Origin of the sequence: Pontivivens insulae, assembly GCF_900302495.1 — a bacterium.
GTDB lineage: Bacteria > Pseudomonadota > Alphaproteobacteria > Rhodobacterales > Rhodobacteraceae > Pontivivens > Pontivivens insulae.
In genome coordinates this window covers 1-54971 of sequence record NZ_OMKW01000001.1, presented here as the reverse complement: position 1 = coordinate 54971, position 54971 = coordinate 1, and the positions used below count along the sequence as shown (strand labels likewise).

The 54971-nt window shown below is 59.3% G+C and carries 67 protein-coding genes (1 of these 67 running past the window's edge); 59 read left to right on the top strand and 8 right to left on the bottom strand.

Going from position 1 to position 54971, the window contains the following annotated elements; genetic code table 11:
• From rpsG to POI8812_RS00075, 53 genes are all read left to right on the top strand, one after another.
• A protein-coding gene (rpsG, locus tag POI8812_RS00335) for a 30S ribosomal protein S7 (protein WP_108780553.1) crosses the window boundary here: on the top strand, positions 1 to 324 show its 3' portion. The gene continues 147 nt to the left of window position 1, outside the view; only the last 324 of its 471 coding nucleotides appear in the window; the start codon falls outside the window, past its left edge; it ends in the stop codon at positions 322 to 324.
• A 24-nt stretch (positions 325 to 348) separates the two neighbouring features.
• Positions 349 to 2466 (top strand): elongation factor G, encoded by a 2118-nt coding sequence (gene fusA, locus POI8812_RS00330; protein WP_108780552.1) that lies wholly within the window; start codon positions 349 to 351, stop codon positions 2464 to 2466.
• A gap of 35 nt (positions 2467 to 2501) precedes the next feature.
• Positions 2502 to 3014: a hypothetical protein gene (locus POI8812_RS00325; RefSeq protein ID WP_146186088.1), complete on the top strand. Its 513-nt coding sequence runs from the start codon at positions 2502 to 2504 to the stop codon at positions 3012 to 3014.
• Between the two features lie 32 nt (positions 3015 to 3046).
• A complete protein-coding gene (gene tuf / locus POI8812_RS00320; RefSeq protein WP_108780550.1) occupies positions 3047 to 4222 on the top strand; it encodes an elongation factor Tu in 1176 nt (391 codons plus the stop codon).
• Between the two features lie 70 nt (positions 4223 to 4292).
• Entirely contained in the window at positions 4293 to 4601 is a 309-nt protein-coding gene (gene rpsJ / locus POI8812_RS00315; RefSeq protein WP_108780549.1) for a 30S ribosomal protein S10, read from the top strand.
• 11 nt (positions 4602 to 4612) lie between these two features.
• On the top strand, positions 4613 to 5458 hold the full coding sequence (gene rplC, locus POI8812_RS00310) for a 50S ribosomal protein L3 (RefSeq protein ID WP_108780548.1): 846 nt from the start codon (positions 4613 to 4615) through the stop codon (positions 5456 to 5458).
• Positions 5455 to 6075, top strand: a complete 621-nt coding sequence (rplD, locus tag POI8812_RS00305; RefSeq protein ID WP_108780547.1) for a 50S ribosomal protein L4 — start codon at positions 5455 to 5457, stop codon at positions 6073 to 6075. The genes rplC and rplD overlap by 4 nt, the downstream gene beginning before the upstream one ends.
• Positions 6072 to 6368 carry a 50S ribosomal protein L23 gene (locus POI8812_RS00300; RefSeq protein ID WP_108780546.1) on the top strand — a complete coding sequence of 99 codons (297 nt, stop codon included), beginning with the start codon at positions 6072 to 6074 and terminating at the stop codon, positions 6366 to 6368. Before rplD ends, POI8812_RS00300 begins: the two co-directional genes overlap by 4 nt.
• Positions 6369 to 6790: 422 nt before the next feature.
• Positions 6791 to 7558 (top strand): DUF8608 domain-containing protein, encoded by a 768-nt coding sequence (locus POI8812_RS00295; RefSeq protein ID WP_146186087.1) that lies wholly within the window; start codon positions 6791 to 6793, stop codon positions 7556 to 7558.
• 441 nt (positions 7559 to 7999) lie between these two features.
• On the top strand, positions 8000 to 8836 hold the full coding sequence (gene rplB / locus POI8812_RS00290; protein ID WP_108780544.1) for a 50S ribosomal protein L2: 837 nt from the start codon (positions 8000 to 8002) through the stop codon (positions 8834 to 8836).
• Positions 8837 to 8849: 13 nt separating this feature from the next.
• A complete protein-coding gene (rpsS, locus tag POI8812_RS00285) occupies positions 8850 to 9128 on the top strand; it encodes a 30S ribosomal protein S19 (RefSeq protein ID WP_108780543.1) in 279 nt (92 codons plus the stop codon).
• A 2-nt stretch (positions 9129 to 9130) separates the two neighbouring features.
• Positions 9131 to 9520 (top strand): 50S ribosomal protein L22, encoded by a 390-nt coding sequence (gene rplV, locus POI8812_RS00280; protein WP_108780542.1) that lies wholly within the window; start codon positions 9131 to 9133, stop codon positions 9518 to 9520.
• Complete coding sequence (gene rpsC / locus POI8812_RS00275; protein WP_108780541.1) at positions 9520 to 10218, top strand: 30S ribosomal protein S3; 699 nt, start codon at positions 9520 to 9522, stop codon at positions 10216 to 10218. Before rplV ends, rpsC begins: the two co-directional genes overlap by 1 nt.
• A gap of 22 nt (positions 10219 to 10240) precedes the next feature.
• The gene (gene rplP, locus POI8812_RS00270; protein ID WP_108780540.1) at positions 10241 to 10654 is read left to right on the top strand and encodes a 50S ribosomal protein L16; all 414 of its coding nucleotides are present in this window, start codon (positions 10241 to 10243) and stop codon (positions 10652 to 10654) included.
• A 49-nt stretch (positions 10655 to 10703) separates the two neighbouring features.
• The gene (locus POI8812_RS00265) at positions 10704 to 11516 is read left to right on the top strand and encodes a hypothetical protein (RefSeq protein ID WP_116203115.1); all 813 of its coding nucleotides are present in this window, start codon (positions 10704 to 10706) and stop codon (positions 11514 to 11516) included.
• A gap of 185 nt (positions 11517 to 11701) precedes the next feature.
• Positions 11702 to 11908, top strand: a complete 207-nt coding sequence (rpmC, locus tag POI8812_RS00260; protein WP_108780538.1) for a 50S ribosomal protein L29 — start codon at positions 11702 to 11704, stop codon at positions 11906 to 11908.
• Between the two features lie 4 nt (positions 11909 to 11912).
• Positions 11913 to 12152 carry a 30S ribosomal protein S17 gene (rpsQ, locus tag POI8812_RS00255; RefSeq protein WP_108780537.1) on the top strand — a complete coding sequence of 80 codons (240 nt, stop codon included), beginning with the start codon at positions 11913 to 11915 and terminating at the stop codon, positions 12150 to 12152.
• A 61-nt stretch (positions 12153 to 12213) separates the two neighbouring features.
• Positions 12214 to 12582, top strand: coding sequence for a 50S ribosomal protein L14 (gene rplN, locus POI8812_RS00250; protein ID WP_108780536.1), 369 nt, complete (start codon positions 12214 to 12216; stop codon positions 12580 to 12582).
• 1 nt (position 12583) lies between these two features.
• Positions 12584 to 12898 (top strand): 50S ribosomal protein L24, encoded by a 315-nt coding sequence (gene rplX, locus POI8812_RS00245; protein ID WP_108780535.1) that lies wholly within the window; start codon positions 12584 to 12586, stop codon positions 12896 to 12898.
• Positions 12891 to 13451: a 50S ribosomal protein L5 gene (gene rplE / locus POI8812_RS00240; protein ID WP_108780534.1), complete on the top strand. Its 561-nt coding sequence runs from the start codon at positions 12891 to 12893 to the stop codon at positions 13449 to 13451. Before rplX ends, rplE begins: the two co-directional genes overlap by 8 nt.
• Before the next feature lie 19 nt (positions 13452 to 13470).
• A complete protein-coding gene (rpsN, locus tag POI8812_RS00235; RefSeq protein WP_108780533.1) occupies positions 13471 to 13776 on the top strand; it encodes a 30S ribosomal protein S14 in 306 nt (101 codons plus the stop codon).
• 14 nt (positions 13777 to 13790) lie between these two features.
• Complete coding sequence (rpsH, locus tag POI8812_RS00230) at positions 13791 to 14189, top strand: 30S ribosomal protein S8 (protein ID WP_181377177.1); 399 nt, start codon at positions 13791 to 13793, stop codon at positions 14187 to 14189.
• Positions 14190 to 14202: 13 nt separating this feature from the next.
• Positions 14203 to 14736, top strand: a complete 534-nt coding sequence (rplF, locus tag POI8812_RS00225) for a 50S ribosomal protein L6 (protein ID WP_108780532.1) — start codon at positions 14203 to 14205, stop codon at positions 14734 to 14736.
• A gap of 12 nt (positions 14737 to 14748) precedes the next feature.
• Positions 14749 to 15108, top strand: coding sequence for a 50S ribosomal protein L18 (gene rplR, locus POI8812_RS00220; RefSeq protein WP_108780531.1), 360 nt, complete (start codon positions 14749 to 14751; stop codon positions 15106 to 15108).
• A gap of 10 nt (positions 15109 to 15118) precedes the next feature.
• Positions 15119 to 15694 (top strand): 30S ribosomal protein S5, encoded by a 576-nt coding sequence (rpsE, locus tag POI8812_RS00215; protein WP_108780530.1) that lies wholly within the window; start codon positions 15119 to 15121, stop codon positions 15692 to 15694.
• Positions 15695 to 15697: 3 nt separating this feature from the next.
• Entirely contained in the window at positions 15698 to 15883 is a 186-nt protein-coding gene (rpmD, locus tag POI8812_RS00210; RefSeq protein ID WP_108780529.1) for a 50S ribosomal protein L30, read from the top strand.
• Positions 15884 to 16252: 369 nt separating this feature from the next.
• Positions 16253 to 16729 (top strand): 50S ribosomal protein L15, encoded by a 477-nt coding sequence (gene rplO, locus POI8812_RS00205; RefSeq protein ID WP_108780528.1) that lies wholly within the window; start codon positions 16253 to 16255, stop codon positions 16727 to 16729.
• A 103-nt stretch (positions 16730 to 16832) separates the two neighbouring features.
• Positions 16833 to 18194, top strand: a complete 1362-nt coding sequence (gene secY, locus POI8812_RS00200) for a preprotein translocase subunit SecY (RefSeq protein ID WP_108780527.1) — start codon at positions 16833 to 16835, stop codon at positions 18192 to 18194.
• Complete coding sequence (locus POI8812_RS00195) at positions 18194 to 18772, top strand: adenylate kinase (protein WP_108780526.1); 579 nt, start codon at positions 18194 to 18196, stop codon at positions 18770 to 18772. The genes secY and POI8812_RS00195 overlap by 1 nt, the downstream gene beginning before the upstream one ends.
• A gap of 188 nt (positions 18773 to 18960) precedes the next feature.
• Entirely contained in the window at positions 18961 to 19329 is a 369-nt protein-coding gene (gene rpsM, locus POI8812_RS00190; RefSeq protein WP_108780525.1) for a 30S ribosomal protein S13, read from the top strand.
• Positions 19330 to 19342: 13 nt separating this feature from the next.
• Entirely contained in the window at positions 19343 to 19732 is a 390-nt protein-coding gene (rpsK, locus tag POI8812_RS00185; protein WP_108780524.1) for a 30S ribosomal protein S11, read from the top strand.
• Between the two features lie 132 nt (positions 19733 to 19864).
• Positions 19865 to 20881, top strand: coding sequence for a DNA-directed RNA polymerase subunit alpha (locus tag POI8812_RS00180; protein WP_108780523.1), 1017 nt, complete (start codon positions 19865 to 19867; stop codon positions 20879 to 20881).
• Between the two features lie 169 nt (positions 20882 to 21050).
• Entirely contained in the window at positions 21051 to 21476 is a 426-nt protein-coding gene (gene rplQ, locus POI8812_RS00175; protein WP_108780522.1) for a 50S ribosomal protein L17, read from the top strand.
• 140 nt (positions 21477 to 21616) lie between these two features.
• A complete protein-coding gene (locus POI8812_RS00170; RefSeq protein ID WP_108780521.1) occupies positions 21617 to 22939 on the top strand; it encodes a replication-associated recombination protein A in 1323 nt (440 codons plus the stop codon).
• 54 nt (positions 22940 to 22993) lie between these two features.
• Positions 22994 to 23476, top strand: coding sequence for a BLUF domain-containing protein (locus POI8812_RS00165; RefSeq protein WP_306438832.1), 483 nt, complete (start codon positions 22994 to 22996; stop codon positions 23474 to 23476).
• A 61-nt stretch (positions 23477 to 23537) separates the two neighbouring features.
• Positions 23538 to 23900 (top strand): fluoride efflux transporter CrcB, encoded by a 363-nt coding sequence (gene crcB, locus POI8812_RS00160; RefSeq protein WP_108780519.1) that lies wholly within the window; start codon positions 23538 to 23540, stop codon positions 23898 to 23900.
• Positions 23897 to 24946 (top strand): RluA family pseudouridine synthase, encoded by a 1050-nt coding sequence (locus POI8812_RS00155; RefSeq protein ID WP_108780518.1) that lies wholly within the window; start codon positions 23897 to 23899, stop codon positions 24944 to 24946. The genes crcB and POI8812_RS00155 overlap by 4 nt, the downstream gene beginning before the upstream one ends.
• Positions 24943 to 25608 (top strand): HAD-IA family hydrolase, encoded by a 666-nt coding sequence (locus POI8812_RS00150; protein WP_108780517.1) that lies wholly within the window; start codon positions 24943 to 24945, stop codon positions 25606 to 25608. Before POI8812_RS00155 ends, POI8812_RS00150 begins: the two co-directional genes overlap by 4 nt.
• The gene (locus tag POI8812_RS00145; RefSeq protein WP_108781446.1) at positions 25605 to 26318 is read left to right on the top strand and encodes an ATP12 family chaperone protein; all 714 of its coding nucleotides are present in this window, start codon (positions 25605 to 25607) and stop codon (positions 26316 to 26318) included. Before POI8812_RS00150 ends, POI8812_RS00145 begins: the two co-directional genes overlap by 4 nt.
• 5 nt (positions 26319 to 26323) lie before the next feature.
• On the top strand, positions 26324 to 26806 hold the full coding sequence (locus POI8812_RS00140; RefSeq protein WP_108780516.1) for a PaaI family thioesterase: 483 nt from the start codon (positions 26324 to 26326) through the stop codon (positions 26804 to 26806).
• 575 nt (positions 26807 to 27381) lie between these two features.
• Positions 27382 to 28398, top strand: coding sequence for an amino acid ABC transporter substrate-binding protein (locus POI8812_RS00135; RefSeq protein ID WP_108780515.1), 1017 nt, complete (start codon positions 27382 to 27384; stop codon positions 28396 to 28398).
• A gap of 161 nt (positions 28399 to 28559) precedes the next feature.
• Positions 28560 to 29783, top strand: a complete 1224-nt coding sequence (locus tag POI8812_RS00130; RefSeq protein ID WP_108780514.1) for an amino acid ABC transporter permease — start codon at positions 28560 to 28562, stop codon at positions 29781 to 29783.
• A gap of 1 nt (position 29784) precedes the next feature.
• The gene (locus POI8812_RS00125; RefSeq protein ID WP_108780513.1) at positions 29785 to 31104 is read left to right on the top strand and encodes an amino acid ABC transporter permease; all 1320 of its coding nucleotides are present in this window, start codon (positions 29785 to 29787) and stop codon (positions 31102 to 31104) included.
• 12 nt (positions 31105 to 31116) lie between these two features.
• On the top strand, positions 31117 to 31896 hold the full coding sequence (locus POI8812_RS00120) for an amino acid ABC transporter ATP-binding protein (RefSeq protein WP_181377176.1): 780 nt from the start codon (positions 31117 to 31119) through the stop codon (positions 31894 to 31896).
• A gap of 1 nt (position 31897) precedes the next feature.
• Positions 31898 to 32266 carry a hypothetical protein gene (locus POI8812_RS00115; RefSeq protein ID WP_108780512.1) on the top strand — a complete coding sequence of 123 codons (369 nt, stop codon included), beginning with the start codon at positions 31898 to 31900 and terminating at the stop codon, positions 32264 to 32266.
• A gap of 122 nt (positions 32267 to 32388) precedes the next feature.
• Entirely contained in the window at positions 32389 to 34614 is a 2226-nt protein-coding gene (gene mbhE / locus POI8812_RS00110; protein WP_245895175.1) for a hydrogen gas-evolving membrane-bound hydrogenase subunit E, read from the top strand.
• Entirely contained in the window at positions 34611 to 35075 is a 465-nt protein-coding gene (locus POI8812_RS00105; protein WP_108780511.1) for an MnhB domain-containing protein, read from the top strand. The genes mbhE and POI8812_RS00105 overlap by 4 nt, the downstream gene beginning before the upstream one ends.
• Positions 35075 to 35434, top strand: a complete 360-nt coding sequence (locus POI8812_RS00100) for a Na+/H+ antiporter subunit C (protein ID WP_108780510.1) — start codon at positions 35075 to 35077, stop codon at positions 35432 to 35434. Before POI8812_RS00105 ends, POI8812_RS00100 begins: the two co-directional genes overlap by 1 nt.
• A 40-nt stretch (positions 35435 to 35474) precedes the next feature.
• Positions 35475 to 36956 (top strand): Na+/H+ antiporter subunit D, encoded by a 1482-nt coding sequence (locus tag POI8812_RS00095; RefSeq protein WP_108780509.1) that lies wholly within the window; start codon positions 35475 to 35477, stop codon positions 36954 to 36956.
• On the top strand, positions 36956 to 37294 hold the full coding sequence (locus POI8812_RS00090; RefSeq protein WP_108780508.1) for a Na+/H+ antiporter subunit E: 339 nt from the start codon (positions 36956 to 36958) through the stop codon (positions 37292 to 37294). The genes POI8812_RS00095 and POI8812_RS00090 overlap by 1 nt, the downstream gene beginning before the upstream one ends.
• The gene (locus tag POI8812_RS00085) at positions 37291 to 37602 is read left to right on the top strand and encodes an MrpF/PhaF family protein (protein WP_181377175.1); all 312 of its coding nucleotides are present in this window, start codon (positions 37291 to 37293) and stop codon (positions 37600 to 37602) included. Before POI8812_RS00090 ends, POI8812_RS00085 begins: the two co-directional genes overlap by 4 nt.
• Positions 37595 to 37951: a monovalent cation/H(+) antiporter subunit G gene (mnhG, locus tag POI8812_RS00080; protein WP_108780507.1), complete on the top strand. Its 357-nt coding sequence runs from the start codon at positions 37595 to 37597 to the stop codon at positions 37949 to 37951. Before POI8812_RS00085 ends, mnhG begins: the two co-directional genes overlap by 8 nt.
• Positions 37952 to 38148: 197 nt before the next feature.
• The gene (locus tag POI8812_RS00075) at positions 38149 to 38451 is read left to right on the top strand and encodes a DUF6280 family protein (RefSeq protein WP_108780506.1); all 303 of its coding nucleotides are present in this window, start codon (positions 38149 to 38151) and stop codon (positions 38449 to 38451) included.
• A gap of 56 nt (positions 38452 to 38507) precedes the next feature.
• Here the strand turns inward: POI8812_RS00075 and POI8812_RS00070 are convergent, their stop codons facing one another.
• The 4 genes from POI8812_RS00070 to POI8812_RS00055 form a co-directional block, all read right to left on the bottom strand.
• Entirely contained in the window at positions 38508 to 38852 is a 345-nt protein-coding gene (locus POI8812_RS00070; protein WP_146186086.1) for a hypothetical protein, read from the bottom strand.
• 81 nt (positions 38853 to 38933) lie between these two features.
• Positions 38934 to 39938 (bottom strand): TRAP transporter substrate-binding protein DctP, encoded by a 1005-nt coding sequence (gene dctP / locus POI8812_RS00065; protein ID WP_108780504.1) that lies wholly within the window; start codon positions 39936 to 39938, stop codon positions 38934 to 38936.
• Between the two features lie 130 nt (positions 39939 to 40068).
• A complete protein-coding gene (gene lepA / locus POI8812_RS00060) occupies positions 40069 to 41868 on the bottom strand; it encodes a translation elongation factor 4 (RefSeq protein WP_108780503.1) in 1800 nt (599 codons plus the stop codon).
• 65 nt (positions 41869 to 41933) lie between these two features.
• A complete protein-coding gene (locus POI8812_RS00055; protein ID WP_245895171.1) occupies positions 41934 to 42392 on the bottom strand; it encodes a low molecular weight protein-tyrosine-phosphatase in 459 nt (152 codons plus the stop codon).
• A gap of 72 nt (positions 42393 to 42464) precedes the next feature.
• Here POI8812_RS00055 and POI8812_RS00050 point away from each other — a divergent pair, with 72 nt between their 5' ends.
• Positions 42465 to 43142 carry an NAD-dependent deacylase gene (locus POI8812_RS00050; RefSeq protein ID WP_108780502.1) on the top strand — a complete coding sequence of 226 codons (678 nt, stop codon included), beginning with the start codon at positions 42465 to 42467 and terminating at the stop codon, positions 43140 to 43142.
• Here the strand turns inward: POI8812_RS00050 and POI8812_RS00045 are convergent.
• Positions 43139 to 43858 carry a DUF3108 domain-containing protein gene (locus tag POI8812_RS00045; protein ID WP_108780501.1) on the bottom strand — a complete coding sequence of 240 codons (720 nt, stop codon included), beginning with the start codon at positions 43856 to 43858 and terminating at the stop codon, positions 43139 to 43141. The two genes, POI8812_RS00050 and POI8812_RS00045, sit on opposite strands and share 4 nt — an antisense overlap.
• 108 nt (positions 43859 to 43966) lie before the next feature.
• Between POI8812_RS00045 and meaB the strand changes: the two genes are divergently transcribed.
• The 4 genes from meaB to POI8812_RS00025 all read left to right on the top strand — a co-directional run bounded on the left by meaB (position 43967) and on the right by POI8812_RS00025 (position 47498).
• Positions 43967 to 44947 carry a methylmalonyl Co-A mutase-associated GTPase MeaB gene (gene meaB, locus POI8812_RS00040; protein WP_108780500.1) on the top strand — a complete coding sequence of 327 codons (981 nt, stop codon included), beginning with the start codon at positions 43967 to 43969 and terminating at the stop codon, positions 44945 to 44947.
• 113 nt (positions 44948 to 45060) lie between these two features.
• Positions 45061 to 45348 (top strand): 50S ribosomal protein L28, encoded by a 288-nt coding sequence (gene rpmB / locus POI8812_RS00035; RefSeq protein WP_108780499.1) that lies wholly within the window; start codon positions 45061 to 45063, stop codon positions 45346 to 45348.
• A 121-nt stretch (positions 45349 to 45469) separates the two neighbouring features.
• Positions 45470 to 46162, top strand: a complete 693-nt coding sequence (gene pyrF, locus POI8812_RS00030) for an orotidine-5'-phosphate decarboxylase (RefSeq protein ID WP_108780498.1) — start codon at positions 45470 to 45472, stop codon at positions 46160 to 46162.
• An 82-nt stretch (positions 46163 to 46244) separates the two neighbouring features.
• A complete protein-coding gene (locus POI8812_RS00025) occupies positions 46245 to 47498 on the top strand; it encodes a DNA polymerase IV (protein ID WP_108781441.1) in 1254 nt (417 codons plus the stop codon).
• A gap of 267 nt (positions 47499 to 47765) precedes the next feature.
• Here POI8812_RS00025 and POI8812_RS00020 read toward each other — a convergent pair whose 3' ends face one another.
• The gene (locus POI8812_RS00020; protein WP_108780497.1) at positions 47766 to 48620 is read right to left on the bottom strand and encodes an N-formylglutamate amidohydrolase; all 855 of its coding nucleotides are present in this window, start codon (positions 48618 to 48620) and stop codon (positions 47766 to 47768) included.
• An 86-nt stretch (positions 48621 to 48706) separates the two neighbouring features.
• Positions 48707 to 51106 (bottom strand): ATP-dependent helicase HrpB, encoded by a 2400-nt coding sequence (gene hrpB / locus POI8812_RS00015; protein ID WP_108780496.1) that lies wholly within the window; start codon positions 51104 to 51106, stop codon positions 48707 to 48709.
• Between the two features lie 250 nt (positions 51107 to 51356).
• Between hrpB and clpB the strand changes: the two genes are divergently transcribed.
• Positions 51357 to 53936 carry an ATP-dependent chaperone ClpB gene (gene clpB, locus POI8812_RS00010; RefSeq protein ID WP_108780495.1) on the top strand — a complete coding sequence of 860 codons (2580 nt, stop codon included), beginning with the start codon at positions 51357 to 51359 and terminating at the stop codon, positions 53934 to 53936.
• Between the two features lie 72 nt (positions 53937 to 54008).
• Here the strand turns inward: clpB and POI8812_RS00005 are convergent, their stop codons facing one another.
• The gene (locus tag POI8812_RS00005) at positions 54009 to 54527 is read right to left on the bottom strand and encodes a fasciclin domain-containing protein (protein ID WP_108780494.1); all 519 of its coding nucleotides are present in this window, start codon (positions 54525 to 54527) and stop codon (positions 54009 to 54011) included.
• Positions 54528 to 54971: the final 444 nt, after the last annotated feature.

The following is a 54971-nucleotide window of genomic DNA, read 5'->3' as shown; positions in this document are numbered from 1 at the left end:
GTTGAAGACCGCATGAAGCGTGAGCCGATCGAAGTGTTCCACGAAGCACTCGACAACATTAAGCCCGCGCTCGAAGTTCGCTCCCGCCGTGTTGGTGGTGCGACCTATCAGGTTCCCGTCGAAGTGCGCCCCGAGCGTCGCGAAGCTCTCGCGATCCGTTGGCTGATCACGGCGTCCCGTGCCCGCAACGAGAACACGATGGAAGAGCGCCTCGCAGGCGAGCTGCTCGACGCCGTCAACTCTCGCGGCACCGCTGTGAAGAAGCGCGAAGACACGCACAAGATGGCTGAGGCGAACAAAGCGTTCTCTCACTATCGCTGGTAATTACGAGCCTAGAGGACACTCAACATGGCACGCGAATATCCCCTCGAGCTGTACCGTAACTTCGGGATCATGGCTCACATCGATGCAGGTAAGACCACCTGTTCGGAGCGGATTCTGTTCTACACGGGCAAATCCCACAACATCGGCGAAGTGCACGATGGCGCGGCTACCATGGACTGGATGGAGCAGGAGCAGGAGCGTGGCATCACGATTACCTCCGCTGCGACCACCACTTTCTGGGAGCGTACGGAAGACGGCCAGACGCCTGATACTCCGAAGCACCGCCTGAACATCATCGACACCCCTGGCCACGTTGACTTCACCATTGAAGTTGAGCGTTCGCTTGCCGTTCTCGACGGCGCGGTTTGCGTTCTCGACGCAAACGCAGGTGTTGAGCCGCAGACCGAAACCGTTTGGCGTCAGGCCGACCGGTACAAGGTTCCGCGGATGGTCTTTGTCAACAAGATGGACAAGATCGGCGCTGACTTCTTCAACTGCGTCAACATGATCGAAGATCGCACCGGCGCGCGTGCCGTTCCTGTCGGTATTCCGATTGGCGCGGAGACCGAGCTGGAAGGCCTCATCGACCTCGTGACCATGGAAGAGTGGTTGTGGCAGGGCGAAGATCTGGGTGCATCCTGGGTCAAGGCTCCGATCCGCGACAGCCTCAAGGACATGGCTGACGAGTGGCGCGGCAAGATGGTCGAAGCTGCCGTTGAAATGGACGACGATGCGATGATGGAGTATCTGGAAGGCAACGAGCCTGACATTGCTACTCTGCGCTCGCTGCTCCGCAAAGGTACGCTTTCGCTGTCCTTTGTTCCTGTTCTCGGTGGTTCCGCGTTCAAGAACAAAGGTGTTCAGCCGCTGCTCAACGCTGTGATCGACTATCTGCCGAGCCCGCTCGACGTTGTTGACTACATGGGCTTCAAGCCGGGTGATGAGACGGAAACCCGTAACATCGCACGCCGCGCTGATGATGACATGGCTTTCTCCGGCCTCGCGTTCAAAATCATGAACGACCCGTTCATGGGCTCCTTGACGTTCACCCGGATTTACTCCGGTACGATCAACAAGGGCGACAGCCTGCTGAACTCGACCAAAGGCAAGAAAGAGCGCGTTGGCCGTATGGTCATGATGCACTCCAACAAGCAGGACGAGATTCAGGAAGCGTTTGCGGGCGACATCATCGCGCTGGCCGGTCTGAAAGACACGACCACGGGCGACACGCTCTGCGCCCAGAACGATCCGGTTGTCCTCGAAACGATGACGTTCCCCGATCCTGTGATCGAGATCGCGGTCGAGCCGAAGACGAAGGCCGACCAGGAGAAGATGTCCCAGGGCCTCGCGCGTCTGGCGGCAGAAGATCCGTCCTTCCGTGTTGAGACTGACCTTGAGTCTGGTCAAACCATCATGAAGGGCATGGGCGAACTTCACCTCGACATCCTCGTTGACCGCCTGAAGCGGGAATTCAAGGTTGAGGCGAATATCGGTGCGCCGCAGGTTGCTTACCGTGAGACGATCTCCACCGAGGCGGAAATCGACTACACGCACAAAAAGCAGTCCGGTGGTACGGGTCAGTTTGGTCGCGTTAAGCTGATCATCACGCCGACGGAGCCGGGCGAAGGTTATTCCTTCGAGTCCCGTATCGTGGGTGGTGCTGTTCCGAAGGAATACATCCCAGGAGTCGAGAAGGGCATCCAGTCGGTCATGGACTCCGGTCCGCTGGCAGGCTTCCCTGTGATCGACTTCAAGGTTGCACTGATCGATGGTGCATTCCACGACGTTGACTCCTCGGTTCTCGCATTCGAGATCGCATCCCGTATGGCGATGCGTGAAGGTCTGCGGAAAGCGGGTGCGAAACTGCTTGAGCCGATGATGAAGGTCGAGGTGCTGACGCCGGAAGAGTATACCGGTTCGATCATTGGTGATCTCACCTCCCGTCGCGGCATGGTGCAGGGTCAGGACACGCGCGGCAACGCGATTGTCATTGATGCGTTCGTGCCGCTGGCCAACATGTTCGGCTACATCAACAACCTGCGCTCCATGTCTTCGGGCCGCGCGCAGTTCACGATGCAGTTCGATCATTATGACGCCGTTCCGTCCAACATCTCGGAAGAGATCCAGGCGAAATACGCCTGAGGAAAGGTAGAGAGATGATGTTGCGCAGCACAGTTATGGCGACAGTCCTTTTCGGGCTGGTCGCTTGTGGCCAGCCCGGAGTAGTGCCCTATCAGGCGCCTGCAACGGATGCCCGGGTGCTGCGCGATATCCGCATCGTGAGCACGAATGTCGACGTCAGCGCGATCGGGGATGTCACCCGCGGTCGTGAGGTCGCGGCCTTCGATGTGAAGCAGGCCCTTGAAGCGGCAGCGATTGTTGACATGCGTTACATTGTCGGGGATCGCCCGGCGGTTGTGCAGCTCAACATTCTCGATGTCGATCTCGGCAGTGGAACGACGTTCCTGGGCACTGGCCCCAGCACGATGACGGGCACTGCAACTCTCTTGGATGCGGCTACGGGCGCATCCCTCGCGGCACCGATTCAGGTGTCTGCACTGTTTAATCCCGGCGTGAACACCCAGGAGGGTGTGATCGAAGGGGCCGACTTCCGCGGCGACGACGCCGTGGTTATTGATCTCGCCCGTCAATTTGTTGAGCGGGCACGTCAGCAACTCGTTGGGTCCTGACGGAACGAAACACACTCTGAGGAGGCTTTAGCATGGCTAAGGAAAAGTTTGAGCGGACGAAACCGCATGTGAACATCGGCACGATTGGTCACGTTGACCATGGTAAGACGACGCTGACGGCTGCGATCACGAAGCAGTTCGGCGACTTCAAGGCCTATGACGAGATTGACGGTGCGCCTGAAGAGAAAGCGCGCGGGATCACGATTTCGACCGCGCACGTTGAGTACGAGACCGAGGGCCGTCACTACGCCCACGTCGACTGCCCGGGCCACGCGGACTACGTCAAGAACATGATCACCGGTGCGGCGCAGATGGACGGCGCGATCCTGGTGGTGAACGCGGCCGACGGCCCGATGCCCCAGACGCGTGAGCACATCCTGCTCGGCCGTCAGGTCGGCATTCCTTACATGGTCGTGTTCCTGAACAAAGTCGATCAGGTCGACGACGAGGAACTGCTCGAGCTGGTCGAGATGGAAGTGCGCGAGCTGCTCTCCGACTACGACTATCCGGGCGACGATATTCCGATCATCGCGGGCTCCGCGCTGGCGGCTCTCGAAGGCCGTGACGCCAACATCGGTGAAGAGAAGATCGCCGAGCTGATGGCGGCTGTGGACAGCTACATCCCGAACCCCGAGCGGGCCGTGGACCAGCCGTTCCTGATGCCGATCGAAGACGTGTTCTCGATCTCGGGCCGCGGTACGGTTGTGACCGGTCGTGTGGAGCGTGGCGTGATCAATGTGGGCGACGAGATCGAAATCGTCGGCATCCGCGACACGAAGAAGACGACCTGCACGGGCGTTGAGATGTTCCGCAAGCTGCTCGACTCTGGCGAAGCAGGCGACAACATCGGTGCGCTGCTGCGCGGCGTTGACCGTGACGGCGTTGAGCGTGGTCAGGTTCTGTGTAAGCCGGGTTCGGTGAAGCCGCACACGAAGTTCACGGCCGAGGCGTATATCCTGACGAAGGAAGAGGGTGGCCGTCACACGCCGTTCTTCGCGAACTACCGCCCGCAGTTCTACTTCCGCACGACGGACGTGACCGGCACGGTTGAGCTTCCCGCAGGCACCGAAATGGTGATGCCGGGCGACAACCTGAAGTTCGACGTCGAGCTGATCGCCCCGATCGCCATGGAAGAAAAGCTGCGCTTCGCTATCCGCGAAGGCGGCCGCACCGTCGGCGCTGGCGTCGTCGCTTCCATCATCGAATAATCGTATACCCGGCCGGGGGGATCGTCCCTCCGGCCGTGCTCTTTGAACACGCGAACATGAGGCGACCAAAATGAACGGTCAGAACATTCGCATCCGGCTCAAGGCCTTCGATTACCGCGTGCTCGACACCAGCACGCAGGAAATCGTTTCGACCGCAAAGCGTACGGGTGCCACGGTCCGCGGTCCGATCCCGCTGCCCAACAAGATTGAGAAATTCACCGTTCTTCGCGGTCCCCACGTGGACAAGAAGAGCCGTGAGCAGTTCGAAATCCGCACGCACAAGCGCCTGCTGGATATCGTCGATCCCACACCACAGACCGTGGACGCGCTGATGAAGCTCGACCTCGCCGCCGGTGTGGACGTTGAAATCAAACTCTAAGGGGCCGAGCGATGTTGCGTTCCGGAGTGATTGCAAAAAAGCTGGGCATGACCCGGCTGTTCATGGAAGACGGTAAGCAGATCCCTGTGACCGTTCTCCAGATGGAAAACTGCCAGGTGGTTGCACAGCGCACCGCCGAGCGTGACGGCTATTCCGCTGTTCAGCTTGGCGTGGGTTCGGCCAAGGCAAAGAATGTCAGCGCGCCGATGCGCGGCCACTTCGCCGTTGCGAAGGTTGAGCCGAAGCGGAAGCTGGCGGAGTTCCGTGTCTCTGCAGAGAACATGATCGACGTGGGTGAGGAAATCACCGCAGATCATTACTTTGCGGGCCAGTATGTCGATGTGGCGGGTACGTCCATCGGTAAGGGCTTTGCGGGTGCGATGAAGCGTCACAACTTTGGCGGTCTGCGGGCCTCCCACGGTGTGTCCATCTCCCACCGTTCGCACGGCTCCACTGGTCAGTGTCAGGATCCTGGCAAAGTCTTCAAAGGTAAGAAGATGGCTGGCCACATGGGTGCTGTTCGCGTGACCACTCAGAACCTGGAAGTCGTCAAGACTGACAGCGACCGTGGCCTGATCATGGTCAAAGGCGCCGTTCCTGGTTCCAAAGGTGGTTGGGTGACGATCAAGGATGCCGTTAAGAAGGCCCTGCCTGATAACGTGATCCTGCCTGCCGCTCTGCGCTCCGCTGCTGAAGAAGCTGCGAAAGCTGCTGCTGAGGCCGAAGCCGCTGCTGCTGCCGAAGCTGAAGCTGCTGCCGCTGCTGCTGCTGCTGAAGAGCAGGCCGCAATCGAGGCTGCCGAAGCCGAAGCTGCTGCCGAGGCTCAGGACGCTCCTGAAGGGGGTGAGGACAAATGAAACTCGACGTAATCAACCTTGATGCCGGTGCCGCCGGGTCCATCGACCTCTCTGATGAGGTCTTTGGTCTTGAGCCGCGCAAGGACATCCTGCACCGCGTCGTGCGTTGGCAGCTGGCCCGTCGCCAGCAGGGCACGCACAAGACGCTGACGCGTGGTGAAACTTCGTATTCCACGAAGAAGATCTACCGCCAAAAGGGCACCGGTGGCGCACGCCATGGTGACCGTGGTGTATCTCAGTTCCGCAAGGGTGGCACGACAAAGGGTCCGGTTCCGCGCAGCCACGCGCATGACCTGACCAAGAAGTTCCGTGCCCTCGGCCTGAAGCACGCGCTTTCTGCCAAGGCAGGCGCGGGTGAGCTGGTCGTGATCGAGAATGCGGATATGGCCGATGCAAAGACCAAGACCCTCGCCGGTCAGGTCTCCAAGAACGGTTGGAACCGCACCCTCGTCATCGACGGTGCTGAAGTGAATGCAAACTTCAAGCGGGCAAGCCAGAACCTCGCTGACGTGAACGTGCTCCCGTCCATGGGTGCGAATGTCTATGACATTCTCAAGGCCGACACGCTGGTTCTGACGAAATCCGCCGTCGAAGCGCTGGAGGCGCGTCTGAAATGAGCGTGAAAGCAGAACTCTACGACGTGATCCGTCGTCCGATCATCACGGAGAAGTCCACGCTGGCGTCCGAGTCCGGCGCTGTGGTCTTCGAAGTTGCGATTGACGCCAACAAGCCGCAGATCAAAGAAGCGGTCGAAGGCCTCTTCAACGTCAAGGTGAAGGCCGTGAACACGACCATCTCCAAAGGCAAAGTGAAGCGCTTCCGTGGTCGCCTCGGCACGCGCAAGGACGTCAAGAAGGCCTATGTGACCCTCGAAGAGGGCAACACGATCGACGTGTCCACCGGCCTCTGATCCTTTCGGATTGGTGAGAATTTTAGGAGGGCCCCTGCCGATTGGCGGGGGCCTTTTTGCTTGCCGGGTGTTCGCTGAGGGGGCTTACCGGATTGAAATCCCACAATGAACAATGTCGCTTGCATCGCGCATGATGGGGCCTCCGACTCGAAACGTAGGGCAGCGTACGAGTTTAGGTGGGCGCTAAAGCGCCCTCCCGCGGGGTGCGAATGACAGCGTCTTGGAAACGTGTAAGGGGGGCATTTCAGCCGCGAACGCGCGTGGCACGTGGCGGGAGCTGCCTCGCCTAATTGGCTTGAGGCCTATTTGTAGCCCACTCTGAGCAGTACCCAGTCTTAACCTTGTTTTTCTAGGCTTTGCCTTTGTAAATCGATAAAGGAGGAATATGTATTAGGTTCGAATATATATTTAGGACAATGTAATTGGCAATAAATAGAGAAATCTGGCAGAAGTATGTTCAAGAAGATTTTCCGAACTCGTATCCATGCCCACGTTGCAACAAAGGACAAGTCCGTCGTGGGGCGACTCCTATTGCTTTGCTTGAACCGCATCATTCCAGTCGAGAGCAGGGGCGTGAGGAGTGGGATCCCGAGTGGATCTGCAAAAGATTTACGACGATGTTAGTTTGCGACAACGCTACCTGCGGAGAAGTCATATCAGTTAGTGGCCATGTAAGTGTCGATTATATCGAATATTTCGATGACTATGGTGTTCCAGAGGGAGGCGGTTACCACGTTTGGCTAGAGCCAGTCAGTATGTTTCCCGCGCCTCCAATTTTCCCAATATCCAGACAACTCCCAGCACAGGTGAAAAAGGAGTTGAAATTGGCGTTTCAGCTTTTCTGGACGGATCTTTCAGCCTCAACCTCGAGGCTGCGAACAAGTTTAGAGCGAGTATTGGACGAGCAAGGGGTTGCGAGGAGCAAGCCTGATAAAAAAGGAAAACCGCAGCGTCTGAGCCTTTTCGAGAGAATAGATGTATTTGAAAAAACCAAAAAAGATTCAGATACAGCTGAGTCGATGAATGCCTTGCGAATTGTAGGTAACCTTGGAACGCACGGTGATGAAGTGGTTGAAGGGGATTACTTTGATCTTCTTGATATCTACGAAGATGCGCTTGCTGAAATATACGAACAAAAGACGGCACGGCTCAAAGCTAAAAAGCAGGCGTTGATTGCTTTGAAGAAATGAAGTCTGTTCGAGCCGCGTAGGTCAGTTATCCCTTAGTCAGCAGCAGACCACGATTCCATAATACGCGGAATCAAAATCAAGCTGAAGGCGCCGTGCATCGCCGGGCCGCCCCCCGGGCACGGCGATTGGGTTGCTGTAGGGCGTTGCAGGTTGGTCAGGCGGATTTGGTGGGCATAAAGTGCTCCATTCGACCTCTTGATTGCCGCACCATGACCCGGCGATGCGCAGCTTGGCTGAGGTCTTGCTGCATAGGGCACTTGTTTCACTGCTCGCGCCCTTGACCCCCCCACACGACTCCCCTACACGAACGCATCGACTTGGCCCCGGATTCGTCCGGGGCTTTGTCGTCGTTCGCGAGAACACATGAATTTGGGGACCTTCGGGGCCCTCTAAACCGCGGCGGGCTCCCGGCCTGTCGCCAAGCAAACGGAAGACAGCAAGATGGCATTGAAGTCGTATAAGCCGACAACGCCTGGCCAGCGCGGGCTGGTTCTGATCGACCGTTCGGAGCTTTGGAAAGGGCGTCCGGTCAAATCTCTCACCGAGGGTTTGACCAAGAACGGCGGCCGGAACAACACCGGACGGATCACCATGCGCCGCAAAGGCGGCGGGGCAAAGCGTCTCTATCGCATCGTGGATTTCAAGCGTCGCAAGTTCGACGTGGCCGCAGCGGTTGAGCGGATCGAGTACGATCCCAACCGGACCGCGTTCATCGCGCTCCTCAAGTATACCGATGGCGAGCAGGCCTACATCATCGCGCCTCAGCGCCTCGCAGTGGGCGACATGGTCGTCGCGGGCGACAAAGTCGATGTGAAGCCGGGCAACGCGATGCCCTTCACCGGCATGCCGATCGGGACAATCGTTCACAACATCGAACTCAAGCCGGGCAAGGGCGGTCAGATCGCACGTGCGGCGGGCTCCTACGCTCAGTTCGTTGGTCGTGACGGTGGCTACGCACAGCTGCGTCTCTCCTCGGGTGAGCTTCGCATCGTGCGTCAGGAATGCATGGCCACCGTTGGTGCCGTGTCCAACCCCGACCACTCGAACCAGAACCTCGGTAAAGCAGGTCGTAACCGCCACAAGGGCATCCGCCCGTCTGTGCGTGGTGTCGTGATGAACCCGATTGATCACCCGCACGGCGGTGGTGAGGGTCGGACCTCCGGTGGTCGCCACCCGGTTACCCCGTGGGGCAAGCCGACCAAGGGCGCACGTACCCGGACGAACAAGACGACCGACAAGTACATCCTGCGCACGCGCCACCAGCGCAAGAAGAAATAAGGAGGCCTGACACATGGCACGTTCAGTCTGGAAAGGCCCGTTCGTCGACAGCTACGTCCTGAAAAAGGCCGAAAAAGCGCGCGAATCCGGTCGCAATGACGTAATCAAGATCTGGTCCCGTCGTTCCACCATCCTGCCCCAGTTCGTTGGCCTCACCTTTGGTGTGTACAACGGCAAAAAGCACATCCCGGTCTCCGTGACCGAGGAGATGATCGGGCAGAAGTTCGGTGAATATTCGCCGACCCGCACCTACTACGGCCACGCGGCCGACAAAAAAGCGAAGCGGAGGTAATTATGGGTCAGTCCAAGAATCCCCGCCGCGTCGCGGACAATGAAGCAATGGCTGTCAGCCGGATGCTGCGCACCAGCCCTCAGAAGCTGAACCTGGTCGCACAGATGATCCGCAACAAGCCGGTCGACAAAGCTCTGACCGATCTGACCTTCTCCAAGAAGCGGATCGCGGAAGACGTCAAGAAGACGCTTCAGTCTGCTATCGCCAATGCTGAGAACAACCACGGTCTCGACGTCGATGAGCTCATCGTCGCGGAAGCCTGGGTCGGCAAGAACCTCGTGATGAAGCGTGGCCGTCCGCGGGCACGTGGTCGCTTCGGCAAGATCCTGAAGCCGTTTTCACAGGTCACGATCAAGGTGCGTCAGGTCGGCGCCGAAGAGGAGCAAGCCTAATGGGTAATAAGGTCAATCCGATTGGTCTGCGCCTTCAGGTCAACCGCACTTGGGACAGCCGCTGGTATGCGGACACCAAGGACTACGGCAACCTGCTGCACGAAGACATCAAGATCCGCGAGTACATCCACAAGAACCAGGCGCAGGCCGGTATCTCCCGTGTGATCATCGAGCGTCCGCACCGCAAATGCCGCGTGACCATTCACGCAGCGCGCCCCGGTGTGATCATCGGCAAAAAAGGTGCTGACATCGAGAAGCTGCGCAAGTCCCTTGCACAGTTCACCGATAGCGAACTGCACCTGAACATCGTCGAAGTGCGCAAGCCGGAAATCGATGCACGTCTTGTGGCTGAGAATATCGCTCAGCAGCTGGAGCGTCGTGTGTCCTTCCGTCGTGCGCTCAAGCGCGCGGTTCAGAACGCGATGCGCATGGGTGCCCTCGGCATCCGGATCAACGCAGCCGGTCGTCTGGGCGGTGCAGAGATCGCGCGGACGGAGTGGTATCGCGAGGGCCGCGTGCCCCTGCACACCCTGCGTGCTGACATCGATTACGCACATGTCGAAGGCTCCACGGCTTACGGCATCATCGGCATCAAGGTCTGGATCTTCAAAGGCGAGATCATGGAGCACGATCCGCAGGCCCGCGATCGCCGTCACGAGGAACTTCAGTCTGGTGGCCGTCCCGGCGGCCGGCACTGATCCGGCGTAGAGGAGAGAGAACATGCTTTCGCCAAAGCGTACGAAATTCCGCAAGCAGCACAAAGGTCGCATCAAGGGTGAGGCCAAGGGTGGCTCCACTCTGAACTTCGGCCAGTACGGTCTGAAATCCACTGAGCCTGAGCGTGTGACAGCACGGCAAATCGAAGCGGCCCGCCGCGCGATGACCCGCCACATGAAGCGTCAGGGCCGCGTGTGGATCCGCATCTTCCCCGATGTGCCCGTCACCTCGAAGCCGACCGAAGTCCGTATGGGTAAAGGTAAGGGTTCGGTCGATTACTGGGCGGCCAAGGTGAAGCCGGGTCGCGTGATGTTCGAGATCGACGGCGTGAACGAGGAAATCGCCCGCGAGGCCCTGCGCCTCGCCGCGATGAAGCTCCCCGTGAAGTGCCGCTTCGTCCAGCGCGAAGACTGGTAAGTCGTAAACAAATGTGATTGTGTGGCCCCCATAGTGTGGGGGCCATACCGTGGTTTCAGAAGAATTCGTCCGCCAGAGCCTGATTTTCGCTCTTAGTTCAATTCTATTCGGAATCTCTTACTATATTCATTTCGTTTTTGCTGCGCTCTCCGCAGCGATGACAATTTTTGTGCGTATTCCGTACATTGGTCGTTTCTATAGCAGTGTTCTTGGACTTTTCGGATACACTGCGGCAGTGAAACTCGCCTCTTATGCCATTGTCGGCATGGGTCCGTACCTGGTGATGGTTTGTATCAAGCAATTGGATGTGCTTTTTCGGTCGCATCTTCTTGATGGAGGTATGGTCGGTGCCCAGTTCGGCTTTGGTCTCGGGGCGATGGCTTATTCGCTCCGAATTTCAAGTACCGTTTTCGATATGTCGGCACTTTCTGCTTCCAATATAAACCAAGATTTCAATAGCAATTTAATGCGCTTTGTGTCTAATAATGATGCAGGCGTAGTATACAGAGCAAAGCTTTCTACATTTGTAGATATGTATTGCCATACTTTAATTGCATTATTTGCAGCGCTTGGTGCCTTCTTATTTTCGTACTTTGAGATGAGATATGGGTTAAATTCCAATTATGTAGAAATAGATTTGATCGATTGTGCTTTATATCTAGTCCCATTCTTCAGCTATGATCTTCCACTAGTATTGTCGGAAGATTTGACATCACGCTTGGTGCTGGCATTTTCGGGTCTCTTCTTCGTTATCTTTTCTGTTGCGGTGGTCGCCATCGCCGCTGGGAGCTGGCTATCGGCAGTCGAAAGTGCTGATGTCGATGTTGTTAGTGATAATGAGATAGTCGCCAACCCGGACTGAAGATCGTTTTTGTTTAGATATCAAATGGACGAAAAGCTGCATGGCCCGAAAGCCTTCAGTGATCTGAATTGCCCCTTGCCATCCTGCCCAAACCCCCCTACACGAGCCGCTCTATCACCTACTCCACTGGAATCAGGGTGACGCTTCTAAGGCGGCTCTCCAGTGATTGTTGAAAGGAACCGGCGATGAACGCCAACGAACTTCGTGAGAAGACGCCTGATGAGCTGCGCGAGCAGCTTGTTGCGCTTAAGAAGGAGGCCTTCAACCTCCGCTTTCAGGGGGCCACTGGCCAGCTGGAAAACACGGCTCGCATGCGCACCGTCCGTCGTGACGTTGCCCGTGTGAACACGATCCTGAACGAAAAGGCGGCTGCAGCCGCCGGGACGGAGTGAGACCATGCCCAAGCGTATCCTTACCGGCACGGTAACCAGCGACGCAAACGCACAGACCATCACGGTCTCCGTTGAGCGCCGTTTCAAGCACCCCGTTCTGCAGAAGACCATTCGTAAGTCCAAGAAGTACCGGGCTCACGATGAACAGAACGCCTTCAAGGTCGGTGACACCGTTCGCATCATCGAATGTGCACCGCGCTCGAAGACGAAGCGCTGGGAAGTTCTGACCGAAGCGTCGGAATAACCTTTAACGAAACCGTGGGGCCGGTCGAACAGATGGTCCCCACAGGTCGGGAGACTAGACCATGATCCAGGTAGAGACGAATCTGGATGTCGCTGATAACTCCGGCGCCCGCCGGGTTCAGTGCATCAAGGTTCTCGGCGGATCCAAGCGTAAATACGCTTCCGTCGGCGACATCATTGTCGTGTCCGTCAAAGAGGCCATTCCGCGCGGTCGCGTGAAGAAGGGTGACGTCCGTAAGGCCGTCGTCGTTCGCACCGCCAAGGAAGTGCGCCGCGAAGATGGCACGGCTATCCGTTTTGACCGCAACGCCGCGGTGATCCTGAACAATTCCAACGAGCCTGTCGGCACCCGTATCTTCGGGCCGGTCGTACGTGAGCTGCGCGGGAAGAACTTCATGAAGATCATCTCGCTTGCCCCGGAGGTGCTGTAAGATGGCTGCCAAACTCCGCAAAGGTGACAAAGTCGTCGTGCTCGCGGGCAAGGACAAGGGCCGCGAAGGTGAGATCACCGCAGTGATGCCGAAAGAAGGCAAAGCTGTCGTGTCCGGCATCAATGTCGCGATCCGTCACACCAAGCAATCCCAGACGAGCCAGGGCGGCCGCATTTCCAAGGAAATGCCGATCCAGCTCTCCAACCTCGCGCTGGTTGACCCGAAAGAGGGTGGCGCCACCCGCGTTGGCTTCCGCATGGAAGACGGCAAGAAGGTGCGCTTCGCCAAGAAATCCGGGGAGACGATCAATGCTTGATGCTGCATCCTATACCCCGCGTCTCAAGACGCTGTTCCGCGACACGATCAAGGCCGCTCTGAAGGAAGAGTTTTCCTACAAGAACGACATGCAGATCCCGCGCCTCGACAAAATCGTCCTGAACATGGGCGTTGGTGAGGCTGTTGGTGACAGCAAGAAGATCAAGTCGGCTCATGATGACATGATGGCGATTGCTGGCCAGAAGCCGGTTATCAACAAAGCCAAGAAGTCCATCGCGGGCTTCAAGGTGCGTGAAGAGATGCCCCTCGGCGTCAAGGTCACGCTCCGCGGTGACCGCATGTACGACTTCATGGACCGCCTGGTGAATGTCGCACTGCCCCGCGTTCGCGATTTCCGCGGCGTGAACGGCAAGAGCTTCGATGGTCGTGGCAACTACGCCATGGGCCTGAAAGAGCACATCGTGTTCCCCGAGATCAACTACGACCAGGTTGATGTCATGTGGGGCATGGACATCGTGATCTGCACCACGGCGGCAACCGACGCCGAAGCGAAGGCACTGTTGAAGCATTTCAACATGCCCTTCACGAACTGAGCGGGAAGGACTTAAGAGAATGGCTAAGAAATCCATGATCGCCCGCCAGGCCAAGCGTGAGCGCCTCGTCGCGAAATACGCCGCCAAGCGAGCAGAACTGAAAGCAAAGGCACTGGATGAAAGCCTTGATCGCGCTGAGCGTTTCAAGGCCCGCATGGAGCTTGCAAAGCTTCCACGCAACTCCTCGCCGACGCGCCTGAACAACCGTTGCCAAGTGACGGGTCGTCCGAAGGCTTACTACCGTAAGCTCAAGATGAGCCGGATCGCGCTCCGGGATTATGCCTCCGTTGGGCAGATCCCCGGCATGGTCAAGTCGAGCTGGTAAGGGAGGGATATTAGATGTCTATGAACGATCCTCTCGGCGATATGCTGACCCGCATCCGCAACGCACAAATGCGCGGTAAGACCTCTGTGGTCTCCCCTGCGTCTAAAGTGCGGGCCTGGGTTCTCGACGTGCTCGAGGCCGAAGGCTACATCCGTGGGTATGAAAAGACCCTGGATGAGCGGAACCACCCCGCGCTGCGCATCGAACTCAAGTACTTCGATGGCGAGCCGGTCATTCGTGAGCTGAAGCGTGTGTCGACCCCCGGTCGTCGCGTGTATTCCAGCGTGAAGGAGATCCCGCAGGTTCGTCAGGGCCTGGGTGTCGCCATTGTTTCCACCCCGCGCGGCATCATGTCCGACGCGCAGGCACGCTCCGCCAATGTTGGCGGCGAAGTGCTCTGCACGGTATTCTGAGGAGGCCTACACAATGTCTCGTATCGGAAAGAAACCGGTCGATCTGCCCAGCGGCGTTACGGCGTCCGTCTCCGGCCAGACGATCGAGGTGAAGGGCCCGAAAGGCGTCCGCACATTCACCGCGACCGACGATGTGGACCTGAAGGTCGAGGACAACGCGATCAACGTTGTGCCGCGTGGCAAGTCCAAGCGCGCACGCCAGCAGTGGGGCATGTCCCGCACGCAGGTTGCGAACCTCGTCACCGGTGTTACCACCGGGTTCACGAAAGAGCTTGAAATCAACGGTGTTGGTTATCGTGCGCAGGTACAGGGCAAGGTCCTGAAGCTGGCGCTCGGCTACTCTCACGATGTCGAGTTCGACATCCCCGAGGGTGTGACCATCACGGCGACGAAGCCCACAGAACTGAAGGTCGAAGGTATCGACCAGCAGGTTGTCGGTCAGGTAGCCGCGAACATCCGCGAATGGCGCAAACCCGAACCTTACAAAGGTAAAGGCATCAAATATAAAGATGAATTTATCTTCCGTAAGGAAGGCAAGAAGAAGTAAGGAGCGCAAGACATGGCGAACAGCAAACGTCAACTGTTCCAGAAGCGTCGTCTGCGCGTCCGGAACAAACTGCGTCGGACGGCCAATGGCCGCCCGCGCTTGAGCGTCCACCGCTCGTCCAAGAACATCTCGGTGCAGATCATCGACGATGTTCAGGGCGTGACCCTGGCCTCTGCTTCCTCGTTGGAGCCGGCACTGGGAATCGTGGGCAAAAACAACATCGAAGCGTCCGCAAAGGTCGGCGCTGCGATTGCCGAGCGTGCGAAAGAGAAAGGCATCGAAGATGTCTATTTCGATCGTGGCGGTTTCCTGTTCCACGGGAAGGTCAAGGCACTTGCAGACGCGGCCCGCGAGGGCGGCCTGAAGTTCTAAGGAGGCGATAATGGCACGTGAAGACAATCGCCGGGACCGTCGCGACCGCGACGAAACCCCGGAATTCGCCGATCGCCTTGTTGCGATCAACCGGGTCTCCAAGACCGTCAAGGGTGGTAAGCGCTTCGGCTTTGCAGCTCTCGTCGTTGTTGGCGATCAGAAGGGCCGTGTTGGCTTCGGCAAAGGCAAGGCCCGCGAAGTTCCCGAGGCGATCCGCAAGGCGACCGAAGCAGCAAAGCGCGCAATGATCCGCGTTCCGCTGCGTGAGGGCCGCACGCTGCACCATGACATGCAGGGCCGTCACGGCGCTGGTAAGGTCGTGATGCGCACGGCACCGCAAGGTACCGGGATCATCGCAGGCGGCCCGATGCGCGCCGTGTTCGAGATGTTGGGCGTTCAGGACGTCGTGGCAAAGTCCACCGGCTCGCAGAACCCTTACAACATGATCCGTGCGACGCTCGATGGTCTGCAAAAGGAATCGTCCCCCCGCTCCGTGGCTCAGCGTCGCGGTAAGAAGGTGGCCGACATCCTGCCCAAGACTGACGCACCCGCGGAAGCTCCTGTTGAAGAAGCGGCGGAGGCATAAGACATGGCTACCATCGTTATCAAACAGATCGGCTCCCCGATCCGCCGTCCCGACGATCAGCGCGCAACGCTGATCGGCCTGGGCCTCAACAAGATGCACAAAGTGCGCGAACTTGAGGACACCCCGGCAGTGCGCGGTATGATCGCGAAGATCCCCCACATGGTGGAGATCCTCGAAGAGAAGGGCTGAGGCTCTTTTCTCGACACGATTTGGAAGGGCCCTGCTTCGGCGGGGCCTTTTTTTGGTTATGCGGCACTACTCGGTTAAACCGCGAAACAGACATGTGAGAGCGCCGTTCCGAGGGGTGGCGCAAACGCGCCGCCCCGTGGGGGCGGAACGGCGCGGCGCAACGGTGCCCGTTGCGCGGTGCGTTGTTCGAAGCGATGTTCTCAACCTGCTTTGATAGTGTTTCCACGTCACCTTCTGTGAGATCGCCCTTGTCGTCCGCTGCCATCACCGCTAAACGCTCACGGTCTGACTCTGTCAGGCGAATCTATATCACACGCCGTGGTCCCCGTTTTTCGCTCGGTGGGCGTATCCGGCAAGAGGAGAGCGACAATGAAACTGAATGAACTCAGCGACAATCCAGGCGCAACGAAATCCCGCAAGCGGGTTGGCCGTGGTCCCGGGTCCGGCATCGGTAAGATGGGTGGCCGTGGTATCAAGGGTCAGAAATCCCGTTCGGGTGTGGCCATCAATGGCTACGAGGGTGGCCAGATGCCGCTCTACCAGCGTCTGCCCAAGCGCGGCTTCAACGTGCCGAACCCCAAGCGCTACGCTGTTATCAACCTCGGCCTGATCCAGAAGTTCATCGACGCGGGCAAGCTCGATGCCTCGTCCGACATCACCGAGGATACGCTGGTCGAAACCGGTGTGATCCGTCGCAAGCGCGACGGCATTCGCGTGCTCGCCAAAGGTGAGATCACGGCGGCAGTCAAACTCTCCGTCACCGGCGCTTCCAAAGGCGCTGTTGAGGCGGTTGAGAAGGCTGGCGGCTCGCTGACAGTCACAGGCGCGGCAGAAGCTGCCGAATAAGGTTGTGGGGGCGGGTCACGCCCCTTACATCTTGCACCTGACCTTTCGCGCCGCCTGAGCCCAATCGGTTCGGCGGCGCTTGCATGAACGGGAGAGCCCATACATGGCATCCGCAGCGGAACAGATGGCAGCGAACATGAGCTGGCGCACCTTTGGCAAAGCCAAAGAGCTTCAGCAACGTATTCTCTTCGCCCTCGGACTACTCATCGTCTATCGCGTCGGCACCTATATTCCGGTTCCCGGAATTGATGCTGAACAGCTTCGCCTCTTCTTCGAGCAGGCGGGCCAGGGCATTGGTGGCATGGTCAACATGTTCACCGGTGGCGCGATCAGCCGTATGGCGGTCTTCTCGCTCGGGATCATGCCCTATATTTCGGCCTCCATCATCGTGCAGCTTCTGACCTCGATGGTTCCTTCGTTGGAGCAATTGAAGAAGGAAGGGGAGCAGGGCCGCCGAAAGATCAACCAATACACACGCTATGGCACCGTTTTCCTGGCGCTGTTCCAGGGCTATGGCATCGCGGTCGGCCTGGAATCAGGCGGTTTGGCGACCGATCCGGGTTGGTTCTTCCGTGCGTCCACGGTGATCACGCTGGTCGGTGGTACCATGTTCCTGATGTGGCTCGGTGAGCAAATCACGGCACGCGGCATCGGCAACGGCATCTCTCTGATCATCTTCGTCGGAATCATTGCAGAGCTACCGGCAGCGCTTGCACAGTTCTTCGAAGCAGGCCGCACCGGCGCACTCTCGGGCGGCGTTATCCTCGCTGTGATCGTGATGGCGATCGCTGTTATTGCCTTCGTGGTGTTCATCGAGCGCGCATTGCGCAAGATCCACATCCAGTACCCCCGCCGTCAGGTCGGCAATAAGATGTATGGGGGTGAGAGCTCTCACCTGCCGGTCAAAATTAACCCGGCGGGTGTGATCCCGGCGATCTTCGCATCATCCCTGCTGCTGCTGCCGCAGACCGTCGCCACCTTCGGCGGCACGGGTGAGGGCGGTGGCTGGCTCAGCTGGGTCTCGGCCTATATGGGCCGTGGCCAACCGCTGAACCTGTTGTTCTTTGGCTTCCTGATCGTGTTCTTCGCTTATTTCTACACCGCGAATGTGGCGTTCAAGACGGATGATGTAGCTGACAACCTCAAGAAACAGGGCGGCTTCGTGCCCGGTATTCGTCCAGGCAAGCGGACAGCGGAATATCTCGACTATGTTGTATCCCGCCTGCTGGTCGTCGGCTCCGCCTATTTGACTGCGGTCTGCCTGTTGCCAGAACTTCTGATCTCGCAGTTTGCGATCCCCTTCTACTTTGGCGGAACGTCACTGCTGATCGTGGTGAGCGTTTCGATGGATACGGTCAGCCAGATCCAAAGCCACATGCTTGCCCATCAATATGAAAGCCTCATTGAAAAATCGAAGCTTCGCGGTAAAGGTGCGCGTAAGAAAAAAACGCAAGGACGCCGCTGATGAACATTATCCTGCTTGGCCCTCCGGGTGCTGGTAAAGGCACCCAAGCCCAGAAACTCGTGGAAGAGCGGGGAATGGTTCAGCTTTCCACCGGTGATATGCTTCGCGCGGCAAAGACATCGGGCACTGAGATGGGCAACATGGTCGCCGGTGTCATGGCGCGTGGTGAGCTTGTGACCGATGAAATCGTCATCGGCCTCATCCGCGAGCAGCTTCAGAACGGCTCTGAAGGTGGTTTCATCTTCGACGGTTTCCCCCGCACGCTGGCACAGGCTGATGCGCTGGGTGAGTTGCTGGACGAGTTTGGCCAAAATCTCGATGCGGTGATCGAACTTCAGGTCGAAGACGATATTCTCGTCGCGCGCGTTGTGAACCGTGCGAAGGAAGCGGTGGCTGCCGGGCAGTCTGCGCGGGCTGACGATACCGCAGAGGCGATGACGACTCGCTTGATGGAGTATTACAAGAAAACGTCACCGCTGATCGGTTACTACCACGCCAAAGGCCAGCTGAAATCGGTTGACGGCTTGGGCACTATGGACGCCGTTCAGGCCGACATTGCCGCGGCGCTGAACGACTAATTCACGCTCTGTCAACCCTATGGTTGACAGGCGCTTTCGAATCTCTATATCAGGCCACCTCCCCGGATAGCCGGAGAATCGGGTTCAGACCCTTTAATCAGGTCCATCGGACATATGACCGATGGGCCTTCGTTGTGAAAAAAGGTTCCGGTACTACGGAACCGCAACTGCAAGAACGGAGAATAGCCTTGGCGCGTATTGCCGGCGTAAACATCCCGACCAACAAGCAGGTTCAGATTTCTCTGACCTATATTCACGGCATCGGCCGCACCTCCGCAGTGAACATCTGTGAAGCTGCTGGCGTTGAGCCCACCACCCGTGTGAACGAGCTGTCCGACGCAGACGCGGCGAAAATCCGCGAGATCATTGATGGTGAGTACACTGTCGAAGGCGATCTGCGCCGTGAGAACTCCATGAACGTGAAGCGTCTGATGGACCTCGGTTGCTACCGTGGCCTGCGTCACCGCCGTGGCCTTCCGGTTCGCGGTCAGCGCACCCACACCAACGCACGCACGCGCAAGGGCCCTGCAAAGGCCATCGCGGGCAAGAAGAAGTAAGGAGGGCTGATCAATGGCACGTGATAAGATTCGCGCAAAGAAGAAGGTCTCCAAGAACATCTCGGCTGGCGTCGCGCATGTGAACTCTTCTTTCAACAACACCAAGATCCTGATCTCTGACGCGCAGGGCAATGCGATTGCATGGTCCTCTGCCGGCACGATGGGCTTCAAGGGCTCCCGTAAATCCACGCCTTATGCTGCACAGGTTGCTGCAGAAGATGCGGGCCGCAAGGCGCAGGAGCATGGCATGCGCACCCTCGATGTTGAGGTGCAGGGCCCCGGTTCTGGTCGTGAGAGCGCGCTGCGCGCACTCGGTGCAATCGGCTTCACGATCACGGCGATCCGTGACGTGACCCCGATCGCTCACAATGGCTGCCGCCCGCCGAAGCGTCGCCGCGTCTGATTGACACCAATTTGGGGTGCGCGCGGGCCTTTTCCGGGGCTCGCGCGCGCCCATTTCCGCATTCGAAGTCTGAGAATTCCTCGGGCGTTCCCGATACAGGATCCGGTCGGGAACTGGTATGGAGGACACTAGATGATCCACAAGAACTGGCAGACTCTCATCCGTCCGCAAAGCCTCGACATCAAGCCGGGCAAAGACCCGCGCCGTCAGGCGACCGCCGTGGCAGAACCGCTTGAGCGTGGCTTTGGCCTGACGCTTGGCAACGCACTGCGCCGCGTGCTGCTTTCCTCCCTTCAGGGTGCTGCAATCACCTCCGTCCAGATCGACGGCGTTCTGCATGAGTTCTCTTCCGTTGCCGGTGTCCGCGAAGACGTCACCGACATCGTGCTGAACCTCAAGGGTGTTGCTCTTTCCATGGAAGTCGAAGGGCCTAAGCGCGTTTCGATCTCCGCAAAAGGACCGGGCGTCGTGACCGCCGCCGACATTTCTGAAAGCGCGGGCATTGAGGTTCTGAACAAGGACCACGTGATCTGCCACCTCGACGATGGTGCGTCGGTCTACATGGAACTGACGGTTGAGACCGGTAAGGGCTATGTCGCAGCGGACAAAAACCGTCCTGAAGATGCGCCGATCGGCCTGATCTCCGTCGACGCGCTCTACTCCCCCGTGCGCAAGGTGTCTTACAAGGTTGAGCCGACCCGTGAGGGACAGGTGCTCGACTATGATAAGCTGACCTTGACGCTGGAGACTGACGGTTCCGTCACGCCTGAGGATGCAATCGCCTATGCGGCACGCATTCTGCAGGACCAGCTGAATGTGTTCGTCAACTTCGATGAGCCCGAAGCGGCCCGCGGTGTTGAGGAAGAGGACGACCTGGAGTTCAACCCGCTTCTGCTCAAGAAGGTGGACGAACTGGAACTGTCCGTCCGTTCCGCGAACTGCCTGAAGAACGACAACATCGTTTACATCGGCGATCTCATCCAGAAGACCGAAGCAGAAATGCTGCGCACGCCGAACTTCGGCCGCAAGTCTCTGAACGAGATCAAAGAAGTGCTGACCGGCATGGGGCTGCACCTCGGCATGGACATCGTCGACTGGCCGCCAGAGAACATCGAAGATCTGGCCAAGAAGTTCGAAGACCAGTTCTGAGGCCTGCAGGGCCGAAGCCCCGGACACGATCCGGGGCCGAGATGAGATAACGAGACCCCGGCTTATGGCCGGGGCGCATTGAACAAAAACGGGCAATTCCGCCCCAAGGAGAGGGCGCCACACGCATGGCGCTCCAGACAAAGCATAAAAGCTAAGAAGGAATACGAAAATGCGTCATGGTAATGGTTACCGTAAGCTCAACCGCACCCACGAGCACCGCAAGGCGATGTTCTCCAACATGGCCTGCTCGCTGATCGAGCATGAGCAGATCAAGACGACCCTGCCCAAGGCCAAGGAACTGAAGCGGATCATCGACAAAGTGATCACGCTCGGCAAGAAGGGCGACCTGCATGGCCGCCGTCTGGCGCTGGCACAGCTCAAGCAGGAAGCGGCTGTTTCCAAACTGTTCGACACGCTTGCACCGCGTTATGCTGACCGCAATGGCGGTTACTCCCGTGTGCTGAAGGCGGGTTTCCGCTATGGTGACATGGCTCCGATGGCGATCATCGAACTGGTGGACCGCGATGTTGACGCGAAAGGCGCAGGCGATAAAGCCCGTGTCGCAGCCGAAGAAGCGGCAGCTGAGGAAGAGTAAGTCCTCCTTCCGTTGAGAGTTTTTCAAGGCCCTGGCGGAGACGCTGGGGCCTTTTGCATGTGACGGCAGCCTCCGGCGGGGATATTTTAGCCAAGAAGAAGCCGGTCGCAGCGAGATCGGCGACGGACTGAGGGGAAGCCATGGCAGATTTGTTCGACACCCCCCGTGATCCCAAGGCAGAAGCACCGCGGCCGTTGGCGGACCGCATGCGCCCGGGAAAGCTGGCTGATGTGATTGGGCAGGATCATGCGCTGGGGCCGGACGGGCCACTTGGTGCGATGCTGGCCTCAGGCCAACTGGGTTCCGTGATTTTTTGGGGCCCACCAGGGGTCGGCAAGACAACCATTGCGCGTCTGTTGGCCGACGAAACCGACCTCGCGTTTGTACAGATCAGTGCGATCTTCACCGGTGTGCCGGACCTTCGCAAAGTGTTCGAGGTCGCAAAACTGCGCCGTCAGAACGGGCGGGGAACGCTGCTCTTCGTTGATGAGATCCACCGTTTCAACAAGGCGCAGCAGGACGGGTTTCTTCCTCATATGGAAGACGGCACCATCGTGCTGGTCGGCGCAACGACTGAGAATCCGTCTTTCGAACTGAATGCCGCATTGCTCAGCCGGTCGCAGGTCATCACGCTCAAGCGGCTGGACCTGATCGCACTCGAACGCATCTTGCAGGCGGTCGAAAAGTCGGAGGGGGCATTGCCACTCGATGGTCCGGCCCGCGAAGCGCTGACGGAGATGGCGGATGGGGACGGTCGGGCGTTGCTGAACCTCGCCGAACAGGTTCTGAGCTGGGGCGCGACACAGCCGATTGACCGGCCGACGCTGACCGCACGCCTGACGCGGCGCGCCAGCAAATATGATAAATCCGGGGACGAGCACTACAACCTGATCTCGGCGCTGCACAAATCAGTTCGCGGCTCTGACCCGGATGCTGCTCTCTATTGGTTTGCCCGAATGCTCGAAGGTGGTGAAGATCCGCGGTTCCTGGCGCGACGGATCACCCGGATGGCGGTTGAGGATATTGGTCTGGCCGATCCGCAGGCACAGGACATCTGCCTGCAATCCTGGCAAACATACGAACGGCTTGGCTCACCCGAGGGTGAGTTGGCCCTGGCGCAAGCGCTGATCTACGTCGCCCTCGCGCCCAAGTCGAATGCGACTTATGTGGCGTACAAAGCTGCGCGCAAGGCGGCAAAGTCCTTTGGGTCTGAGCCACCGCCCGCTCATATCCTCAACGCGCCGACACGTTTGATGAAAGAGCAGGGCTATGGTGCAGGTTACGAGTACGATCACGACGCAGAGGACGGATTTTCCGGTCAGTCCTATTTTCCCGAGACGATGAAGCGGGGCGTCTACTACGTGCCGGTTGAACGTGGGCATGAACGTGAACTTGCCAAGCGAGTCGCCTATTTCGCGGGTTTGCGGGCGAAGCGAAATAGAACGCTGGGTAACGACGATTAACCATTGCGCCCGGCGTTAACTGTTCTATCTGTATTGTGTGCGTCAGTTGCGCATGTGTATTTTTGCTTGTTCCGAGTAAGTGTTGTGTTTGAGCGTACTCCGTCTGAGGCTGTGTATCGCCTCGTCTACCGATCCTTTGCGTGCCCGCCCTGGCTTCCTGAAAAGACACTCGCTGATATTTGTGCTGAATCTCAGTCGAAAAATGTGCGGGATCAGGTGACCGGCGTCTTAAGTTTCCGCGATGGTGTCTTTCTTCAAGTGATGGAGGGCAGCGTGATGGCAGTATTGTCGCTCAGCGCCCGCATCGCGGCGGATGGCCGGAATGAACGTTTGCGGATCCTGTGGCACGGCCATGCCGCTTCGAGGTTGTTTCCCGAATGGCCGATGGGGTGTTTCCTGGGCGATGCCGGGGATCCGGCTCTTGATCCGCTGGCAGAATGGACCGCAGAGCGGACACGTGATCTCAGCCAATTCTATGCCGAACACCAGCAATTGGGCATAACACCCGCATTTACTGTCGCGCGTCGACTGACCTGATCCCCTTGCGGCCCACCGGCTTGCAGGCATAGACAGGCCCGAACGCAGCGCGGGTGACGGAATGATCTGGTCGGTAATGCTAGGAGGAGCTTTGGGGGCCGCGGGTCGCTATGGCTTATCACGCGCAATGGTTGGCGCCGACTGGCCGATGGCTGTTTTCAGCGCGAACCTTCTTGGCTCTCTTTTGATTGGCGCACTCGCGGCCCTTCCGGCTGTGCGAGAGGCCGATCCACGTGTCGCGGCTTTCCTGATGACGGGTGTCCTTGGTGGGTTTACGACCTTTTCCACGTTTTCGCTGGATGTCGTGACGATGGCCGATGCGGGTCGCGTGGGTGCTGCGGCGCTCTATGCCGGGGGCAGTTTGGCGGCATGCGTCGCGGGATGCGCGCTTGGAATGATGGTGATCCGGGGAGTGAGCGGATGAGTGGTGTTCAGATGTTGACGCTCGGACCCGACGCGCAGGATCAGCGCCTCGACCGATGGTTTCGCAAGACGTGGCCGCATCTGCGGCAGGGGCAGATCGAAAAGATGTGCCGGAAGGGCGAAATCCGTCTGGACGGTGGCCGCGTGAAGTCAGCGACCCGGTTGAGCGAGGGGGCTGTTCTGCGTGTTCCCCCGCTGCCGGCGCCGGACACGGACGTTCCGCGCGCGAAACCTAAGCCCAGAATCTCCGATGCGGATGCAGAGATGATCCGGGCCTGCGTCATTTACCGTGATGATGACATTATTGCGCTCAACAAGCCTGCAGGTCTCGCCGTTCAGGGGGGATCTGGTCAGACACGGCATGTCGATGGTCTGGCCCCCGCGCTTGCCTTCGAATTGGAGGACGGGCCAAAGCTGGTTCACCGCCTCGACAAGGATACCTCGGGCGTTTTGGTTCTGGCGCGGAATGGCCGCGCGGCAGCCGGGTTGGCCCGGGCCTTCCAGTCACGCCGGACGCGCAAGATCTATTGGGCGGCGGTGGCAAGTGTGCCTGCGCCGAAAGCAGGGACAATCCGTTTTGGTTTGGTCAAGGCTGCCGGTCACGGCCCGAACGGGGCAGGGGAGAAGATGATCTGCATCCACCCCGATGACGTGGATCGGACCCCCGGGGCAAAGCGCGCGGTGTCCGACTACATGGTACTCGATGCAGCCGGAAAGCGGACGTCATGGGTTGCGCTCTCTCCGATCACCGGGCGGACACATCAGCTGCGTGCGCATATGGCTGAGATCGGGACACCGATTGTGGGCGACGGCAAATATGGCGGCAATTCGCAGACGAACGAAGGGGACGGTTGGGGTGCGCAGCTTGGCGGCGATATCAGTCGCAAGCTGCATCTGCATGCACGTTCGCTGACATTCGAGCATCCGGTGACGGGCGCCCGCCTGCATCTGACCGCGCCCTTGCCCGATCACATGGCGCGCACGTGGGAGACATTTGCGTGGGATCCCCGTGAGATTGCCGAAGATCCGTTTGAGGATCTGGAATGAAACTTGCGATTTTCGATGTCGACGGCACGTTGGTCGATTCCCAAGCGTTGATCGTCGGCGCAATGGCCCGTGGCTACGAGAGCTGCGATCTTCAGCCGCCTTCGCGCGAGCAGGTGTTGTCGATTGTCGGCCTTTCGCTGACCGAAGCAATTTCCACGCTTTCGCCTGACCTCGCACCGGATGATGTCGCGCGGCTCGTGACGGCCTATAAGGACTCGTTTGTCGCCTTGCGTGCCGAGACGGGCGGCGAGGCTTCGATCCAACTTTATCCTGGGGCGATCGAAGCGCTCGAACGGCTCGACCGGGCGGGCTGGTTGCTGGGTGTTGCGACGGGAAAGTCCCGGCGTGGTCTCGATCACCTCTTTGCTGCACATGATCTGCGCCGGTTCTTCGTCACGTCACAAACCGCGGACTTTCACCCGTCCAAACCGCATCCCGCGATGGTCGAAACCGCTCTTGCCGAGGCGGGGGTCGAGCCCAGCATGGCCGTGATGATCGGGGACACGACCTTTGACATGCAGATGGGCCGCGCTGCGGGCGTTCGGGCGTTGGGTGTAGAGTGGGGGTATCACCCGGTCGAACACCTTCACGCAGCTGGCGCGCAGCAGATTATCGGACATTTTGACGAGATAGATGGCGCGCTGGAGGCGCTATGGGCATGAGCGAGTGGGCCGCGAAGCGCTTTTGGAAACAGGCAGATGTTGCCAAGGCTGAGGGCGGTTGGACCGTCACGCTCGATGGTCGCAATGTTCGCACTCCGGGCAAACAGTTGCTGATCGTGCCGTCTCATGCGTTGGCGCAAAGGATTGCGGCGGAATGGCACGCACAAGATGAGAAGATCAATCCGCTCAGCATGCCGTTCACGCGATCCGCGAACTCCGCAATTGAGAAGGTTGCTCCGCAGCGCGATGACGTGATCGAGATGCTGGCAAGCTATGGCGAAACTGATCTGCTGTGCTACCGCGCAGACTATCCTGACAGCTTGATCGCCCGGCAAGCGGCCGCGTGGGATCCCATGCTGGATTGGGCGGCGGATACCTATGATGCGCGTTTGCTTCCGGTTGCCGGGCTGATCCCGCAGCCCCAGCCAGCTCAATCGCTTGCGAATCTGAAAGCGCAGCTGGCGCAGTTTGACGACTACGAACTCACGGCGCTGCATGATTTGGTGACCCTTTCCGGTAGCCTTGTCTTGGGACTTGCCGTGGCGGCCGGGCGCATTGACGCTGCGTCGGCATGGCCGGTGGCAGAGCTTGATGCCCTGTTCCAGCAGGAGCAATGGGGCGAAGATGAAGAGGCTGTGGCCGAACGCGCGATCAAGGAAGCCGCATTTCGCCATGCCGAAACGCTGTTGCACCTGATCCGGAAAGGCTGATCCAGATGCCAAAATACGCCCAATCCCTCGAAGAGCTGGCAAAGCCAGAACAGATCGCCGCGATGTCGGGGCTTGAGTTCATCACCGCAATTCAGCGGGGAGAGCTTCCGGCCCCGCCAATCGGGGAAACGCTCGACTACTGGATGGAGGAGGCCTCTGAAGGGCGTGTCGTTTTTCGCGGCAAGCCGACATTCAAGGCGATGAACCCCATCGGCACGATCCATGGCGGCTGGTTCGGAACCTTGCTCGACAGCTGCATGGCTTGCGCGGTTCAGACGACTTTGCCAGCGGGGCGTGGCTACACGACGCTGGAATACAAAATTAACATTATCCGTCCACTGTTCGCCAATTCAGGCGAGGTCCGTGCGATTGGCGAAGTTACGCATGCCGGGCGGCGCACCGGCGTCGCGGAAGGTCGCATCGTTGGGGTCGATGACGGAAAGACCTACGCAACCGGCTCGACCACCTGTCTCGTCTATCAATTCTGACGCGCTGTCCCATCACCAGATGTGATTCGGTGTCCGCAGAAATACGGATGCTCCGGCAAATTCGACCAAATCGATTGGCAATTCGGTCGGAATTGTCGGGGGTGCGTCAAAAAAAGCCACCCTCACCGATCCGTTCGTCAGAAAGTTCAGCATGCGATCCGGCAGTAGACCGCGTTGGGGCGCAATCGCGCCTGCGGGGGTAATTGCATTTAGGTATGTATGGCTGACCTTTTTCCGGTGCTATGCACATAATGTGCGTTTTCACACAGCTTTGACGGCAACGACACCAGATTTTGAATTGCTGATCCGCTGAATTGTCGTCGCCAACGCAGCGCGTTCGATTCACAGCGTGCCGTCGATTGGATGCATACAATTCGAAGATCAACACGCACCGCTCATAATTAGTCAGCAATTGTGACATAATTTGATCGGAGGCGTGCACCCCTTGACGATCCGCCATGTCGCTGCTCAGACTTGCACCCGGTTTGGAGACAAGCCGACAGTTCACGCTGGTCCAATGTGGCCGGCACCGTTGCTTCAAAAGTTGCAGCGGTTACCCAGGGAAGAGGTAATCAATGAAAAAATCCGTATTCTTCGGCGCACTCGCCGCCTCCGCACTCGTCGCAGGTGCTGCTTCCGCGCAGACCCTTGCTGAAGTGCAGGACCGTGGCTCCCTGCGTTGCGGCGTGACCACCGGTCTCGTCGGCTTCGCTGCTCCGGATGCAAACGGTGAGTGGGAAGGCTTCGACGTCGCGGTTTGCCGCGCAGTCGCAGCTGCAGTTCTCGGTGATGGCTCCGCAGTTGAGTTCATCCCGACGACCGGTTCCACGCGCTTCACCGCACTTGCCTCCGGCGAAATCGACATGCTCGCACGCAACACCACGTGGACCTTCTCCCGTGACGTTGATCTCGAGTTCGAATTCACCGGCATCAACTACTACGATGGTCAGGGCTTCATGGTCCGCGAAGATCTCGGCGTGACCTCCGCGACCGAGCTCGACGGCGCAACGGTCTGCATCCAGACCGGTACGACGACCGAACTCAACCTCGCAGACTACTTCCGTGCAAACGGCATGTCCTACGAGCCGGTTCCGATCGAGACCAACGCAGAAGCTCAGCAGCAGTATCTCGCGAACGCATGTGACGTCTACACGACGGACGCATCCGGCCTCGCGGCGACACGTGCGGCATTCGAAGATGCAGCAGCACACATCGTTCTGCCTGAGATCATCTCCAAAGAGCCGCTCGGCCCGCTCGTGCGTCACGGCGACCACGCTTGGGGTGACGTTGTGCGCTGGTCGCTCAACGCGCTGATCGCAGCTGAAGAGCTGGGCATCACCTCTGCCAACCTCGAAGAGATGGCAGCTGGCACCGACAACCCGGAAATCAACCGTCTGCTCGGCACCGAAGGTTCCCTGGGTGAGATGCTGGGTCTGTCCGCAGACTGGGCGAAGAACGCAATCGCTGTTGGTGGTAACTACGGCGAAGTCTTCGACGCGAACATCGGCCCGGACACCGCGATTGGCCTGTCCCGCGGTCTGAACGCACAGTGGACCGATGGCGGCCTGCTCTACAGCCCGCCGTTCCGTTGATTTGATCAACTGATCCGGGGCGCGCCTTTCGAGGCGCGCCCCAACTCTATCGGGGATAGGACCAGCACAAGACCGGGCAACAGACCAGGTCAGCAGGTTTTCGTCTACCACGCAGTCCTCGACGCTTTCGGGGCTCACCACATCAGGGAAGAGGGGCGGCAATGACCGCGGTTACCGACCATTCACAGGGGGATGAGGGCTTTCGCCTATCCCAGCTGCTTTACGATACACGATATCGTTCCGTTACAATTCAGATCATCGCCCTTCTGGCGCTGATTGCCGGCCTGGGCTGGCTGCTCAACAACGCTGTCAGCAACCTCGCCGCTGCTGGTCAGGATTTCAATTTCGGCTTCTTGGGAAGCGTTGCCGGATATGACATCAACCAGCGTCTTATCGAATATGATAGCCAGATGACCCATGGCCGGGCCACGCTTGTTGGCCTGCTCAATACATTGCTGGTCGCTGTTCTTGGCTGCATCACCTGCACCGTGATCGGCGTGATTATGGGCGTGCTGCGCCTGTCGCCGAACTGGATCGTGCGTCAGCTTTCAGCCGTCTACGTTGAGGCCTTCCGCAACGTCCCCGTCCTGCTCTGGATCGTTCTGATCATGGGCGTGATGATCAAGGTACCACCTCAGCCGCGCGCCTTCCGGGGGGACAACCCGGATGCCACAATGAGTCTGTGGGACAGTGTCGCAATCACGAACCGTGGCATCTACATTCCCCGTCCGACCTATGAGGCGGGCTCCGCACTCGTCGTCGGCGTGTTTCTCGCTTCCATCGTCGCAATCTTCGCGTTCCGTTGGTTCGCAAAGAAGCGTCAGGAAGAGACCGGACAGATCCTGCCGGTGTTCTGGGTCGGCCTGGGCCTGTTCTTCGTCCCGGCGATCCTGACCCAGCTTGTCATGGGGTCCCCGATTGGACTGGAGTATCCTGAGCTTGCGGGCTTCAACTTCAGCGGCGGCATTCACCTGCGAAATTCGTTGATCGCACTCTGGATTGCGTTGTCGCTCTACACCGGGGCCTTCGTGGCAGAAAACGTTCGGGCGGGCATCCTGTCGGTCAGCAAAGGTCAGACCGAAGCAGCCGCATCGCTGGGTATTCGTCCGAACCGCATCATGAACCTCGTGGTCCTGCCGCAGGCACTTCGCGTCATCATCCCGCCGATGATCTCCAATTACCTGAACCTGACGAAGAACTCGTCGCTGGCTCTGGCTATTGGCTACATGGATCTGACGGGCACGCTGGGCAACATCACCCGGAACCAGACCGGTCGCGAGATGGAGAGCGTTCTGCTCCTTATGGCGATCTACCTGTCGCTGTCGTTGAGCATTTCGGCCGTCGGCAACTGGTACAACAACTCCGTCAAGCTGAAGGAGCGTTGATATGAGCGACACTCACGCAAATACCGTCGCCTTCGTCCGCGAGACGCAGATTCCGCAATCTCCGCCTCCGGCGACCGAGCGCGGGATCGTCAAATGGCTGCGGGAGAACATGTTCTCCTCAGTCCTCAACTCGATCCTCTCGCTTCTGTCGATTTTCTTCATCTTCATGCTGATCAAGGACCTCGGGCCTTGGTTCTGGAATTCCACTTGGAATGCCGAAAACCTGGCCGAGTGCCGCGAGCTGAACAGCGGTGCCTGCTTTGCGGTCATCAATGAACGCTGGCCCCAGTTCTTCTTTGGCTTCTATCCGGCAGAAGAGCGTTGGCGTCCGGTCCTGGCCTTCCTGCTGTTGTTCCCGGCGCTGGCACCGGTCCTGTTCGACAAGGCACCACGGGCCCTGTTGGTCGTAACACTGCTGTTCCCGTTTGTGGCCTACTGGCTGATCTGGGGTGGATCGATTGCATTCCCGCTGGCGGTGCTGCTCGGTTTCGTACTTGCCTTCGTGATCTGGAAAGCGCTTGCCAAGACGCAGCCCACAATTGCCCTGATCGTTTCTGTTCTGGTCCTTGTCCTCTATCAGCTGGTCGTAGGTGGCGCTGGTCTGGTTGAGAACATCCTGATGGGCATTCTCGGCAATCCAGAGGATGGCCCGGCATTGCTGGCCTTTGAAGAGGTCGAGAGCCGCAATATCGGGGGCTTCCTGCTGACCTTGATCCTTGGCATCACGTCGATCTCGCTCGCATTGCCAATCGGCATCCTGCTGGCCCTTGGTCGTCAGTCGGATCTGATCATCATCAAGTATATCTGTGTGGGCTTTATTGAGTTCATTCGTGGTGTGCCGCTGATCACCCTGCTGTTCGTTGCAAACGTTCTGCTAGCCTACTTCCTGCCGCCGGGCACGACCTTCGATCTCATCCTGCGGGTGGTGATCATGGTGACGGCCTTCGCCGCAGCCTATCTGGCTGAGGTGGTGCGCGGTGGCCTTGCAGCCTTGCCACGTGGTCAGTACGAGGCGGCAGATTCGCTCGGCCTCGACTACTGGCAGGCGATGCAGCTGATCATCCTTCCGCAAGCACTGAAAATCTCGATCCCGGGTATCGTGAACGTCTTCATTGGTCTGTTCAAAGATACCGTGCTGGTCTCCATCATCTCGATGTACGACCCGCTGGGCATCGTTCAGCCGATCCTGGCTGACAGTGACTGGAACGGCATCCTGTGGGAGCTTTACGGCTTCGTCGCGCTGTTCTTCTTCATCTTCTGCTACGCCATGTCGCAGTATTCCCGTTATCTGGAGCAAAAGCTCCGTACAGATCATCGATAAGGAGCAATTCCCATGTCCATGGCAGAAGCTCAATCCAACGTTCCCGGCATCTCTGACGAGGTTGCCATCTCCATCACCGGCATGAACAAGTGGTATGGCGATTTCCACGTGCTGCGCGATATCGACCTGACGGTCCAGCGTGGCGAGCGGATCGTAATCTGTGGCCCATCGGGCTCAGGTAAATCCACGCTCATCCGCTGCATCAATGCGCTTGAAGAGCATCAGAAAGGGGAGATCGTCGTCGACGGCACACTTCTCTCCTCTGACCTCAAGAACATCGACAAGATCCGGTCCGAGGTCGGCATGTGCTTCCAGCACTTCAACCTCTTCCCGCATCTGACGATCCTTGAGAACTGCACGCTCGCTCCGATCTGGGTTCGCAAGATGCCCAAGAAGGAAGCGGAAGAGATCGCGATGCACTACCTTGAGAAGGTGAAAATCCCTGATCAGGCCAACAAGTATCCCGGTCAGTTGTCCGGTGGTCAGCAGCAGCGTGTGGCGATTGCCCGTTCGCTCTGCATGCGCCCGCGCATCATGCTGTTCGATGAGCCGACCTCCGCCCTCGATCCCGAGATGATCAAAGAGGTGCTCGACACCATGGTCTCCCTCGCGGAAGACGGCATGACGATGCTCTGCGTGACGCACGAGATGGGCTTCGCCCGTCAGGTCGCCAACCGCGTCATCTTTATGGATGCGGGTCAGATCGTTGAGCAGAATGAGCCTGAAGAGTTCTTCAACAATCCGAAATCCGACCGGACGCAGCTGTTCCTCAGCCAAATCCTCGGCCACTGATATGACCTTGCTCGGCATCCGGTTCTGCCATGTGGCGGAAGACGGGATCGCCGGGCAGATGGCCGACGCCCTTCGGGGCCTCGGCCTTTCGGAAACAGATATGGGCGGCGCCGGGGATGCATTCTCTGGCGCCGTTTTCCCGTCCGAGGGCAAAAGCTGGGTGGAGCTTTGGGCCGCAGCGGACGGAATGCCTGCTGGGACCATGCTGCAATTCGTCGTCGATGATGCCGATGCACATGCGGACCTGGCCCGTGCTGCTGGCCTGGAACCGCAAGGTCCGATGGATATGCATGGCGAGCGCATCTACCACTTGACCCTTCCGGGCGGCTTGCCGTGCGCCTTTTTGTCGGCCCGTCCTGCAGCGAACTGACGCAGCGTCACAAAATCCTAACAAAATCACTCTATTTTTCGGATCGGCGTCTTGTCGCTTGCATTTCGCGACCTACTTCTTTGTGCAACAGCGCCCTCTGACGATCCGAAAGCATCGCCACCGTGACCGACCCGACTTCCTACAAAGCCGGCCTATGGCGCTTTGTGCCCGCCACCGTTCAGGCGATCCTCTTCGGCTTCTTCTGCACGTATCTCGCGCCGGTTTCGGGCGGTCAGATCTTTGACTACGTCTACCCTTGGGTGCCCGCGTTGGGGATCGAGGCGGCCTTTCGCGTTGACGCACTCAGCCTGCTCTTTGCTCTGCTGATCACAGGCATTGGTGCAATCTGTTTCCTTTATGCTGCCAGCTATTTTGAGGCCGACAGACGGCTGAAGCGCCTGTTGACGCTGATGAGCCTGTTCGCTGCCGCCATGCTGGGGCTCGTTCTGGCCGACGATGCCATCACGCTTTTTGTCGCGTGGGAGATGACGACGCTTACGTCCTTCCTCCTCGTCGGTTTTGATCACCAGAAAGAGCGGGCGCGATATTCCGCGCAGCAGGCCCTGCTGATCACTGGAATCGGCGGATTGGCATTGATGGCTGGCCTGATCCTGATGGGAGAGGCGGCAGGAACCTATCGCATCTCAGAAATGGGCGATCTGACAAACGCGCCGATGTACTTGGTGATCCTGCTCTTCATCTTTATCGGTGCATTCACGAAATCCGCCCAGTTCCCGTTCCATTTCTGGTTGCCGGGCGCCATGGCGGCGCCGACCCCAGTTTCCGCCTATCTGCACTCTGCGACGATGGTGAAAGCTGGGGTCTATCTGATCGCGCGACTTTCACCTCAACTCGGCGGAACCGATATCTGGATCTGGACGCTGACCCTTGTGGGTGCGGCAACCATGGTGGTTGCGTCCTTTTGGGCATTGCGCCAAACGGACCTGAAACTCATGCTGGCCTGGACTACGTTGATGGGCCTCGGCGCGCTGATGATGGGCCTTGGCGGAGGCAGCTACTATGCCGTTGGCGGCGCGCTGACCTTTATCGTCGTGCACGCGTTCTACAAGGCTGCACTCTTCCTGACCGTTGGTCTGCTCGACAAGGGGGCCGGTACGCGCGAGGCGGATCAGCTCTCTGGTCTGCGCCGCGCTATGCCCCGCGCGTTTATCATTGCGATGCTGGCGGGCGCATCGATGGCAGGGCTTCCCCCGTTCGTTGGCTTTATCGGTAAAGAGTTGATTTACGAGGGCGCTTTGCAAAGCCCGGTTCAGGGCATTTTTGCGGCCACAGCCTCCCTCATTGCGTCCGCCCTCATGATCGCAGCGGCAGGCATGGTCGCTATTGGACCCTTCTTTGGCGAACAAAAATCCCCGAAAGAGGCACCGAAAGACCCTTCTCCACTGATGTGGGTCGGCCCGGGACTGCTGGCCGTGGGTGGCCTCCTGCTTGGCCTGTTCCCCCAGGGGCTCGACGCGCTGATCACGCAGATGACACAGACTGTACGTGGCGAGTATGGCGCGCCAGAGGTGAAGCTGTGGCATGGCGTGAACACTGCTCTTTTCTTGTCGCTCCTCACATTTGCCCTTGGCGCCCTTTTCTACCGTTATCTGCGCGCAATTCAGGGCTCCCTGATTATTGAGGAGCGTCGCGTTCCCGACAGTGACCGGGTCTACGATATTCTCCTAAACGCCATGAAGAACACCGCCGCATGGACGGCGCGCACCGTTCAGGATGGCCGGATGATGAGCTATCTGCGCGTCACCTTCATTACCCTCGGCCTTATGGTCTGGGCCGCGATTTTCGCGGGAGAGGGGCAGGTCGCCACACTTGAACTCGACATTCCGCTCTTCCACTGGGTGATTGTCGCAATCACCGCTGCGTGCACCATCACCATCCTGTTCACCGGATCAAGATTGATCGCTATCGCTGCTTTGGGCGGGGTCGGCGCCGCAATCGCCGTGATCTTCGTGCTCTATTCCGCGATCGACGTCGCCATGACGCAGTTGCTCGTGGAAATCCTGATCGTGGCCTTCGTGGCCATCGCCTTCATCAAACTGCCCCGCGCGGGCACGGGTGCGCTGCGCATCGGTGACGCGATCGTTGCGTCCGTTCTGGGCCTTGGGGTGACCTTCGGGATGCTGGCAGTCCAGGGCGCTGATATCGCCCTCGATGTCACAGAATTTTTCGAGCAGGCCTCCTATCCTGAGGCGGCAGGTCGCAACGTCGTAAATGTTATTCTCGTCGATTTCCGTGCGCTCGACACGTTGGGAGAGGTCGCCGTGGTTGTCATCGCAGGGATTGCCGCACTCGCCGCCCTGCGCGCGGGCAAGAGGATCAAGGAATGAATTCGTCACTGATCCTGCGCACCGGCACGCGCGCGCTCGTTCCGGTCTTCCTACTGGTCGCCATTCTCGTCCTGCTGCGCGGACATAACGAACCGGGCGGCGGCTTCATCGGTGGTCTGCTGGCAGCCATCTGTGTGGCGCTCTACGAAAAAGCATTCGGTGTGGATGAGGCCCGCCGCTGGCTGCGCCTGCCGCCGATGACCATTGCTGGCATTGGACTGGCCGCTGCACTGTTGGGCGGGCTGTGGGGTGTTGTCGAACACGGCATGTTCCTGACCGGGGTCTGGCCCCTCTATGAATATGGGCCTGATGGCTGGACGGGATGGCCCGTAGGCTCTGTCCTGCTCTTTGACACCGGCGTGTTCCTGGTGGTTGTCGGCGTGGTGGCTGCGATCCTTTTTGCATTGGAGGAGGCTGGCATACCCGAAGATCGCCCCGAAGACGGGGAGGAGCACAGCTGATGGAAACCGTTCTCGCAATGCTCACCGGGCTTCTGGTTGCTGCTGGTGCCTATCTGATGCTGTCGGGCAATCTGGTGCGCTATATCCTTGGCCTGGCCCTGCTTTCGAACGCGGCAAACCTGGTGATCTTTGGTGCCGGTCGTCTGACGAAAGCCAATCCCCCCCTTATTCCCGAGGGGATGAAAGAACCGCTGGAGGGGGCTGCAAACGCGCTGCCGCAGGCGCTGATCCTGACAGCAATCGTGATCGGCTTTGGCCTTTTCTGCTTCGCGCTCGCATTGGCCTACCGGGCTTACTACGCACTGGGGACCGCCCGCATGGACTCCATGCGCATCGCAGAACCGCGCGAGGATTCGTGATGCCAGCCTTCCGTCGATTTGAAGAAAGCGAACTGCCCCGATGATCCTCGTCTGGCCCGTCATAATTCCCCTCGCCGCAGCGACACTGTTGTTGCTGCTGCGCAAATGGGACGGCCTCGTGCGCTGGGGCTCGGTGGCGTTTGCCGTGGCCCTGCTTTTTGCGGGTGTTGTCCTGCTCGACACTGTGCTGCGCGATGGCCCGGTGGCGGCTCAGCTGGGTGGATGGGCGGCGCCCTTTGGGATCACGCTGGTCGCTGACCTTCTCTCTGCCGCCATGGTTTTGATCACCGGGATCGTTGCTGTCGCTGTCACGATCTACGGCCTGACGGAAATCGACAGGACGGAAGGCTGGCACGGGCATCACGCCCTCGTCCACGCATTGCTTGCGGGCGTCTGCGGCGCGTTTCTGACGGGCGATATCTTCAACCTCTATGTCTGGTTTGAGGTGATGCTGATTGCGTCCTTCGGCCTGCTGGTTGTTGGAGGAACCAAGAAGCAGGCGGACGGCGCGGTCAAATATGTTGGTCTCAACCTGATCGCCACGCTCGCTTTCCTGTCTGGCGTTGGTTTGCTCTACGGCATCGCGGGAACGCTCAACATGGCGGATCTGGGTCTGCGTCTCGAAGGCCGGCAGGAGGAGACGGCGGTACTCGTCTCTGCGGTCCTGTTGCTCTTCGCGTTCGGCGCGAAGGCCGCGATGTTCCCGGTCTTTTTCTGGCTGCCCGCCAGTTATCACACGCCCAGCGTCACGACCTCTGCCCTGTTTTCCGCATTGCTGACCAAGGTGGGGGTCTACGCGCTGATCCGCGTCTTTACACTGATCTATGATCTGGACGTGCCGCTGATTCAGTCGATCCTGCTCTATGGCGCGATCCTCACGATGGTTGTGGGTGTTCTGGGCGCGGCGGCGCAAAACCATTTCCGCCGCATCCTGTCATTCCACATCATCAGTCAGATCGGCTATATGGTGCTGGGGCTCGCGCTTGCGACACCGGCCGCGATGCTGGGCGCGATCTTTTACCTTTTTCACCACATCATCGTGAAGGCGAACCTGTTCCTGATCGCAGGCGCGGCGCGGCGCATGACCGGATCGGAGGAGCTGAAGCTGACCGGTGGCCTCTATGCCGCGCGCCCACTGCTCGCCGTATTGTTCCTGATCCCCGCCTTCAGCCTTGCGGGCATCCCACCGCTCTCTGGTTTCTGGGCGAAGTTCCTGATCGTTGATGCGGGTCTTCAACTGCGCGACTGGCTCAGCGTGATCGCGGCACTCGGTGTTGGTCTGCTGACAATCTATTCCATGTCCAAAATCTGGCTGGAGGTCTTTTGGAAGCCGCACCCCGACGGGCCGGATGCCGTGATGGGCAAGGTGCCCCTTCCCATGCTTCTGCCGATCATCGCACTCGCGATCCTGACGTTGGTGATCGGGCTGGCTGCGGGCATCTTCGTGGATGCTGCGCTGGTCGCAACCGAACAGATCCTGAATCCCGAAGCCTATATCGAAGCAGTGTTGGGGGCGAATTGATGCGCATTCTCCTATGGCCCATACGTTTCATTCAGCTTGTGCTCTATTTCCTGTGGGATCTGTTCAGTTCCTCCGTGATTGTCGCCTGGGACGTGCTCACACCCCGCGACCGGTCCGAGCCTCAACTGCTACTGATGCCGTTGGATGCGGAGACGGATGCAGAGATTATGGCCACCGCAAATCTGATTTCGCTGACCCCGGGCACCCTGTCGCTCGATGTGACGCCGGACCGCAAGCATTTGCTGGTTCATTCCATGTTCGGGGCTGGTAACCCAGACGAGGTGCGAAAGTCGCTCAAGGGCGGGATTGAGCGTCGCTTGCTGAGGGTAACACGATGACCCTGATTGGCGTGACCCTGACCGGCCCGCTGGGCTGGGCAATGCTGATTTCACTGGCTTTGATTGCGGCAGCGCTCGCCCTTGCAACCTTTCGACTGCTCACCGGCCCATCGCTCAGCGACCGGGTCGTGGCCCTCGATCTGATCTCCGCACTGCTGGTCGCATTCCTCGTCCTGTTTGCGATGATGACTGGGGTTGGGGCCTATATGGACGTGGCTGTGGTGCTCAGCCTTGTTGCATTCCTGGGCACGGTGGCGTTCGCCCGCTTCATCCAACGGACGGCGGTGAGGGAGGAGCCCGATGCTTGAGTGGATCGCAGCTGGATTGGTCCTGACGGGCGGAATCTTCGCCTTTATCGCCGCGCTGGGCCTGGTGAATATGCCGGATGTCTACATCCGTATGCATGCCAGTACGAAGGCGGGTACCCTGGGTGTGGGTCTGATCTGTAGCGCCTTCATGGTTCTGGCGGGTACATGGACGGGTGTGATCGAAGGCGGCATCATTATCATCTTCATGTTGGTCACCGCGCCCATCGGCGCGCACCTTATCGGACGGGCTGCGTTCCATGCTGGAGTGCCCTTCGACCGCCGCACGTCCTTCGAGGATGGGTGCGAGAACTATGGTGCGCCGCGTCATGCCACCGAATCCAAAGAGTAACTGTAAGAAACCTTGATCGGTGTCGTGAAAGCTTTATGTCGGAGGGCATGAGGGGCACCGATAACGTTACGGTGATTCTGTAATGCTGCGCTGCAATGCGTTGATTGCAGAGCAGCCATGCTTTATTCGGGGCTTCTGTGAATTTTCTATGAACGTATATGAAGTGCGTTCAAGGCATTTTGAGGGACGAGGACGGTATGTTCGACGATATTGACGGACAGGCCTGGTCGAACGATCAGGGCTCCCGCGCCCAGAAGCTGTTTGCCGCCGTTGTGCTGGCCGCTCTGGATGACGCGATTGCAGATGACAAGAAATATGGCAATGGCCCTGAGGTCATTGCCCGCTGGGCTCGTTCGAAGGACGGGCGCGAAGTGCTCATGTGTGCGGGCATCGACCCGACAGAGCGCTGCGTGAAAGGCTTGATGGAGTTTGTGGGTAAAGGCGTCCGCACCTCCGTGGCCCTTTCCCGTGAGGAAAGCGAGCGTCGCGCGGCCGCGTGATCTGCAATTCAGACTGACACAGGAAAAGGGCCACCCTCGGGGTGGCCCTTTTGCATTCAGCAGTCCAAATCAACTGTGACGATCACCTGATCTCCACCCACACTATCGGTCTCTATTTCGCATCCCGTCACCTGCCGGATGGCGAGCATGCTGCGCAACCGCGCGCGCTCACGGCTCACATCGACATCGAAACTCATGCGGATTGCCTGCGCTGTCCGCCCGTCCGAATAGACGTCAAAATCACGATCATCGACAGTCACGCGCACCGGCGCGATCCCGGGGAAGGAGGCGGTTTCGGAATCGCATGCGGCAACCAAACCCGCAGCGACACATAGGAACATCGAGAACCGTTGCATGTCCTGTAGCTGCCCCTGAATGATTAACGTGTCGTGAACCGACACATTGAAAAGGCCCCAACCCTGAAAGGGCCGGGGCCTCCGATCGCCTGCAATCCCCCACACGGATCGCCAGCGAAACAAGACTCAGTCGACGATTTCGCGCGCGCGTTGATTGGCAAACGTAACAGCACTGATTTGATCGAAACCGATTACACCGCCGAAATGCAGCCAGGTCGACTGCATGGCGAGCCGCCAGGTGCGGTACTCCTCTTCATCCAGCGTCGCAATCTCGATGCCGTCGCTCAGCGCCTCACGCTTGGCGATATTGGCCAGCTCAAAGGCAAAACGGTTCCGCTCTTGTGCGACGATCTCGATCAGCAGTTCCAGATCTGCGCGCAAATCCGCATCCAGCCCATTCCAGAAAATTGGATCAGTGACCACCATGTACTGAACGAGACCGTGATTGCTCTCAACGATCTGCTCATGGTCCAATGCCAATCCGCGGGCAGAGATGTTGGTCCATGTCGTGTTCTGACCGTCAACGATACCCTCGCTCAGCGCGTCAGCGAGGTTGGCAAGCTCTATGGTCTCCGTCTCGGCACCCATCTCGCGGAAATAGAACTGCTCGATCAACGCGTCCTGCGTACCGAAGGTCAGCCCTTCGAAATCGGCGGGAAGTTCGACAGCACGGTTGGCAGACAGCGCCTTCATCCCATCCGTCCAATAGGCCAGCCCAAGCAGGCCGTCCTCCTCCGCATCGCGCAGCAATTCGCGACCAAGTTTGCCGTCGTGATATTCAAACACGACCGACAGGTCGCGAAACATGAAGGGCAGATCGAAGATCAGAAACCGCTCAGAGATATTGCCCAGATTGCCCATCGCAGGGGCTGCCATATTGTAGCGCCCCTCCGCCAGACCCTCCAGAACCGTGCTGTCGGAATAGCCTGGCGCATCCGCTACAACGGTCATGCAAGCCCGCCCGTCCAGCTCTGAGTTCACGAAAGAGGCGAGCAGACCTGCCGCTTCGCCCTTTGGATGACCAATCGCGGGTGCATCGTGGTGGAACAGCAATTCCACCTCACCCGACTGACAATCCGCATGGGCTGCGCCAGCGCCCAGACACAAAATAGCTATAGCTCTCCAAACCATGATCGTCCTTCCCCTACGTCACGGGACGGACAATGCCGCACGATTTGGCGCGCGTAAACATTTTTGTGTGCAGTCGCATGCAGAAATTTTATTTCAAATGCACGCTGGCCGTTGAAATTATGGATTAACCTCACCCATCCATCTTCAACGCATTGATGAACGCTTCCTGCGGGATTTCCACGCGACCGAACTGGCGCATCTTCTTCTTACCGGCCTTCTGCTTGTCGAGCAGTTTGCGTTTCCGCGTCGCATCCCCGCCATAGCATTTCGCGGTCACGTCCTTACGCAGGGCGGAAATGGTCTCACGGGCGATGATGCGCCCTCCAATTGCGGCCTGAATTGGAATCTTGAACATGTGCTGCGGGATCAGTTCCTTCAGCTTCTCGCACAGGACGCGACCGCGCGCATCGGCGCGGGTGCGGTGGACCATGATCGAAAGGGCGTCGACCGGCTCGTCATTCACGAGGATCTGCATTTTCACCAACTGATCGGCCTCATAGCCCGTCATCTGATAGTCGAAGCTGGCATAGCCCTTGGTGACGGATTTCAGGCGATCATAGAAGTCAAAGACCACCTCGTTGAGCGGCAGGTCATAAACCACCATCGCGCGCGTTCCGGCATAGGTCAGGTCCAGCTGCACGCCACGGCGGTCTTGGCACAGCTTCAGGACATCTCCCAGATATTCGTCGGGCACCAGAATCGTGGCCTTGATCCGGGGCTCTTCCACCCGGTCGATCTTGACCGGATCCGGCATGTCGGCCGGGTTGTGCAGCTCGATCATCGAACCGTCTGTCATATGCACGTGATAGATCACGCTTGGCGCGGTGGTGATCAGATCGATCCCATATTCCCGCTCCAGCCGGTCGCGGATCACCTCCAGATGCAACAGGCCGAGGAACCCGCAGCGGAAGCCAAAACCAAGTGCTGCTGAGGTTTCCATCTCGGACGAAAAACTCGCATCGTTCAGGCGCAACTTGTCGATGGCATCGCGCAGGTCTTCGAACTCAGCCGAATCGACGGGGAACAGGCCGCAGAACACCACCGGGATCGAGGGCGCAAAGCCGGGCAACATCTCTTCCGCGCCCTTCTTTTCGTGGGTGATTGTATCCCCGACCGAGGTGTCGCGCACTTCCTTGATTGACGCGGTCAGGAAACCGATTTCACCCGGCCCAAGCTCGGCAACCGGCTCCATCCCCGGACGGAATACGCCGACACGGTCGACCGGGTGGATTGACCCGTTCGACATCATCTTGATGCGATCACCCTTCTTCAGCTTGCCGTCGATGACGCGGATCAGAACGACGACGCCCAGATAGGCGTCATACCAACTGTCCACCAGCATCGCCTTCAGCGGTGCGTCCACATTGCCCTCTGGCGCGGGCAGGCGGGACACAATGGCCTCCAGCACAGCGGGGATCCCGATCCCGGTCTTGGCAGAGATCATCACCGCCTCAGAGGCATCGATCCCGATCACATCCTCAATCTGTTCACACACGCGATCCGGCTCTGCCGCGGGCAGGTCGATCTTGTTGAGGACGGGCACAATCTCGTGATCGGCGTCGATGGCCTGATAGACATTGGCCAGCGTCTGCGCCTCAACGCCTTGGCTTGCGTCGACGACCAGCAATGATCCTTCGACCGCACGCATGGACCGGCTGACCTCATAGGCGAAATCGACATGGCCGGGCGTGTCGATCAGGTTCAGGATATAGGTCTCCCCATCCTGCGCCTTATAGTCGATGCGCACCGTGTTCGCCTTGATCGTGATGCCGCGTTCCCGCTCGATATCCATCGAGTCGAGCAACTGCTCTTTCATGTCACGGTCAGCCACTGTGGCCGTCGACTGGATCAGACGGTCCGCCAATGTGGACTTGCCGTGGTCGATATGCGCGACAATGGAAAAGTTACGGATACGGCTCAGTTCGGTCATCGGGGCAAAGGCTCCTAAAGTTCACCGCATCCCCTGCCAAGAAATGACAGGAATGTCCATGCGACTCAGCCGCGAAGCAATGCGTCGCACCGCGCTTCGATCAGGTCGAACATGCGCGGAAAGCTGTTGTCGTAATAGGGATCGGGAACGTCCGTGTCGCCCAGGAACAGCTCCAGCCGCGCCGGGCCGTCAGCAATCGCACGCAGATCGGCAAGATTGTCGTGATCCATTGCGTAAATCACATCGAAACGCTCGAAATCCGCTCTTGTGACCTGCCGCGCGCGCAGATCATCGTAGACATAGCCGCGCCGGGCACCCTCGGCCCGCGCGCGCGTGTCGGGGGCCTTGCCCTGATGCCAGCCAGCGGTGCCTGCGCTGTCGACAGTGAGGTGCGGCGCCTTCGCCCGCATCACGGCCTCGGCAGCCGGGGACCGGCAGATATTGCCCAAACAGACGAAGAGAATGCGATCTTTCATGACCCGACCGTGCGGCAGAGCTGACGCGCGATCAAGTCGCGCCTTCATCTGTCTTGCAATATCCCGGGGTGAATGGCTCGATAGAGGCAGAGGGGCAGCGCCCCTCACGCGGAGGGCAAGATGGCAGAGCAGATCGTTATCCTCACCGGCGCAGGCATCTCGGCCGAGAGTGGTCTGGGCACCTTTCGCGACGCCGGCGGCTTGTGGACGCAATATCCGCTGGAGGATGTCGCAACGCCAGAGGGGTTCGCCCGCAATGCCGGACTCGTGCACGAGTTCTACAACATGCGCCGCCGTGACGCGCGGGCGGCACAGCCGAATGCCGCACATCACGCCATCGCAAAACTGGCAGCCCATCAGCAGGTCACGTTGGTCACGCAGAACGTGGATGACCTGCATGAGCGGGCAGGGTTTGCCGATCCGATCCATATGCATGGGGAGCTTATGCGCGCGCTCTGCCCCACCTGTACGCAGTCCCATGCATGGACCGGTGACATGCAGACCGAAAGTGCCTGCCCCTCCTGTGATGCGCCCGGCCTGCGCCCGGACATCGTGTGGTTCGGCGAAATCCCCTATCATATGGAGCGGATCGGGGCGGCTCTTTCAGATTGCTCGATCTTCGTATCCATCGGCACAAGTGGAGAAGTCTGGCCCGCTGCGGGGTTCGCGGCAGAGGCTCGTGCAAATGGGGCGCGCACAATCGAACTAAATCTAGAGCCCTCAAATGGTCCTTTTGACGAAGTGCGCACTGGACCGGCAACACAGGTCGTCCCGGCCTTCGTGGCAGAGTTCATCTAATTGGTGCGATTAAATACCGCCCGACCCATGTCGGTCGGCCCGCTGATCTGGGCCACTTCGTAGCGACCCCCGGAATAAGGGCGCAAGGACAGTGTGTAAGTGTCGGTCTCCTCGGCAACCAGGGTCTCTGGATCGACATTGGCATATTCGACCGTACAGACTGGCGCATCGGCCGTGCCACCCACCGTTCCTGTCCCCTCGATCGCGGTCCGCTTGGTGAAGGTGAACGCGACCACCGATCGTGCGCAGATCTCTTCTGCCGTACCGGGATAAGTCAGCGTCATCATCGCCGTCAGAAAATCGACCGTGCCAACCTGTTTGGACAGGGTCGGGATCGGGTCCTCGTCGGGCTCGCGCGCAGGCGTGTAAACGGTCGAGATCGGGGCCCCGTTGGCGTAGTCGATGACGAGGGCCTGCGTTTCCCCGCGAAAGGTGGCGGTTTGCTCGAACCGGTCTGGCGCAAACTCCGCCGCACCGTTCCATCGTCCGCGCACACTCGCCTCAAAGCTGCCGCCTGTCAGTGCCCCGACCAGACCGCGCGCATTCATCGCGGCATTTGCGGCGTAGCCATCCCCTTCAGCGACACCGGCAATCGTGGCCGTGGCCAGCCGGAATCCACCGACATTCATGTCATAAGTGTGGGTGAACCGCTCGGCCATGACGCTCTGCGCCCCGAAACAGGCCGCAAACCCGGCGACACACATAATCCGCAACATCTTCTTGCTCCGCACAACGATCCCCTTGGACCCTGTTTGCACACCATATAGAGAGTGTTGCACGAATTTCCTTCACGGCTGCGTGAAAGCAGGGGCAGGGCTACGCACATGAATATCGATGTCGATGCGCTGGTTGCAGGGGAACGCCGTGCGCTGGCGCGCGCCATCACCCTGATCGAGTCTGGCCGCCCTCAGGATCGAGAACGGGCCCGCGCATTGATCGCGACCCTGCCAGAACGCCCCGCCCTGCGCATAGGTCTCAGCGGGACGCCCGGCGTCGGCAAATCCACGTTTATCGAGGCTTTCGGCCTGATGCTGATCGAGCAGGGCCACCGCGTCGCCGTGCTGGCGGTCGATCCATCCTCGGCCCGCTCGGGCGGGTCCATACTGGGCGACAAGACGCGGATGGAGCAGCTCTCCCGCGCGCCCGAGGCGTTCATCCGCCCCTCACCCTCGCAATCGGCCTTGGGCGGTGTGGCCCGGCGAACGCGCGAGGCGATCCGCCTGTGCGAGGCCGCTGGCTATGACATCGTGTTGGTTGAAACCGTTGGCGTCGGCCAGTCGGAAACCATGGTCGCGGACATGACGGACCTGTTCCTGTTGTTGCTCGCGCCCGCGGGCGGGGATGAATTGCAGGGCGTCAAACGCGGGATCATGGAAGTGGCGGACCTGCTGCTCATAAACAAGGCGGATGGAGATCTGCGCACGACTGCGATCCGCACCGTTGCCGACTATGCCGGGGCGCTGCGCCTGCTGCGCAAACGTGGGCAGGATCCTGAGGGGTGGCCAAAGGCGCTGCCCGTCTCTGCGACAGAGGGCAATGGATTGGCAGAGGCCTGGGGGCAGATGCAACAGCTCGCCCAATGGCGCAAGGATCAGGGCATCCTCGATTCGCAACGGCGGGCCCAGGCCTTGGGCTGGTTTACGCAGGAACTGGAGGCCGGGCTGCTGCAGCGCTTTCGCGCGGATCCGTCGGTTGCTTCAAAACTCCCGCAATTGCAGGCGAATGTGACTGATGGAACGCTGACACCGGATGCCGCGGCCGATCTGGCGCTGGACCTCTTCCTGGATGCGCCCAACCGCCCTTGACGCCCTGTCGACACGCGGCTAAGGAAACGGCTCGAAATTGCATAAGGCGAAGGTCTGCCCGAATAGGTGTGTGCCTCGTCAACCTGACAAGCAGAGTGTAAAGGGGTTGTCCCATGTCTCGTCGTTGCGAGTTGACCGGTAAGGGCGTTCAGACCGGTAACAATGTTTCCCACGCCAACAACAAAACCCGTCGTCGGTTCCTGCCGAACCTGAACGATGTGACATTGATGTCCGACGCGCTGGGCCGTTCTTTCAAATTCCGCGTGTCCGCTGCTGCAATGCGCAGCGTTGATCACCGCGGCGGTCTCGACAACTTCCTCGCCAAGGCGAAGGAAGCCGATCTGTCCCCGGCGGCTGCGAAGGTTAAGAAAGACATTGCGGCGGCTCTGGCGGCAGCCTGATCCAGCCTCGATTGATGTTAGAAAGCCCCGCCCGGTTGTGACCGGCGGGGCTTTTTCGTATGCGAAGCACCAACTGAGCCGTCGCAGCCTCCGGCGGGGATATTTTGACCAGGAGAATACGATGCGCGATGACCGCCTGATCGTGGCCCTTGATGTGCCCAATGCAATCGCTGGCATGGAAATGGTTGACCGCATTGGTCCCGAGGTCGGTTTTTACAAGATCGGTCTGGGCATGCTGACCGGGGGCGGATTGGCGCTGGCCAATGAGTTGAAAGAGCAGGGCCACCGCATTTTCCTCGATATGAAGCTGTTTGATATCGGCGCCACGGTTGAGGCGGCGGTTAGGGGCCTTGCGCAATTCGACCTCGATTTTCTGACGGTTCATGGCGACCCGCATGTCGTGAGGGCTGCTCGGGAAGGTGCGGCGGGGTCTGATCTGAAGATTCTCGCCGTGACGATTCTGACCAGCCTTGATCGCGACGACCTCGACGCTGCGCTGATCCGGGACGGGGCGATCCCCGATCTGGTGGCAGAGCGTGCTGGCCGAGCACTGGAGGCGGGCGCGGATGGTGTCATTGCCTCACCACAAGAAGCCGGGATGATCCGGGCGCTCTCCGAATCCGTAGGTAAGCTGATCGTCACACCGGGCGTTCGGCCTGCCGGGGCGGCGTTGGGCGATCAGAAACGCGTCGCGACACCGGCTTCAGCAATCGGCGACGGGGCGGATCACATCGTGGTTGGCCGCCCGATCTGGCAGGCCGATGATCCAAAAGCGGCGGCGGCGGCCGTTCTGGCAGAGCTGCCTGCCCGTTAACACCGACCCTGCACATGTGTAAAATCGGTGTACGGGTAGTGCACGCTGTGTGCACGGATTGTGCACAAGGGATTTGAGCGTTTTGGACCGTGTCTGTCGCGACTGTCTTGATCAGAATCCCGGTCCTGCCCGATGCCGGACCTGCGGCTCCCCACGTATCAAGGCGCACGATGAACTCTTCTCGCTCAGCATCGCGCATATGGACTGCGACGCTTTCTATGCCAGCGTGGAAAAGCGCGATCATCCGCATCTGCGCGATCAGCCCGTCATTGTGGGCGGAGGAAAGCGCGGTGTTGTCACAACGGCTTGTTATGTTGCCAGAATCAAGGGCGTCCGCTCTGCGATGCCGATGTTCAAGGCACTCAAACTTTGCCCAGAAGCAGTGGTCGTTCCCACGCGGATGAACGTCTATGCCGACGTTTCGCGGCAGATTCGAACCCTGATGGAGCAACTCACCCCGGCAATTCAGCCGATTAGTCTGGATGAGGCTTTTCTTGATCTGACCGGCACCGGACGCCTGCATGGCGCGCCTCCGGCGGTTCTGTTGGCAAAGTTGGCGCAAACGATTGAGACAGAAACGGGAATCACGATCTCGATTGGTTTGAGCCACAACAAGTTTTTGGCAAAAGTTGCCTCCGACCTCGACAAACCACGTGGATTTTCAGTGATTGGCCGGGCGGAGACGCTCGACTTTCTGGAAGGCCGCCCTGTCGGCATGATCTGGGGCGTTGGCGCTGCGATGCGGGCCCGGCTCGAACGGGACGGCATCCGCACGGTCACGGATATCCGGCGTTATTCAGAGGAGGATCTGTTTCGCAAATACGGGGGTATGGGGGCGCATATCTGGCGTCTTTCCAATGGTATGGACAGTCGGCAGGTGAGCACACGTGATCCGGTCAAGTCTGTCTCGAATGAGCGCACCTTCAGCGAGGACATATCCGACCTCGATCTTCTGGACGGGCATCTGTGGCGGCTCGCGCTGAAAGTGTCGGACCGGTGCAAGGCAAAGGATCTGGCGGGGTCCACGGTGAACCTTAAACTGAAAAGTAGGGATTTCAGGACCATAAGTCGGCAAACGCGGCTAGAGGCCCCGACCCAGCTTGCCGATGAAATCTATAACGCGACCCGCCCATTGCTGGAGCGGGAATTGCCAAAGGGCCCATTTCGTCTGCTGGGTGTCGGTCTGTCCCATCTCAGTGCCTATGGCGGATCGGATGCCGCGCCTGATCTTTTGGACCCCGATGCCCCAAGGCGTCGTGCGGCCGAGCGGGCGAGTGATCGGATAAGGGAAAAATTTGGCGAAGATGCGATTCTGAAGGGTCGCGCGCTGCGATAATTTTGCGCCGCAGCATACTTGCATGGCAGCTATGCATTTTTGATTGAACGGTTAATTTTTCAATCGAAACAATTGGGGCTTTGTTTTTCAGGCACTTAGGTTGGATTTCGTGAGAATTGACGTGGGGTGAGCCGTATGGCTTGCTTTATGTGCAATGCAGCATATACTCATATGCACAATGTTTCGACATTGTCGCCCTTCATGGGCGTTTCCTCCCTAGACTTGGGCCGTGTCAGACCGACACGGCCTTTTTTTTATGGAGTTCAGTTATTCGGCGGCCAGCGTGTTGCGCGCGGCGCCCAGCTGCGCCAACTCAGCAATCACGGGACGCAAACGCTCCTGCAACTCTGCAAATCCGGCATGCTGTTTGATCCGCTTCTCATCCATGTAGAGAGCACGGTCGATTTCAATCTGTAGCGCGTGCCGTCCCTTTGACGGCTGGCCATGCAGGCGCGTGATGTATCCGCCCGCAAAGGGGCGATTGACCAGAACGCGAAAGCCGTGGCGGACAAATGCGTCCTGCGCCTGCTCCAAAACCCATGGCGCACAGGCCGTTCCGAACCGGTCGCCCAGAATGATCTCAGGCTGTTGCGGCCCTTCGTCGGCCAGGCTGCGCAGCGCGTCGTGAGGCATGGAGTGACAGTCGATCAGGAAAGCCTGACCGTGGCGCGTGCGCGCTGTGCGCAGAAGTCGTTCGAGGCAGTCGTGGTAGGGATCGTAAGCGTCGCGCAGGCGCGTTTCCGCTGCGAGGGCCGAGATGCGACCAGAGCGGATCACGCGGCCTTCCGAAACGACGCGGGGGATGACGCCTAGTCCGGCGCTCACACGCGGATTGAGCCCTGCGCGACGCGGAACGGCAACCGCTGCCGGGTCAAGTTCTTCTCGTGCGCGGTTGAGATCGACAAAAGCGCGCGGTGCGACAGCGGCGATCAAGGGGGCGTCATAGTCTGGGGCGCAGGCGAAGAGCTGATCCACAAAGGCATCTTCGGAGGAGCGCAGCGTGCGTGCGTCCAGTTGGCTCGACCTTACAAATTCCGCCGGATACTCCGACCCCGAATGGGGGGAGCTGAACACTGCCGGGCCAGTTGGGCCGGTGGGGATCGTCAGGCGGAACGGGACCATGATTTGCCTTGAGCCGGGGAACGCGCGAATCGCGCTATGTGCCTAACATAACCTGCGCCGCACCTGCGTCGATGCATCTTGCCGCATTACGTCCCTCGCGGTTTCGCCCGACGCGTTGCCTCAGCCTGTGCTGGATCCTCCGGCCAGGGATGGCGGGGATAGCGCCCGCGCATGTCCTTACGCACATCAGCGTATGAGGTTGCCCAGAACCCAGGCAGGTCCGATGTCGACTGGACCGGCCGCCCAGCGGGGGACAACAGATCGAGTCGGATCGCCAGACCCGCGACGGTCGGATGCTCGGTCAGCCCGAACAGCTCTTGCAGGCGGATCGCAATGGCCGGATTGGTTGGATCGCTCCAATCTATAGCGACCTGCGTGCCGGTGGGCGCCCGGAATTTCGCCGGGACCCGCGCGTCGAGTTCCTGTTGCGCGTTCCAATCGAGCATCGCGCGAAGTGCTTCCAGCGGATCGAAATCTGCAAAATCGGCAGCGGTCCGCTGGCCGTGGAAATGGGGCCCCAGCCAATCGGGCAGGCTGTCCAGCAGGGTTGCATCACTGACGTCGGGAAAGCCTGAACCGGCAATGCTGATCCGAGTTCGCAAAAGCCTGCTCGCCTTTGTCCAGCCGAGCGCTGCAAGGCCCAGATCCCGAACACCGTCCAATGCCGCGGACAGAACGGCGTCCGAGGGCGGGTCGGTCCACCGTCTATCCTCAAGAACCAGCGCGCCCAGCATATCCCGCTCCCGCGCGTCGACCCTGCGATGACGGCGGGACCACTCGCAGACGGTCACGGTCTTGAATTGCGAGTTATGCAATGGACGCAGATCTGAAAGGGTCACGGGCAGCGCGGCTCTCACCTTGGCTTCGGTCGGGTGTCCATCGGTTTCCGCAATGACGAGCATGTCTTGCTTGGCAAGCGCGTCGGCGTCGTCGAGCGTCACGCCCTTGCCGCCCGAGAGGTGATAGCGCGGGCGGTCGCCGGGACGCCGTTTGGCGATGCGATCGGGATACGCGAGAGATAGCAGCGCTCCATCGTTGATCTTTTCACTCTCGCGGGCTGGAACGAGTTTGGCGAGGCGCTTTGCCTCTCTCATCAACTCTGGCCGATCGCCAAGGCGATCAAGGGCGCGGGACATATCGCTGCCGTCGTTGATGCGAGGGCCGCGCGCCTCTAGCAATGCGGCGATCCGGGCGGCGCGCGGAGCAGACTTGCCAGCACGCAACAGCATATGGGCGAGCCTTGGATGGACCGGCAATCGCGCAACGGCCTTGCCGTGCGGTGTCAGTCCGTTGCCTTCAAGACAGTTGAGGGCCTGCAAAAGCGACTGCGCCTCCGTTAATGCCTTGTCGGGGGGCGGTGTGAGAAACGTCAGTTGATCGGGAGTGGCTCCCCACGCGGCCAGATCGAGCGCGAGGCCGGTCAGATCCGCATCCGCGATCTCGGGCAGGGGGTAGGCGGCCAATGCGCCTTCTTCACCGGCTGTCCAAAGGCGAATGCAAATGCCCGGCGCTGTGCGGCCGGCGCGCCCGCGCCGCTGTTCAGCCTCGGCCCGCGTGACGCGTTCTGTCACCAGTCGTGACATGCCCGAGGCCGGATCAAAGCGTGCCCGCCGCGCGAGACCGGCATCAATCACGATCCGCACCCCGTCAATCGTCAGCGACGTTTCAGCGATGGATGTGGCGAGCACGACCTTGCGGCCCTGATCTGCAGGTGCGACGGCGCGCCGTTGGTCGGCCAATTTCATTGCGCCGAACAGCTGATGGACTTCTACATCGCTGGGCAAGTCGGTCAGAAGCGCCGCTGTTCGCGCAATCTCCCCCTGACCGGGCAGGAAGACAAGGATGGAGCCGTCTTCTTCGGCCAAAGCTTGCCGCACGGTTGCGGCCACATGCGTGGCGAGGCGTTGGCCGCGTCGTTCCTCTGGTTTGAGCGGACGCGGGATGTGTCGTGTTTCGACCGGATAACTCCGGCCCTCTGACGTAATGATCTCTGCGCCAATCAAGTCCGCAACCGGTCCGGCATCGAGCGTTGCAGACATTACGACGATGTTGAGGTCATCGCGCAGCGCCTCTGCGATTTCGAGCGTCAGCGCCAGGCCGAGATCGGCCTGCAGGGAGCGTTCGTGGAATTCATCGAAAATGACGGTGCCGATGCCTGTCAATTCAGGATCGGACTGGATCATGCGGGTGAGGATGCCTTCGGTTACAACCTCGATCCGGCTGCCCGGTTTGGCATCGCCACGCATGCGATAGCCAACCTGTGTGCCCAATGGTTCGCCCAAAAGATCGGCAAGGCGGGCCGCCGCCGCACGCGCGGCCACGCGGCGCGGTTCAAGCATGACGATCTTGCCTGGGACCTCCGGCAGGAGGGCGAGCGGAACCATGGTTGTCTTGCCAGCTCCGGGCGGCGCTTGCAGCACGATGCGATTGTGGGTGCGCAGGGTCGCCACGAGGTCGGGCAGGATCGGTTCGATTGGCAAGCTCATAGGAGTGTTTTTCTTAGCGTGGCGTGCGTTTGTCGAGGTGCTTAAGCGTGCGATCCGCGCAGCGCGCCGCCGGGGGGCGGCGACACTGGCCCGATGTTGCTCGCATCTGCCAGGTTGTCAGCGCTCGAATGCTGCTTCGCCTTGATACCCCAATCCGCCCACCCCAAATATCAATCATCAACTGAAGGCCATTGGCGATGTGCCTACTGCAGGGCATCGCGAGACATGGCGCTTATGACAGGAGAATGCGATGAACTTTGAAAAGTTCACCGAGCGGGCGCGCGGGATCGTGCAATCTGCTCAGACCTATGCCCTGGGCGAGGGGCACCAGCGGTTCCAACCCGAACATATTTTGAAGGCCTTGCTCGACGATGAGCAGCAGCTTGCCGTCAATCTGATCGCGCGGGCAGGTGGCGATGCGAATCTGGTTCGCTCCCAGAATGATCTGGCGCTGGGCAAGATCGCGAAAGTGTCGGGCGACCAACTCTATATGGACGGTCAGACAGGCAAGGTGCTGGCCGAGGCAGAGAAGATCGCGACCAAAGCGGGCGACAGCTATGTCACGGCTGAGCGGCTGCTGACGGCGCTCGCCATTGTGAAATCGAAGGCGAATGAGGCACTTCAGGCCGGTGGTGTGACTGCGCAAGCGCTGAATGAGGCCATCAACGATGTCCGCAAAGGGCGCACTGCCGATACGGCGAGTGCCGAGGAAGGCTATGACGCGCTTAAGAAATTTGCGCGCGATCTGACCGCTGCGGCCCGTGACGGCAAGATCGACCCGATCATTGGCCGGGACGAAGAGATCCGCCGCGCGATTCAGGTGCTGTCCCGCCGAACCAAAAACAATCCCGTGCTGATCGGGGAGCCGGGCGTCGGCAAGACGGCCATTGCTGAGGGCCTCGCCCTGCGGATCGTCAACGGTGATGTGCCTGACAGCCTAGAGGGCAAGACGCTTATGGCGCTCGATATGGGGGCGTTGATCGCTGGCGCGAAATATCGTGGTGAGTTCGAGGAGCGGCTGAAATCCGTCCTGACCGAGGTGACGGAGGCGGCGGGGGATATCGTCCTCTTCATTGACGAGATGCATACGCTCGTCGGTGCGGGTAAGGCCGATGGTGCGATGGATGCGTCCAACCTGTTGAAACCGGCACTCGCGCGCGGGGAGCTTCATTGCGTTGGCGCCACGACGCTCGACGAATATCGCAAGCATGTGGAAAAGGACGCAGCCCTGGCCCGTCGTTTCCAGCCCGTCATGGTGACCGAACCAACGGTGCAGGACACGATCTCTATTTTGCGCGGCATTAAAGAGAAATACGAGGTTCACCACGGTATCCGTATCTCGGACCGCGCGCTGGTGGCGGCGGCGACGCTGTCCAATCGCTACATCACCGATCGCTTCCTGCCCGACAAGGCGATCGACCTGATGGACGAGGCGGCAAGCCGCCTGCGCATGGAAGCAGATTCAAAGCCCGAGGAACTCGATGCGCTGGATCGTGACATCATGCAAAAGCAGATCGAGGCGCTGGCGCTGGAGAAAGAGGACGATCAGGCCTCTGAAGACCGGCTCGCCAAGTTGCAAAAGGATCTGGCCGAGTTGCAGGGTCGTTCGGCGGAGCTGACCGCGCGATGGCAGCATGAGCGGGACAAGCTGCAGGGCTCTCGCGATCTGAAGGAGCAACTTGATAAGGCGCGCATCGAACTGGACAACGCCAAAAGGCGTGGCGATCTCGGCAAGGCCGGAGAGCTGAGCTATGGCGTGATCCCCGATCTGGAGAAACGCCTGAAAGCTGCCGAAGAGGCCGAGGGCGATCTGATGGTTGAAGAGGCCGTGACGGATGAACATGTCGCGGGCGTTGTTGAACGCTGGACCGGTATCCCCGTTGACAAGATGCTGGAAGGGGAGCGTGAGAAGCTGTTGAAGATGGACGAGGTCCTTGGCGGCCGCGTCATCGGACAGCGCGAAGCGGTCACGGCGGTTTCGAATGCTGTGCGGCGGGCCCGTGCGGGGTTGAACGATCCGAACCGTCCCCTCGGCTCGTTCCTGTTCCTTGGCCCGACCGGGGTTGGCAAGACGGAGCTGACAAAGGCGCTCGCCGATTATCTCTTCGATGATGACAGTGCGATGGTGCGCATCGACATGAGTGAGTTCATGGAGAAGCACGCCGTTTCCCGCCTGATCGGCGCCCCTCCCGGCTATGTCGGCTATGATGAGGGAGGCGTGTTGACCGAGGCTGTGCGCCGTCGGCCCTATCAGGTTGTCCTTTTTGATGAGGTCGAGAAGGCCCACCCCGATGTGTTCAACGTGCTCTTGCAGGTCTTGGATGACGGCCGCCTGACCGATGGTCAGGGCCGCGTGGTTGATTTTAAGAACACGCTGATCATCCTGACCTCCAACCTCGGCTCGCAGGCGCTCAGCGGTCTGATGCCGGATGTTAAGGCTGAGACCGTCAGAGAAGACGTGATGGATGCGGTGCGTGCGCATTTCCGGCCCGAGTTTCTGAACCGGCTGGATGAGATCGTTCTGTTCGACCGGCTGAGCCGCGGGGACATGGACGCGATTGTCGATATTCAGCTTGGCATACTCGCGGCACGTTTGGCGGCCCGGAAGATCACGCTTGAGCTCGATGATGCGGCGCGGACATGGTTGGCCGACAAGGGGTATGACCCCGTCTATGGCGCACGTCCGTTAAAGCGCGTGATCCAGAAGGCCGTGCAAGACCCGCTCGCTGAATTGCTGTTGGGTGGACAGGTCCTCGACGGAACCGTTGTCCCGATCAGCGTCGGATCGGATGGGCTGGCCGTTGGCCGTGCTGCTGATACCGTTCATTGAGAAAAACAAAGAACACGGAAACAAAAAAGGGGCAGCCAGACGGCTGCCCCTTTCATTAGACATTTGGGCAAATCAGCCCTCTGGCATCAGCACCGTGTCAATCTCATGGATCAGGCCGTTGCTTGCCTCGATGTCCAGCGCAACGATCATGGCATTGTCATTGACCATCGGCAGGTTGTCGATCTCGGACTCAGTGAACGCGATCGCCTGGCCCTGCACGGTCTGGAAGACCAGCGGCTCTTCATCTGTTTCGTCCAGCTCGGCTGCGGTGATCGTGCCGCCGTGCACGTAACCCGGGATTACGTGGTAGCTCAGGATCTCTACCAACTGATCCTTGTTCTCTGGCATCAACAGCATTTCGACTGTGCCCTCGGGCAGCTTGGCAAATGCTTCGTCATTCGGCGCCAGAACGGTGAATGGACCTTCGTCACCCAGGGTCGCAGTCAGGTCGGCCGCGCCAACAGCTGCCACCAATGTCGAAAACTGCGACGCGTCAGAGGCAACTTCGGCAATGGTGTCTGCGGATGCGGGCAGTGCGATGGCTGCGGTCAGGGCGGTCGAAGCGGCAAGTGCTTTGAGCGAATAGGTCATGGTAACTCCTTTATGTGCAAATTGCCCTATGGGGCTCACAAAAGACCTACTCTTGGGGGCTCCAAACGTTCCTGACCGTGCCCACCTGTCGCAGGTAGAATGGAAATTGAGCTGATATATTTATTAAAAAGAGTGACTTAGCAGAAAACTGCAACTTTCTGACGGATTTCCGCAAAAAAGCGCTTGCGCGACTCTGCGCTACCCCATAGATACCCCTTCACCGGCGGCGGGGACGACACAGTCCACACGGTCGGGACACAGAGATAAGGACTTAAGCCAAGGCGCTGGGAACGGCGGCAAGGTGTTTTTGTCTCTGAGCTCTTTAAAAATTGAAAGTATATTGAAGGGATATGCGGGCGGTTTGGTTGTCGATGCGACAATGGACTGTTTGTATGTCTAGCCAGTTAGGGTTTCGAAAGTTTCCCGATGATATTGGTGTCAGCT

Coding starts and splice junctions, on each gene's coding strand:
- fusA (WP_108780552.1), top strand. CDS start 349: ATGGCACGCGAATATCCCCTCGAGCTGTACCGTAACTTCGGGATCATG.
- POI8812_RS00090 (WP_108780508.1), top strand. CDS start 36,956: ATGCGCATTCTCCTATGGCCCATACGTTTCATTCAGCTTGTGCTCTAT.
- rplD (WP_108780547.1), top strand. CDS start 5,455: ATGAAACTCGACGTAATCAACCTTGATGCCGGTGCCGCCGGGTCCATC.
- POI8812_RS00180 (WP_108780523.1), top strand. CDS start 19,865: ATGATCCACAAGAACTGGCAGACTCTCATCCGTCCGCAAAGCCTCGAC.
- rpsC (WP_108780541.1), top strand. CDS start 9,520: ATGGGTAATAAGGTCAATCCGATTGGTCTGCGCCTTCAGGTCAACCGC.
- crcB (WP_108780519.1), top strand. CDS start 23,538: ATGATCTGGTCGGTAATGCTAGGAGGAGCTTTGGGGGCCGCGGGTCGC.
- secY (WP_108780527.1), top strand. CDS start 16,833: ATGGCATCCGCAGCGGAACAGATGGCAGCGAACATGAGCTGGCGCACC.
- rpsN (WP_108780533.1), top strand. CDS start 13,471: ATGGCTAAGAAATCCATGATCGCCCGCCAGGCCAAGCGTGAGCGCCTC.
- POI8812_RS00170 (WP_108780521.1), top strand. CDS start 21,617: ATGGCAGATTTGTTCGACACCCCCCGTGATCCCAAGGCAGAAGCACCG.
- rpmB (WP_108780499.1), top strand. CDS start 45,061: ATGTCTCGTCGTTGCGAGTTGACCGGTAAGGGCGTTCAGACCGGTAAC.
- rplO (WP_108780528.1), top strand. CDS start 16,253: ATGAAACTGAATGAACTCAGCGACAATCCAGGCGCAACGAAATCCCGC.
- POI8812_RS00095 (WP_108780509.1), top strand. CDS start 35,475: ATGATCCTCGTCTGGCCCGTCATAATTCCCCTCGCCGCAGCGACACTG.
- rpsH (WP_181377177.1), top strand. CDS start 13,791: ATGTCTATGAACGATCCTCTCGGCGATATGCTGACCCGCATCCGCAAC.
- POI8812_RS00050 (WP_108780502.1), top strand. CDS start 42,465: ATGGCAGAGCAGATCGTTATCCTCACCGGCGCAGGCATCTCGGCCGAG.
- POI8812_RS00120 (WP_181377176.1), top strand. CDS start 31,117: ATGTCCATGGCAGAAGCTCAATCCAACGTTCCCGGCATCTCTGACGAG.
- POI8812_RS00135 (WP_108780515.1), top strand. CDS start 27,382: ATGAAAAAATCCGTATTCTTCGGCGCACTCGCCGCCTCCGCACTCGTC.
- POI8812_RS00325 (WP_146186088.1), top strand. CDS start 2,502: ATGGCGACAGTCCTTTTCGGGCTGGTCGCTTGTGGCCAGCCCGGAGTA.
- hrpB (WP_108780496.1), bottom strand. CDS start 51,106: ATGAGCTTGCCAATCGAACCGATCCTGCCCGACCTCGTGGCGACCCTG.
- POI8812_RS00115 (WP_108780512.1), top strand. CDS start 31,898: ATGACCTTGCTCGGCATCCGGTTCTGCCATGTGGCGGAAGACGGGATC.
- lepA (WP_108780503.1), bottom strand. CDS start 41,868: ATGACCGAACTGAGCCGTATCCGTAACTTTTCCATTGTCGCGCATATC.
- rplF (WP_108780532.1), top strand. CDS start 14,203: ATGTCTCGTATCGGAAAGAAACCGGTCGATCTGCCCAGCGGCGTTACG.
- POI8812_RS00085 (WP_181377175.1), top strand. CDS start 37,291: ATGACCCTGATTGGCGTGACCCTGACCGGCCCGCTGGGCTGGGCAATG.
- POI8812_RS00005 (WP_108780494.1), bottom strand. CDS start 54,527: ATGACCTATTCGCTCAAAGCACTTGCCGCTTCGACCGCCCTGACCGCA.
- rplP (WP_108780540.1), top strand. CDS start 10,241: ATGCTTTCGCCAAAGCGTACGAAATTCCGCAAGCAGCACAAAGGTCGC.
- POI8812_RS00145 (WP_108781446.1), top strand. CDS start 25,605: ATGAGCGAGTGGGCCGCGAAGCGCTTTTGGAAACAGGCAGATGTTGCC.
- POI8812_RS00195 (WP_108780526.1), top strand. CDS start 18,194: ATGAACATTATCCTGCTTGGCCCTCCGGGTGCTGGTAAAGGCACCCAA.
- pyrF (WP_108780498.1), top strand. CDS start 45,470: ATGCGCGATGACCGCCTGATCGTGGCCCTTGATGTGCCCAATGCAATC.
- rpsE (WP_108780530.1), top strand. CDS start 15,119: ATGGCACGTGAAGACAATCGCCGGGACCGTCGCGACCGCGACGAAACC.
- rpmD (WP_108780529.1), top strand. CDS start 15,698: ATGGCTACCATCGTTATCAAACAGATCGGCTCCCCGATCCGCCGTCCC.
- rpmC (WP_108780538.1), top strand. CDS start 11,702: ATGAACGCCAACGAACTTCGTGAGAAGACGCCTGATGAGCTGCGCGAG.
- POI8812_RS00105 (WP_108780511.1), top strand. CDS start 34,611: ATGAATTCGTCACTGATCCTGCGCACCGGCACGCGCGCGCTCGTTCCG.
- rpsK (WP_108780524.1), top strand. CDS start 19,343: ATGGCACGTGATAAGATTCGCGCAAAGAAGAAGGTCTCCAAGAACATC.
- POI8812_RS00300 (WP_108780546.1), top strand. CDS start 6,072: ATGAGCGTGAAAGCAGAACTCTACGACGTGATCCGTCGTCCGATCATC.
- rpsS (WP_108780543.1), top strand. CDS start 8,850: ATGGCACGTTCAGTCTGGAAAGGCCCGTTCGTCGACAGCTACGTCCTG.
- rplC (WP_108780548.1), top strand. CDS start 4,613: ATGTTGCGTTCCGGAGTGATTGCAAAAAAGCTGGGCATGACCCGGCTG.
- POI8812_RS00055 (WP_245895171.1), bottom strand. CDS start 42,392: ATGAAGGCGCGACTTGATCGCGCGTCAGCTCTGCCGCACGGTCGGGTC.
- tuf (WP_108780550.1), top strand. CDS start 3,047: ATGGCTAAGGAAAAGTTTGAGCGGACGAAACCGCATGTGAACATCGGC.
- rplR (WP_108780531.1), top strand. CDS start 14,749: ATGGCGAACAGCAAACGTCAACTGTTCCAGAAGCGTCGTCTGCGCGTC.
- mnhG (WP_108780507.1), top strand. CDS start 37,595: ATGCTTGAGTGGATCGCAGCTGGATTGGTCCTGACGGGCGGAATCTTC.
- POI8812_RS00155 (WP_108780518.1), top strand. CDS start 23,897: ATGAGTGGTGTTCAGATGTTGACGCTCGGACCCGACGCGCAGGATCAG.
- rpsJ (WP_108780549.1), top strand. CDS start 4,293: ATGAACGGTCAGAACATTCGCATCCGGCTCAAGGCCTTCGATTACCGC.
- POI8812_RS00075 (WP_108780506.1), top strand. CDS start 38,149: ATGTTCGACGATATTGACGGACAGGCCTGGTCGAACGATCAGGGCTCC.
- POI8812_RS00140 (WP_108780516.1), top strand. CDS start 26,324: ATGCCAAAATACGCCCAATCCCTCGAAGAGCTGGCAAAGCCAGAACAG.
- POI8812_RS00100 (WP_108780510.1), top strand. CDS start 35,075: ATGGAAACCGTTCTCGCAATGCTCACCGGGCTTCTGGTTGCTGCTGGT.
- dctP (WP_108780504.1), bottom strand. CDS start 39,938: ATGGTTTGGAGAGCTATAGCTATTTTGTGTCTGGGCGCTGGCGCAGCC.
- rpsQ (WP_108780537.1), top strand. CDS start 11,913: ATGCCCAAGCGTATCCTTACCGGCACGGTAACCAGCGACGCAAACGCA.
- rplE (WP_108780534.1), top strand. CDS start 12,891: ATGCTTGATGCTGCATCCTATACCCCGCGTCTCAAGACGCTGTTCCGC.
- POI8812_RS00045 (WP_108780501.1), bottom strand. CDS start 43,858: ATGTTGCGGATTATGTGTGTCGCCGGGTTTGCGGCCTGTTTCGGGGCG.
- rplQ (WP_108780522.1), top strand. CDS start 21,051: ATGCGTCATGGTAATGGTTACCGTAAGCTCAACCGCACCCACGAGCAC.
- POI8812_RS00020 (WP_108780497.1), bottom strand. CDS start 48,620: ATGGTCCCGTTCCGCCTGACGATCCCCACCGGCCCAACTGGCCCGGCA.
- POI8812_RS00150 (WP_108780517.1), top strand. CDS start 24,943: ATGAAACTTGCGATTTTCGATGTCGACGGCACGTTGGTCGATTCCCAA.
- clpB (WP_108780495.1), top strand. CDS start 51,357: ATGAACTTTGAAAAGTTCACCGAGCGGGCGCGCGGGATCGTGCAATCT.
- rplN (WP_108780536.1), top strand. CDS start 12,214: ATGATCCAGGTAGAGACGAATCTGGATGTCGCTGATAACTCCGGCGCC.
- rplV (WP_108780542.1), top strand. CDS start 9,131: ATGGGTCAGTCCAAGAATCCCCGCCGCGTCGCGGACAATGAAGCAATG.
- meaB (WP_108780500.1), top strand. CDS start 43,967: ATGAATATCGATGTCGATGCGCTGGTTGCAGGGGAACGCCGTGCGCTG.
- rplX (WP_108780535.1), top strand. CDS start 12,584: ATGGCTGCCAAACTCCGCAAAGGTGACAAAGTCGTCGTGCTCGCGGGC.
- POI8812_RS00130 (WP_108780514.1), top strand. CDS start 28,560: ATGACCGCGGTTACCGACCATTCACAGGGGGATGAGGGCTTTCGCCTA.
- rplB (WP_108780544.1), top strand. CDS start 8,000: ATGGCATTGAAGTCGTATAAGCCGACAACGCCTGGCCAGCGCGGGCTG.
- POI8812_RS00125 (WP_108780513.1), top strand. CDS start 29,785: ATGAGCGACACTCACGCAAATACCGTCGCCTTCGTCCGCGAGACGCAG.